General features: G+C 73.1%; 59 protein-coding genes and 1 pseudogene (2 of these 60 only partly in view). 17 read left to right on the top strand and 43 right to left on the bottom strand.

Going from position 1 to position 54,818, the window contains the following annotated elements:
* The 3 genes from ACYU8I_RS05835 to ACYU8I_RS05825 all read right to left on the bottom strand — a co-directional run.
* Positions 1–239 carry the beginning of a nucleoside deaminase gene (locus ACYU8I_RS05835; RefSeq protein WP_460838437.1) on the bottom strand. The gene continues 241 nt to the left of window position 1, outside the view, so the window shows 239 of its 480 coding nt (coding positions 1–239); the start codon lies at positions 237–239; its stop codon lies beyond the left edge, outside the window.
* A gap of 264 nt (positions 240–503) precedes the next feature.
* The gene (locus tag ACYU8I_RS05830) at positions 504–1,712 is read right to left on the bottom strand and encodes a SpoIID/LytB domain-containing protein (RefSeq protein ID WP_460838435.1); all 1,209 of its coding nucleotides are present in this window, start codon (positions 1,710–1,712) and stop codon (positions 504–506) included.
* Between the two features lie 122 nt (positions 1,713–1,834).
* Entirely contained in the window at positions 1,835–3,256 is a 1,422-nt protein-coding gene (locus tag ACYU8I_RS05825) for an NAD(P)H-quinone dehydrogenase (protein ID WP_460838433.1), read from the bottom strand.
* A gap of 67 nt (positions 3,257–3,323) precedes the next feature.
* Here ACYU8I_RS05825 and ACYU8I_RS05820 point away from each other — a divergent pair, with 67 nt between their 5' ends.
* Positions 3,324–3,779: a gamma-glutamylcyclotransferase family protein gene (locus ACYU8I_RS05820; protein ID WP_460838432.1), complete on the top strand. Its 456-nt coding sequence runs from the start codon at positions 3,324–3,326 to the stop codon at positions 3,777–3,779.
* A 34-nt stretch (positions 3,780–3,813) separates the two neighbouring features.
* Positions 3,814–4,629, top strand: coding sequence for a purine-nucleoside phosphorylase (locus ACYU8I_RS05815; RefSeq protein WP_460838430.1), 816 nt, complete (start codon positions 3,814–3,816; stop codon positions 4,627–4,629).
* Here the strand turns inward: ACYU8I_RS05815 and ACYU8I_RS05810 are convergent.
* Entirely contained in the window at positions 4,626–4,925 is a 300-nt protein-coding gene (locus tag ACYU8I_RS05810) for a hypothetical protein (RefSeq protein WP_460838428.1), read from the bottom strand. The two genes, ACYU8I_RS05815 and ACYU8I_RS05810, sit on opposite strands and share 4 nt — an antisense overlap.
* Positions 4,926–4,997: 72 nt before the next feature.
* Between ACYU8I_RS05810 and ACYU8I_RS05805 the strand changes: the two genes are divergently transcribed.
* The 5 genes from ACYU8I_RS05805 to ACYU8I_RS05785 are packed head-to-tail and all read left to right on the top strand — an operon-like array spanning position 4,998 to position 9,862.
* Positions 4,998–5,975 carry an aldo/keto reductase gene (locus ACYU8I_RS05805; RefSeq protein ID WP_460838427.1) on the top strand — a complete coding sequence of 326 codons (978 nt, stop codon included), beginning with the start codon at positions 4,998–5,000 and terminating at the stop codon, positions 5,973–5,975.
* Between the two features lie 15 nt (positions 5,976–5,990).
* Complete coding sequence (locus ACYU8I_RS05800) at positions 5,991–6,821, top strand: crotonase/enoyl-CoA hydratase family protein (protein ID WP_460838426.1); 831 nt, start codon at positions 5,991–5,993, stop codon at positions 6,819–6,821.
* A 24-nt stretch (positions 6,822–6,845) separates the two neighbouring features.
* Positions 6,846–7,340: a thiol peroxidase gene (gene tpx, locus ACYU8I_RS05795; RefSeq protein ID WP_460838424.1), complete on the top strand. Its 495-nt coding sequence runs from the start codon at positions 6,846–6,848 to the stop codon at positions 7,338–7,340.
* Positions 7,341–7,352: 12 nt separating this feature from the next.
* The gene (locus tag ACYU8I_RS05790; protein WP_460838422.1) at positions 7,353–8,222 is read left to right on the top strand and encodes an LLM class F420-dependent oxidoreductase; all 870 of its coding nucleotides are present in this window, start codon (positions 7,353–7,355) and stop codon (positions 8,220–8,222) included.
* On the top strand, positions 8,219–9,862 hold the full coding sequence (locus ACYU8I_RS05785) for a phospho-sugar mutase (protein WP_460838420.1): 1,644 nt from the start codon (positions 8,219–8,221) through the stop codon (positions 9,860–9,862). Before ACYU8I_RS05790 ends, ACYU8I_RS05785 begins: the two co-directional genes overlap by 4 nt.
* 4 nt (positions 9,863–9,866) lie before the next feature.
* On the opposite strand, the gene ACYU8I_RS05780 is transcribed toward ACYU8I_RS05785, so the two are convergent.
* The 4 genes from ACYU8I_RS05780 to ACYU8I_RS05765 form a co-directional block, all read right to left on the bottom strand.
* On the bottom strand, positions 9,867–10,397 hold the full coding sequence (locus ACYU8I_RS05780; protein WP_460838418.1) for a PH domain-containing protein: 531 nt from the start codon (positions 10,395–10,397) through the stop codon (positions 9,867–9,869).
* Positions 10,398–10,401: 4 nt separating this feature from the next.
* Positions 10,402–10,581, bottom strand: a complete 180-nt coding sequence (locus ACYU8I_RS05775) for a hypothetical protein (protein ID WP_460838417.1) — start codon at positions 10,579–10,581, stop codon at positions 10,402–10,404.
* A gap of 63 nt (positions 10,582–10,644) precedes the next feature.
* On the bottom strand, positions 10,645–11,640 hold the full coding sequence (meaB, locus tag ACYU8I_RS05770) for a methylmalonyl Co-A mutase-associated GTPase MeaB (RefSeq protein WP_460838500.1): 996 nt from the start codon (positions 11,638–11,640) through the stop codon (positions 10,645–10,647).
* Positions 11,637–12,827, bottom strand: a complete 1,191-nt coding sequence (locus ACYU8I_RS05765) for an acetyl-CoA C-acetyltransferase (RefSeq protein ID WP_460838415.1) — start codon at positions 12,825–12,827, stop codon at positions 11,637–11,639. The genes meaB and ACYU8I_RS05765 overlap by 4 nt, the downstream gene beginning before the upstream one ends.
* A 130-nt stretch (positions 12,828–12,957) precedes the next feature.
* Here ACYU8I_RS05765 and mce point away from each other — a divergent pair, with 130 nt between their 5' ends.
* The 6 genes from mce to ACYU8I_RS05735 all read left to right on the top strand — a co-directional run bounded on the left by mce (position 12,958) and on the right by ACYU8I_RS05735 (position 19,319).
* Complete coding sequence (gene mce, locus ACYU8I_RS05760) at positions 12,958–13,407, top strand: methylmalonyl-CoA epimerase (RefSeq protein WP_460838413.1); 450 nt, start codon at positions 12,958–12,960, stop codon at positions 13,405–13,407.
* A gap of 53 nt (positions 13,408–13,460) precedes the next feature.
* On the top strand, positions 13,461–14,492 hold the full coding sequence (locus ACYU8I_RS05755) for an AAA family ATPase (RefSeq protein WP_460838412.1): 1,032 nt from the start codon (positions 13,461–13,463) through the stop codon (positions 14,490–14,492).
* Positions 14,489–15,448 (top strand): DUF58 domain-containing protein, encoded by a 960-nt coding sequence (locus tag ACYU8I_RS05750; protein ID WP_460838410.1) that lies wholly within the window; start codon positions 14,489–14,491, stop codon positions 15,446–15,448. The genes ACYU8I_RS05755 and ACYU8I_RS05750 overlap by 4 nt, the downstream gene beginning before the upstream one ends.
* Positions 15,445–16,389: a VWA domain-containing protein gene (locus ACYU8I_RS05745; RefSeq protein WP_460838408.1), complete on the top strand. Its 945-nt coding sequence runs from the start codon at positions 15,445–15,447 to the stop codon at positions 16,387–16,389. Before ACYU8I_RS05750 ends, ACYU8I_RS05745 begins: the two co-directional genes overlap by 4 nt.
* 159 nt (positions 16,390–16,548) lie before the next feature.
* On the top strand, positions 16,549–17,886 hold the full coding sequence (gene ccrA, locus ACYU8I_RS05740) for a crotonyl-CoA carboxylase/reductase (RefSeq protein WP_460838407.1): 1,338 nt from the start codon (positions 16,549–16,551) through the stop codon (positions 17,884–17,886).
* A 131-nt stretch (positions 17,887–18,017) separates the two neighbouring features.
* Complete coding sequence (locus ACYU8I_RS05735; RefSeq protein ID WP_460838405.1) at positions 18,018–19,319, top strand: hypothetical protein; 1,302 nt, start codon at positions 18,018–18,020, stop codon at positions 19,317–19,319.
* A gap of 111 nt (positions 19,320–19,430) precedes the next feature.
* Here ACYU8I_RS05735 and ACYU8I_RS05730 read toward each other — a convergent pair whose 3' ends face one another.
* The 3 genes and pseudogenes from ACYU8I_RS05730 to ACYU8I_RS05720 form a co-directional block, all read right to left on the bottom strand.
* A complete protein-coding gene (locus ACYU8I_RS05730; protein WP_460838404.1) occupies positions 19,431–19,661 on the bottom strand; it encodes a hypothetical protein in 231 nt (76 codons plus the stop codon).
* 117 nt (positions 19,662–19,778) lie between these two features.
* Positions 19,779–20,585, bottom strand: a complete 807-nt coding sequence (locus ACYU8I_RS05725) for a hypothetical protein (RefSeq protein WP_460838402.1) — start codon at positions 20,583–20,585, stop codon at positions 19,779–19,781.
* A 9-nt stretch (positions 20,586–20,594) separates the two neighbouring features.
* Positions 20,595–21,633: pseudogene (locus tag ACYU8I_RS05720) on the bottom strand (helix-turn-helix transcriptional regulator).
* Here ACYU8I_RS05720 and ACYU8I_RS05715 point away from each other — a divergent pair.
* Positions 21,632–22,159 (top strand): DinB family protein, encoded by a 528-nt coding sequence (locus ACYU8I_RS05715; protein WP_460838400.1) that lies wholly within the window; start codon positions 21,632–21,634, stop codon positions 22,157–22,159. The pseudogene ACYU8I_RS05720 and the gene ACYU8I_RS05715 sit on opposite strands and share 2 nt — an antisense overlap.
* Positions 22,160–22,163: 4 nt before the next feature.
* On the opposite strand, the gene ACYU8I_RS05710 is transcribed toward ACYU8I_RS05715, so the two are convergent.
* The 3 genes from ACYU8I_RS05710 to ACYU8I_RS05700 are packed head-to-tail and all read right to left on the bottom strand — an operon-like array spanning position 22,164 to position 25,432.
* Positions 22,164–22,625, bottom strand: coding sequence for a hypothetical protein (locus tag ACYU8I_RS05710; protein WP_460838398.1), 462 nt, complete (start codon positions 22,623–22,625; stop codon positions 22,164–22,166).
* Positions 22,626–22,651: 26 nt separating this feature from the next.
* Positions 22,652–24,460, bottom strand: a complete 1,809-nt coding sequence (locus ACYU8I_RS05705) for a 3-hydroxyacyl-CoA dehydrogenase family protein (protein ID WP_460838396.1) — start codon at positions 24,458–24,460, stop codon at positions 22,652–22,654.
* A 30-nt stretch (positions 24,461–24,490) separates the two neighbouring features.
* Positions 24,491–25,432: an FAD-dependent oxidoreductase gene (locus ACYU8I_RS05700; RefSeq protein ID WP_460838394.1), complete on the bottom strand. Its 942-nt coding sequence runs from the start codon at positions 25,430–25,432 to the stop codon at positions 24,491–24,493.
* 46 nt (positions 25,433–25,478) lie between these two features.
* Here ACYU8I_RS05700 and nucS point away from each other — a divergent pair, with 46 nt between their 5' ends.
* Positions 25,479–26,162, top strand: coding sequence for an endonuclease NucS (gene nucS / locus ACYU8I_RS05695; protein WP_460838392.1), 684 nt, complete (start codon positions 25,479–25,481; stop codon positions 26,160–26,162).
* A 237-nt stretch (positions 26,163–26,399) separates the two neighbouring features.
* Here the strand turns inward: nucS and ACYU8I_RS05690 are convergent, their stop codons facing one another.
* Positions 26,400–26,597, bottom strand: a complete 198-nt coding sequence (locus tag ACYU8I_RS05690; RefSeq protein ID WP_460838390.1) for a hypothetical protein — start codon at positions 26,595–26,597, stop codon at positions 26,400–26,402.
* Between the two features lie 310 nt (positions 26,598–26,907).
* On the opposite strand from ACYU8I_RS05690, the gene ACYU8I_RS05685 reads away from it, so the two are divergent.
* Positions 26,908–27,372: a hypothetical protein gene (locus ACYU8I_RS05685; RefSeq protein ID WP_460838388.1), complete on the top strand. Its 465-nt coding sequence runs from the start codon at positions 26,908–26,910 to the stop codon at positions 27,370–27,372.
* 13 nt (positions 27,373–27,385) lie between these two features.
* On the opposite strand, the gene ACYU8I_RS05680 is transcribed toward ACYU8I_RS05685, so the two are convergent.
* The 5 genes from ACYU8I_RS05680 to ACYU8I_RS05660 form a co-directional block, all read right to left on the bottom strand.
* Positions 27,386–28,846, bottom strand: coding sequence for a PAS domain-containing sensor histidine kinase (locus tag ACYU8I_RS05680; RefSeq protein WP_460838386.1), 1,461 nt, complete (start codon positions 28,844–28,846; stop codon positions 27,386–27,388).
* 130 nt (positions 28,847–28,976) lie between these two features.
* Positions 28,977–30,992 carry a protein meaA gene (locus tag ACYU8I_RS05675; RefSeq protein WP_460838384.1) on the bottom strand — a complete coding sequence of 672 codons (2,016 nt, stop codon included), beginning with the start codon at positions 30,990–30,992 and terminating at the stop codon, positions 28,977–28,979.
* 67 nt (positions 30,993–31,059) lie between these two features.
* Positions 31,060–31,377, bottom strand: a complete 318-nt coding sequence (locus ACYU8I_RS05670; RefSeq protein WP_460838381.1) for an STAS domain-containing protein — start codon at positions 31,375–31,377, stop codon at positions 31,060–31,062.
* Between the two features lie 104 nt (positions 31,378–31,481).
* Positions 31,482–32,792, bottom strand: a complete 1,311-nt coding sequence (murA, locus tag ACYU8I_RS05665; RefSeq protein ID WP_460838380.1) for a UDP-N-acetylglucosamine 1-carboxyvinyltransferase — start codon at positions 32,790–32,792, stop codon at positions 31,482–31,484.
* On the bottom strand, positions 32,789–33,334 hold the full coding sequence (locus ACYU8I_RS05660) for a P-loop NTPase family protein (RefSeq protein WP_460838378.1): 546 nt from the start codon (positions 33,332–33,334) through the stop codon (positions 32,789–32,791). Before ACYU8I_RS05660 ends, murA begins: the two co-directional genes overlap by 4 nt.
* Positions 33,335–33,372: 38 nt before the next feature.
* On the opposite strand from ACYU8I_RS05660, the gene ACYU8I_RS05655 reads away from it, so the two are divergent.
* Positions 33,373–33,960 carry a cob(I)yrinic acid a,c-diamide adenosyltransferase gene (locus ACYU8I_RS05655; RefSeq protein WP_460838377.1) on the top strand — a complete coding sequence of 196 codons (588 nt, stop codon included), beginning with the start codon at positions 33,373–33,375 and terminating at the stop codon, positions 33,958–33,960.
* 120 nt (positions 33,961–34,080) lie between these two features.
* Here ACYU8I_RS05655 and ACYU8I_RS05650 read toward each other — a convergent pair whose 3' ends face one another.
* From ACYU8I_RS05650 to lysA, 23 genes are all read right to left on the bottom strand, one after another.
* Positions 34,081–35,106, bottom strand: coding sequence for a hypothetical protein (locus ACYU8I_RS05650; protein ID WP_460838375.1), 1,026 nt, complete (start codon positions 35,104–35,106; stop codon positions 34,081–34,083).
* 172 nt (positions 35,107–35,278) lie between these two features.
* Positions 35,279–35,728: a DUF2550 domain-containing protein gene (locus ACYU8I_RS05645; protein ID WP_460838374.1), complete on the bottom strand. Its 450-nt coding sequence runs from the start codon at positions 35,726–35,728 to the stop codon at positions 35,279–35,281.
* A gap of 127 nt (positions 35,729–35,855) precedes the next feature.
* A complete protein-coding gene (locus ACYU8I_RS05640; RefSeq protein WP_460838371.1) occupies positions 35,856–36,242 on the bottom strand; it encodes a F0F1 ATP synthase subunit epsilon in 387 nt (128 codons plus the stop codon).
* On the bottom strand, positions 36,239–37,708 hold the full coding sequence (atpD, locus tag ACYU8I_RS05635; protein WP_460838368.1) for a F0F1 ATP synthase subunit beta: 1,470 nt from the start codon (positions 37,706–37,708) through the stop codon (positions 36,239–36,241). The genes ACYU8I_RS05640 and atpD overlap by 4 nt, the downstream gene beginning before the upstream one ends.
* Before the next feature lie 7 nt (positions 37,709–37,715).
* Positions 37,716–38,666, bottom strand: a complete 951-nt coding sequence (locus ACYU8I_RS05630; RefSeq protein ID WP_460838366.1) for a F0F1 ATP synthase subunit gamma — start codon at positions 38,664–38,666, stop codon at positions 37,716–37,718.
* A gap of 52 nt (positions 38,667–38,718) precedes the next feature.
* Positions 38,719–40,356 (bottom strand): F0F1 ATP synthase subunit alpha, encoded by a 1,638-nt coding sequence (gene atpA, locus ACYU8I_RS05625; RefSeq protein ID WP_460838364.1) that lies wholly within the window; start codon positions 40,354–40,356, stop codon positions 38,719–38,721.
* Between the two features lie 73 nt (positions 40,357–40,429).
* Positions 40,430–41,242, bottom strand: a complete 813-nt coding sequence (locus tag ACYU8I_RS05620; RefSeq protein WP_460838362.1) for a F0F1 ATP synthase subunit delta — start codon at positions 41,240–41,242, stop codon at positions 40,430–40,432.
* A complete protein-coding gene (locus ACYU8I_RS05615; protein ID WP_460838359.1) occupies positions 41,242–41,817 on the bottom strand; it encodes a F0F1 ATP synthase subunit B in 576 nt (191 codons plus the stop codon). The genes ACYU8I_RS05620 and ACYU8I_RS05615 overlap by 1 nt, the downstream gene beginning before the upstream one ends.
* 13 nt (positions 41,818–41,830) lie before the next feature.
* Positions 41,831–42,037 carry an ATP synthase F0 subunit C gene (gene atpE, locus ACYU8I_RS05610; RefSeq protein ID WP_460838357.1) on the bottom strand — a complete coding sequence of 69 codons (207 nt, stop codon included), beginning with the start codon at positions 42,035–42,037 and terminating at the stop codon, positions 41,831–41,833.
* Positions 42,038–42,105: 68 nt separating this feature from the next.
* The gene (gene atpB, locus ACYU8I_RS05605; RefSeq protein WP_460838355.1) at positions 42,106–42,930 is read right to left on the bottom strand and encodes a F0F1 ATP synthase subunit A; all 825 of its coding nucleotides are present in this window, start codon (positions 42,928–42,930) and stop codon (positions 42,106–42,108) included.
* 10 nt (positions 42,931–42,940) lie between these two features.
* Positions 42,941–43,237 (bottom strand): hypothetical protein, encoded by a 297-nt coding sequence (locus ACYU8I_RS05600; RefSeq protein ID WP_460838352.1) that lies wholly within the window; start codon positions 43,235–43,237, stop codon positions 42,941–42,943.
* A 30-nt stretch (positions 43,238–43,267) separates the two neighbouring features.
* Positions 43,268–43,783 carry a hypothetical protein gene (locus tag ACYU8I_RS05595; RefSeq protein WP_460838350.1) on the bottom strand — a complete coding sequence of 172 codons (516 nt, stop codon included), beginning with the start codon at positions 43,781–43,783 and terminating at the stop codon, positions 43,268–43,270.
* Between the two features lie 110 nt (positions 43,784–43,893).
* Positions 43,894–45,021: an MraY family glycosyltransferase gene (locus ACYU8I_RS05590; RefSeq protein ID WP_460838349.1), complete on the bottom strand. Its 1,128-nt coding sequence runs from the start codon at positions 45,019–45,021 to the stop codon at positions 43,894–43,896.
* Entirely contained in the window at positions 45,014–45,742 is a 729-nt protein-coding gene (locus ACYU8I_RS05585) for an L-threonylcarbamoyladenylate synthase (protein WP_460838347.1), read from the bottom strand. Before ACYU8I_RS05585 ends, ACYU8I_RS05590 begins: the two co-directional genes overlap by 8 nt.
* 7 nt (positions 45,743–45,749) lie before the next feature.
* Positions 45,750–46,604 (bottom strand): peptide chain release factor N(5)-glutamine methyltransferase, encoded by an 855-nt coding sequence (prmC, locus tag ACYU8I_RS05580; RefSeq protein ID WP_460838345.1) that lies wholly within the window; start codon positions 46,602–46,604, stop codon positions 45,750–45,752.
* Entirely contained in the window at positions 46,601–47,674 is a 1,074-nt protein-coding gene (gene prfA / locus ACYU8I_RS05575) for a peptide chain release factor 1 (protein ID WP_460838342.1), read from the bottom strand. Before prfA ends, prmC begins: the two co-directional genes overlap by 4 nt.
* 99 nt (positions 47,675–47,773) lie before the next feature.
* Positions 47,774–47,992, bottom strand: a complete 219-nt coding sequence (rpmE, locus tag ACYU8I_RS05570; protein ID WP_460838341.1) for a 50S ribosomal protein L31 — start codon at positions 47,990–47,992, stop codon at positions 47,774–47,776.
* A 182-nt stretch (positions 47,993–48,174) separates the two neighbouring features.
* Complete coding sequence (locus ACYU8I_RS05565) at positions 48,175–48,543, bottom strand: response regulator transcription factor (protein WP_460838339.1); 369 nt, start codon at positions 48,541–48,543, stop codon at positions 48,175–48,177.
* 119 nt (positions 48,544–48,662) lie between these two features.
* The gene (gene rho / locus ACYU8I_RS05560; protein ID WP_460838337.1) at positions 48,663–50,552 is read right to left on the bottom strand and encodes a transcription termination factor Rho; all 1,890 of its coding nucleotides are present in this window, start codon (positions 50,550–50,552) and stop codon (positions 48,663–48,665) included.
* 169 nt (positions 50,553–50,721) lie between these two features.
* Positions 50,722–51,636, bottom strand: coding sequence for a homoserine kinase (gene thrB / locus ACYU8I_RS05555; RefSeq protein WP_460838335.1), 915 nt, complete (start codon positions 51,634–51,636; stop codon positions 50,722–50,724).
* Positions 51,633–52,736: a threonine synthase gene (gene thrC / locus ACYU8I_RS05550; RefSeq protein ID WP_460838333.1), complete on the bottom strand. Its 1,104-nt coding sequence runs from the start codon at positions 52,734–52,736 to the stop codon at positions 51,633–51,635. The genes thrB and thrC overlap by 4 nt, the downstream gene beginning before the upstream one ends.
* Positions 52,733–54,052 (bottom strand): homoserine dehydrogenase, encoded by a 1,320-nt coding sequence (locus ACYU8I_RS05545; protein ID WP_460838331.1) that lies wholly within the window; start codon positions 54,050–54,052, stop codon positions 52,733–52,735. Before ACYU8I_RS05545 ends, thrC begins: the two co-directional genes overlap by 4 nt.
* Positions 54,053–54,058: 6 nt before the next feature.
* On the bottom strand, positions 54,059–54,818 hold the 3' portion of the coding sequence (gene lysA, locus ACYU8I_RS05540; RefSeq protein WP_460838329.1) for a diaminopimelate decarboxylase. Its footprint extends 671 nt past the window's final position; only the last 760 of its 1,431 coding nucleotides appear in the window; the start codon falls outside the window, past its right edge; the stop codon is at positions 54,059–54,061.

Raw genomic sequence — 54,818 nt, 5'->3', positions numbered from 1 at the left:
TAGACGGTGGCGGCAGCCCGCTCCTCCGGCGCCAGGTGGGCGGGCGCCCACCGCGCGATCGCCAGCTCGGGGTGCCGGGTGTGGTCGCCGTCCTTGACCCGGTTGCGGTCCTCGAGCAGCACCTCCCCCGCCGCGCTGACGAGCAGCGACCCGAACGGCTCGTCGCCGTCGTCGAGCGCCTCCCGCGCCAGCTCGACGCAGCGCCGCAGGTGCCTCAGGTCGGTCTCGTCGATGGCCACGGGACCAGGGTTCCCATCGTCACCGCCGCCCACCGCTGCGCCCTGCGACGTACCGGCTGGCGGACCTGGGGGCCGTGCTTTTCGAACGAAAAGCACCTCCCGGGCGCACGATCCGACCGATACGCACCGCGACACGCCGGTCCTGAGGTGCCGATCAGTCGAAAACCTCCTGGGCCCGCAACTTTTCGAACGAAAAGCACCTCCCGGCGCACGACCGACATCTCCGTGGGCCGTGTCGCCGCCGACACCGCTCGGCGACGCCGGTCAGCCGAAGCTGAACCAGTCGGACTTCAGGCCGAACGCCGAGCGGAGCTGCGAGCCGGTCAGCGTGACGTCGGCGCGGCTGCCGTCGAGCACCAGCCGCTCGACCCGGCCCTGCCACGTGCCGTGACCGTTGCGCTGGGTGACGACGATGCGCTTGAGCGTGCCGAGCGAGGAGTACCGCGACTGCACCCGTGCGCGGGTCAGGCTGGTCCGCCACTCGTGGTTGGGGTTGCCCGACACCGCGTCGTACGGGTCCTCCTTGTCGACGAGGTAGGGCCGGCTTCCCTTCGAGGTCCAGCCGCCGCTGCTGGAGGAGAACTGCGTGAACGCGGCCTTGCCGTCGTGGCGCAGCACCTGCTTGGCGGTGTCGGTGACCGCCTGGTTGCCGAGGGGGTGCTCCGCGCCGACGCCGCCGTAGACCTGGCACGAGGTGGTGTCGCAGGTGTCGTAGGACCGCGAGCCGTTGGCCTCGCGCTCGAAGAGGGCGTAGGTGCGCGCCGCGACGGCCTGGGAGCGCACGGCAGCCTTCTCCCAGGACGCGGGCATCTCGGCGGAGACGACGCCGCGGACGAGGTTGTCGAGGCTGACCACGTTGACCGTGGCGCCCCCGACGTGGCGGACCGTGCCGCGGTAGGTGCGCTGGCCCGACGGCAGCTGCACCGTGACCGGGCGGCTCTCGCTGCGGTAGAACGCACCGCCCCCCGCGAAGGAGTCGTGGCCGCGCCAGCGACCGCCGGCCAGGCCCTCGACGCGCGTCGTCGACCCCGAGGTGCGCATCCGCCACTGCGTGACCCGCTCGCCGGCGAGGCCGGCGGGCAGCGCGAGGGTCTTGCGCGAGTCGACCTCGCGCACCCGCAGCCCGTCCTGCAGCGGCGCCCGGGTGTCGCCGTCGCTGTCGGTGACGATCCTGACCCGGATGTTGCCTCCGGCCGTCCCGAGCGTGGTGCCCGGGTAGTAGAACGCCAGGATCTTCTCGTGGGACAGGCCCTGGCGGGCCGCACCCCGAGCGCCGTACTGCGACATGCCGTGGCCGTGGCCGTAGCCCTTGCCCGTCACCGGGATGGTGCCGCTGCTCGGGACCGTGAACACCTGCCGCACGGTCTCGCTGCCGGGGTCGGCGAGCGCCGGTGCAGGCCCGGCCACCGCCCCCAGCCCGGCGAGCGCGGCCAGCAGGCCGAGGGCCGGCAGGTGACGACTGGCGAAGGGCATCCGAGACTCCCGTGACTGCTGTGACGAGCGTGACGAGAGTCGAGTATGTCCGGTTCTGAATACCCTGACGAGCAATTCGCGGGATTAGCAGAAATGCATTCTTGAATTACACCAAGGTGATTTCAGGCGGGCCGCACGTGCAGCCGTCGCGCCGCCTCGGCGATGGAGCCGCTCATCGAGGGGTAGACGGTGAAGACGTTGGCGACCTGGTCGACCGTGAGCGACTCGGCGACCGCGATCGCCAGCGGGTGCACCATCTCGCTGGCGCGCGGACCCACCACGACGCCGCCGACGACGATGCCGGTGCCGGGACGGGCGAAGAGCTTGACGAAGCCGTCCTTCACGCTCTGCATCTTGGCGCGCGGGTTGCCGGCGAGGTCGAGCCGGATCGCCTCGGCGGCGACCTCTCCTGCGTCGACGGCCCGCTGCGAGGCACCGACGGTGGCGATCTCGGGGGCGGTGAAGACGTTGCTCGCGACCTGGCCCAGGTCGAGCGGCTGCACCGCGTCGCCGAGGGCGTGCCACATCGCGATGCGGCCCTGCATCGCCGCGACGCTGGCGAGCATGAGCACCCCGGTGCAGTCGCCCGCGGCGTACACCCCTCGCGCGCTGGTGCGCGAGACGCGGTCGACCCGCACGAAGCCGCCGTCGTCGAGCACCACGCCTGCCTCCTCGAGGCCGAGGTCGGCGGTGTTGGGGACCGACCCCAGGGCGAGCAGGCAGTGCGAGCCCAGGACCTCGCGGCCGTCGGTCAGCGTCACCCGCACCTGGTCGCCCTCGCGCTCGACCGACTGCATGCGCGAGCGACCGAGCACGTGCATCCCGCGTCGGGTCAGCACGGCCTCGAGCAGGTCGGCGGCGTCGGCGTCCTCGCCCGGCAGCACCCGGTCGCGCGAGGAGACCAGGGTGACCTCCGCGCCGAGCGAGGTGTACGCCGAGGCGAACTCGGCGCCGGTGACGCCGGAGCCGACCACGATCAGGTGCTCGGGCAGCTCCTCGAGGTCGTAGACCTGCTCCCAGGTGAGGATCCGCTCGCCGTCGGGCTCGGCCGTCGGCAGCGTGCGCGGGGCGGCGCCCGTCGCGACCAGCACGGCGTCGGCCTCGACCCGCTCGGTGCCGCCGTCGGCGAGCTCGACCGCCACCGACTGCGGCCCGTCGAGACGACCCCGGCCCCGGACCACCCGCACGCCGGCCTTGTCGAGGCCGGCTCCGATGTCGGAGGACTGGTCGGACGCGAGCCGCTTGACCCGGGCGTTGACGCGTCCGAGGTCGACGGTGAGCTGGTGGGCCGGGTCGCCCTCGTGGTCCTTGAACTCCACCCCCAGCTCGGGGGCGTCGCGGAACTCCGTCATCAGCTCGGCGGTGGCGATCAGCGTCTTGCTCGGCACGCAGTCGGTGACGACGGCCGAGCCGCCGAGACCGTCGCTGTCGACGACAGTGACGTCGGCGCCGAGCTGGGCGGCGACGAGCGCCGCCTCGTAGCCGCCGGGCCCACCGCCCATGATCGCCACGCGCTGGCCTGGGGAGAAGTCCGGTGCACTCATCCGCCCATTGTGTCCGATGGCCCGGCTGCGTCGCCCTCCCGGGGCGACGGGTCTTACCCTGCTCCGCGTGACGCTGTACGCCGCCTACGGCAGCAACCTCGACCCCGCCCGCATGGGCGAGCGCTGCCCGCACTCGCCGCTGCGCGGCACCGGGTGGCTGACGGGATGGCGGCTGACCTTCGGCGGCGAGGACCACGGCTGGGACGGCGCCCTCGCCACGATCGTGCAGGACCCCTTCGAGCAGGTCTTCGTCGGCGTCTACGACGTGACGCCCGACGACGCCGCGGCCCTCGACGCCTACGAGTCGGCCGACACCGGGCTGTTCCGCCGGGTCAAGGTGCGGGTGTCGCTGATGGACTCCGAGGTCGTGGCGTGGGCCTACGTCCTCGACGCCTTCGAGGGCGGGCTGCCGTCGGCCTCGTCGCTCGGGGTGCTGGCCGACGCCGCCGAGGCGGCCGACGCGCCCGCCGACTACGTCACCGCGCTGCGCAGCCGGCCCTGCCGGTCCAACTTCGGCGGCTGACCCCTCCCCCGACGACTCCGTCTAGGGTGCTGCGGTGACCGCGCCCGACGCCGACCAGCCCAGCCCGACCGCATCCGCCCGCGAGGCCGCTGCCGCGCTGGCCGAGAAGACCGGCGTGGAGCGCCACGACGTGGCCCTCGTGCTGGGCTCCGGGTGGCTCCCGGCGGTCGACGCCCTCGGCGAGACCGTCGCCGAGCTCGAGACCACCGAGCTGCCCGGCTTCTCCCCCGCGGCCGTCGCCGGGCACAGCGGCAAGGTCCGCTCGGTGCGCGCCGGCGACCGTCGCCTGCTGGTCTTCCTCTCGCGCACCCACCTCTACGAGGGCAGGGGCGTGCGTGCAGTGGTCCACGGCGTGCGCACCGCCGCCGCCGCGGGCTGCTCGACCGTCGTGCTGACCAACGGCTGCGGTGGTCTCGACGAGCGCTGGTCGCCCGGCACCCCCGTGCTGATCAGCGACCACGTCAACCTGACCGCGACCTCGCCGATCGAGGGCGCCCACTTCGTCGACCTCACCGACCTCTACAGCCCCCGGTTGCGGCAGCTGTGCCGCGAGGTCGAGCCGTCGCTCGACGAGGGCGTCTACGTGCAGTTCCGCGGTCCCCACTACGAGACCCCCGCCGAGATCGCGATGGTGCGCTCCTTCGGCGGCAGCCTGGTCGGCATGAGCACCACGCTCGAGGCGATCGCCGCCCGCGAGGCCGGCATGGAGGTGCTCGGCATCTCGCTCGTCACCAACCTGGCTGCCGGCATCTCCGGCGAGCCGCTCGACCACGAGGAGGTGCTGGAGGCCGGTCGCGCCGCCGCCACCCGGATGGGTGGGCTGCTCGGCGCGGTGGTGCCCCGGCTCTAGGAGTCCTCGCCCTCGTCCTCGGCGTACGGCGTGTGGTCGGGGTCGTAGTCGTCGCTGTCGGTGAACATGCCGGCGTCGACGTCGAAGTCCTTCTGCGTGTTGTCGACCTCGGCCCCGTCCGGGCGGTTGTCGGGATCCAGACGGCGCGCGCGCTCCTCCTCCATCTCCTGCTTGGTGTCCTCGTCGGGCTCGCTCTCGGTGTCGATGCCCTGGCTGCGCCCCGCTCGCTCGTCGGTGTCGATGCCGCCGTCGTCGAGGATGCTGCCCTCGCGCTCGCCCTGCTCGTCGTCGCCCATGGAGCCTGTCTACCGTCTGCCGCGCTCCCGCGTCGACGGTTCCGCCCACCACGTGAGGGGCACGCTGGTGCCATGGACACCCGCACCCTCGGACAGGACCTCGTCGTCTCCGCGCTCGGCCTCGGCTGCATGGGGATGAGCGAGTTCTACGGCACCCCCGACGAGCAGGGCGGCATCGAGACGATCCACCGCGCGCTCGACCTCGGCGTGACCTTCCTCGACACCGCCGACATGTACGACCCGTTCACCAACGAGCGCCTGGTCGGAAAGGCGCTCCAGGGCCGCCGCGACGGCGTCGTGCTCGCCACCAAGTTCGGCAACAAGCGTGGCGAGGACGGCGCCCGGCTCGGCATCGACGGCTCGCCGGAGTACGTCCGCCACGCCTGCGACGCCTCGCTGCAGCGCCTCGGCGTCGACCACATCGACCTCTACTACCAGCACCGCGTCGACCAGCAGGTGCCGATCGAGGAGACCGTCGGGGCGATGAAGGAGCTGGTCGAGGCCGGCAAGGTGACCCACCTCGGGCTCTCCGAGGCCAGCGCGGCGACCATCCGCCGCGCCCACGCCGTGCACCCGATCACCGCGCTGCAGACCGAGTGGTCGCTGTTCAGCCGCGACCTCGAGGACGAGATCCTCCCCACCGTCCGCGAGCTCGGCATCGGACTGGTGCCCTACTCGCCGCTGGGCCGTGGCCTGCTGACCGGCACCATCACCTCCGAGCTCGGCGAGGGCGACAGCCGGGCGACGGCGTACTTCCCCCGCTTCCAGGGCGAGGCGCTGCAGAGCAACCTCGACCTCGTCCGCGAGGTGCAGTCGCTCGCGGCGCAGAAGGGCTGCACCGCCGGCCAGCTGGCGCTGGCGTGGGTGCTGGCGCAGGGCGACGACGTCGCACCGATCCCCGGCACCAAGCGCGTGCGCTACCTCGAGGAGAACGTCGCCGCGCTCGACGTGCGTCTCGCCGCCGACGACGTGGCTGCGCTTGAGCGCGCCGTCCCCCGCGACGCGGTCGCGGGCGAGCGCTACGGCGACATGAGCAGCATCGACGCCTGAGCGTACGGTGACGGGGTGACCAGCGAGCCGATCACCAGCCCCAGCACCGACCGACTCGTGGCGGTCGACGTCACCGACGGGATCGCCCACGTGCGGCTGACGCGACCCGAGAAGCTCAACGCGCTGACGCTGCAGACGCTGCGCGAGCTCGTCGCGGTCGCGCGCGACCTGCGCACCGACCGCCGCCTGCGCGCCGTCGTCATCAGCGGCGAGGGCAGCTCGTTCTGCGCCGGTCTCGACTTCGCGACCGTGATGCGTGACCCGGGCGGCGTCGCGCGGGCCTTCGTGCCGCTGCCCTGGCGGGGCACCAACCTGTTCCAGGAGGCCTGCTGGGCCTGGCGCCGGCTGCCGGTGCCCGTCATCGCCGCGGTCGAGGGCCACTGCCTCGGCGGCGGGGTGCAGATCGCGCTCGCAGCCGACTTCCGCGTCGCGGCGCCCGACTCCGAGTGGTCGGTGCTCGAGGGCCGCTGGGGGCTGATCCCCGACATGACCGGGATCGCCTCGCTCAAGGAGCTGGTCGGCATCGACACCGCCAAGCTGCTGACGATGACCGCGCGGCGCTTCTCCGGCGTCGAGGCCCAGCGCATGGGCCTGGTCACCGAGGTCGCCGACGACCCGCGCGAGGCCGCCGAGCTGCTGGCGCGCGAGCTCGCGACCCGCTCCCCCGACGCGCTCGCCGCGACCAAGCGGCTCTTCGACCACACCTGGACCGCCTCGCTGCGCCGCACCTTCGCAGCCGAGCGCCTCGAGCAGCTGTTCCTGCTGGCGACCGGGAACACCAAGCGGGCGCGCACCGCGGCGTACGCCCGCACCCGGCCCGAGTACGGTCCCCGCGCCCGCCGCTGAGTGCCGCTCGCTAGATTGCCGGGCATGGCTTCCACCGCGCTCGGACCCGACACCGCCCAGACCTCCGGCGACCTGCCCGCCGTCGGCTCGCAGGCCCCCGACTTCACGCTCGTCGACGCCGACCTGAAGGAGTTCGGCCTCGCCGACGTTCCCGGCCGCCGGGTGATCTCGATCTTCCCCAGCATCGGCACCGGCGTCTGCCAGGAGTCGGTACGCCGCTTCAACGAGCTCGCCGCGGGCCTCGACGACACCACCGTCCTCAACGTGTCGGTCGACCTGCCGTTCGCCCAGAAGAGCTTCTGCGCCGCCGAGGGCCTCGACCGCGTCAGCGTCGGCTCGGCCTTCCGCTCCAGCTTCGGCGACGACTACGGCGTGCGGCTGACCGACACCAAGTTCGAGGGCCTGCTGGCCCGTGCGGTGGTGGTCGTCGACCGCGACGGCACCGTGCTGCACACCGAGCTGGTGCCGCAGATCGGCCAGGAGCCCGACTACGACGCCGCGCTCGCCGCGCTGGGCTGAGGCAGGCCGCCCGTGGAGCTCGCCCTGCACGTGTCCCAGCTGGGGTTCCCCGGAGCCCCGGCCTCGACGGCGAGCACGCTCGCCGAGGTCGCCCGCACCGCCGACCGGGGCGGCATCGAGACGCTGACCCTGATGGACCACTACTTCCAGATGGAGCAGCTGGGCGGCCCGGCCGAGCCCATGCTCGAGGGCTACACCGCCCTCGGCTTCCTGGCCGGGCAGACCGAGCGCATCGAGCTCGGTCTGCTCGTCACGGGCGTCACCTACCGCCACCCCGGGCTGCTCGCCAAGGTCGTCGCGACGCTCGACGTGCTCAGCGGGGGTCGGGCGATGCTCGGGCTCGGCGCCGCCTGGTACGACCGCGAGCACGCCGGCCTCGGCGTGCCGTACCCGCCGACGGCCGAGCGCTTCGAGCGACTCGAGGAGGCGCTCGAGGTGTGCGCCCAGATGTTCGGCCCCGACGAGGGGCCCTACGAGGGTCGCCACTACCAGCTCGCCGAGACCGTCTGCCGCCCCGCGCCGCTGCGCGAGGGCGGCCCGCGCGTCGTCATCGGCGGTCAGGGCGAGCGCAAGACGCTGCGCCTGGTCGCGCAGCACGCCGACTCCTGCAACCTGTTCGCCCTGCCCGACGACCAGCTGCGCCACAAGCTCGAGGTGATCGACCGGCACTGCGCCGACGTCGGTCGCGACCCCGCCACCGTGCGGCGCACGCTGATCGCCGGTGACCCCCTCGACGACGTCGACGACTTCCTGCGTCGTGCCGAGGGCTGGGTGTCGCTCGGCTTCACGCAGGTGTGGGTGGGCCCCCGCCAGGACGACCCGGTGGGCTCGACCGAGCGGATCGTGACCGAGGTGCTCCCCCGGCTGCGGGGGCTGCGGTGAGCGACCTGCTCGAGCGCGCCCGCGCCTGGGTCGCCGACGACCCCGACCCGGTGACCCGCGCCGAGCTCGAGGCGCTCCTCGAGGCGGGTGACACCGAGGCCCTCGCCGAGCGCTTCGCCGGCACGCTGGAGTTCGGCACCGCCGGCCTCCGCGGCCCGCTCGGGGCGGGTCCCACCCGGATGAACCGGGTCGTGGTCACGCGCGCCGCCGCCGGCCTGGCGGCGTACCTCGACGACTCGGCTACCGACGGCCCCGTCGTCATCGGCTACGACGCCCGCCACAACTCCGAGGTCTTCGCCCGCGACACCGCCGAGGTCGTCGCCGGCACCGGTCGCCAGGCGTTGCTGCTGCCCCGTCCGCTGCCCACCCCGGTGCTGGCCTTCGCGATCAAGGACCTCGGAGCCGCCGCCGGCGTCATGGTCACCGCGAGCCACAACCCGCCGCAGGACAACGGCTACAAGGTCTACCTCGGTGACGGCAGCCAGATCGTGCCGCCCGCCGACGCCGAGATCGCGGCGCGCATCGACGCGGTCGGCGCCGTGGCCGACGTCCCCCGCGGCACGGGCGTCGAGGTGCTCGACGACGCCGTCGTCGACCGCTACCGCCGTACGGCGACCCGGCTGCTCGGCGGCGGGGCGCGCGACCTCTCCGTCGTCTACACCCCGCTGCACGGCGTCGGTCGCGACCTCGTCGTCTCGGCGATGCAGGACGCCGGGTTCGCGGCCCCCCACGTCGTCGCCGAGCAGGCCGAGCCCGACCCCGACTTCCCGACCGTCGCCTTCCCCAACCCCGAGGAGCCGGGCGCGATGGACCTCGCGCTGGCGCTGGCCGCCGAGGTCGACGCCGACGTCGTGGTCGCCAACGACCCCGACGCCGACCGCTGCGCCGTGGCCGTGCCCGGCCCGCAGGGGTGGACGATGCTCTCGGGCGACGAGGTGGGCGCCCTGCTGGCCGACCACTTCCTGCGGCTGCGGCGCGAGGGCACCTACGCGACGACCATCGTGTCGTCGACGCTGGTGGGCAAGCTCGCCCGGGCCCACAAGCAGCTCTACGCCGAGACGCTCACCGGCTTCAAGTGGATCGGCCGGGTGCCCCAGCTGGCCTTCGGCTACGAGGAGGCGCTCGGTTACTGCTGCGACCCGCGCCACGTCGCCGACAAGGACGGCGTCACCGCGCTCCTCGTGGTGCTCGACGTCGCCGCGCGCGCCAAGCGGGCGGGCAAGACCCTGCGAGACCTGCTCGACGAGCTGGCCGTGGCCCACGGGCTGCACGCGACCGACCAGGTGTCGGTGCGCATGGACGACCTCGCAGCTATCCCGGCCGTGGTCGACCGGCTGCGCGACCACCCGCCCGCGAGCCTCGGCGGTCTCGAGGTGGTGCGCGTCGACGACCTCAACCAGGGCGCCGGTGGTCCTGCCGGCGACCTGCCGCCGACCAACGGGCTGCGGCTGGTGCTCGCCGGGCTCGAGGGCGGCGACGCCCGCGTCGTGGTGCGCCCGTCCGGCACCGAGCCCAAGGTCAAGTGCTACCTCGAGGTGGTGGTCCCGGTCGGCGAGGGCGGCGTCGACGCCGCCCGCATCGTCGCGACGGGCCGGCTCGACGCCATCGGCTCCGAGCTCCGGCTGGCCGCCGGGCTGTGACCCGCTAGCGCTGGACCTTCTTGCTGCGCAGGCCGGCGTCGCGCTGCACCCGCTGGATGGTGAGGTTGCGCTCGTCGATGCGCGGCACGTAGCGGATGTCGCGCAGCCCCTGCTCCTGCGCGGCCGACTCGAAGGTGAAGTGCCCGAAGCCGAGGATCCGGCCCCAGATCGGCTTGTCCACGCTGATGTCCAGGATGCGCCCGAGCGGCATGGAGGCCTCGTGGCGGTTGACGAGGCCGTGCACCCGGAAGACCTTGTCGCTGGTGACCACGAAGCGGTCGATGTTGCGCGAGAGCGCGAGGAAGACCGCCCAGCCGACCAGGCCGAGGCCCGCGAGGAAGGGGAACCACGCGGCGTCGAGCGGCACCACCAGGAACGTCACCCACACCACGACGCCGACCACCCCGAGCAGCGTGGGCACGACGTAGACCACCCAGTGCTTGGTCACCTCGTCGGCGATGACCTCGTCGTCGACGCCGTCGGTGAGCAGCCGACCCGAGATGTCGGGGTCGGTGAGCCAGTGGCGCAGGCCCACGGGCCTAGCTCGTGACCGTGGACAGGAACCGGCTCAGCGCGTTGAACAGCTGGACGAGCAGGTCCCAGATCGAGGTGCCCAGGTCACGCACCAGGGCGCCGAACTGGCCGGGACTGGTGACGAGGAACCACAGCAGGAACAGCACGATGACAAGGCCGACGCCCTTCTTCACCACGGCGGTCATGACGGCTCCTCTGCTGTGCGCACGGGACAGTCCTGTTCTACCAAGCGCGTGCGCCGCCGCGCCCTAGGCGCGCGGTGCCGTGTCGACCCCGTCGATGCCGTCGATCGACTCCAGCAGCGCGTCGGCCGCGGCGTACGGGTCGAGCCGGCCGCCGACGACGTCGGCAGCCAGGCCGTCGAGGGCGTCGTGCTCGTGCACGCCCCGCCAGCGCGAGCGCAGGGCCGTGACCGCGATCGCCTCGATCTCGTCGCGGGCCCGTCGCTCGCGGCGCCGGGTCAGCTCGCCGCCGGCCTCGAGGTGCTCGCGGTGCTGCTCGAGGGCGTCGACGAGCTCGTCGAGCCCTTCGCCCTTGCTGGCCACGGTCTTGACGATGGGCGGTCGCCAGGCGCCCTCGGGTCGCTCGGCGAGGGCGAGCATGCCGCGGAGCTCGCGGCGCACCTGGTCGGCGCCGTCGCGGTCGGCCTTGTTGACGACGTAGAGGTCGCCGACCTCGAGGATGCCGGCCTTGGCCGCCTGCACGCCGTCGCCCATGCCGGGGGCGAGCAGCACCATCGTGGTGTCGGCCAGGCCGGCGATCTCGACCTCGCTCTGGCCCACGCCGACGGTCTCGACGAGCACGACGTCGCAGCCTGCGGCGTCGAGCACCCGCAGCGCCTGCGGGGTCGCCCAGGAGAGCCCCCCGAGGTGGCCGCGGGAGGCCATCGAGCGGATGTAGACGCCCCCGTCGAGGGCGTGGTCCTGCATCCGGACCCGGTCGCCGAGCAGGGCGCCGCCGCTGAAGGGCGACGACGGGTCGACCGCCAGCACCCCGACCCGCTTGCCGCGAGCCCGCAGGGCACCCACGACCGCAGCCGTCGTCGTCGACTTGCCGACACCGGGCGAGCCGGTGACGCCGACGACCTGGGCGTGGCCCGCGTGCGGCACCAGCGCCGCCATCACCTCGCGCAGCGCGGGCGAGGCGTCCTCGACGAGCGAGATCAGCCGCGCGACCGCGCGGGCGTCGCCCTCCCGCGCCCGGGAGACGAGGGAGGGGACGTCACCGCGCGAGCGCCTGCTCAGGAGGCGGGCACCTTCACGACGAGGGCGTCGCCCTGGCCGCCGCCACCGCACAGCGCGGCGACACCGGTGCCGCCGCCGCGGCGCTTGAGCTCGAGGGCGAGCGTCAGCACCACGCGGGCGCCGGACATGCCGACGGGGTGGCCCAGCGCGATGGCGCCGCCGTTGACGTTGACCTTGTCCTCGGGCAGCCCGAGCGCACGGGCCGACTCGATGCCGACGGCGGCGAAGGCCTCGTTGAACTCCACCAGGTCGACGTCGTCGACGGTGATGCCCTCCTTGTCGAGGGCCTTCTGCGTGGCGTTGGCGGGCTGCAGCTGCAGCGTGGAGTCGGGGCCGGCCACCTGGCCGTGGGCCCCGATCTCGGCGAGCCAGGTCAGGCCCAGCTCCTCCGCCTTGGCCTTGCTCATCACCACGACGGCGCAGGCGCCGTCGGAGATCTGCGAGGCGGAGCCGGCGGTGATGGTGCCCTCCTTGTCGAAGGCCGGGCGCAGCTTGCCGAGCGACTCCGCCGTCGTGTCGCCGCGGACGCCCTCGTCGGCGTCGACCACGAGCGCGTCGCCGCGGCGCTGCGGGATCTCGACCTTGACGACCTCGTCGTCGAACAGGCCGTTCTTCCACGCCGCGGCAGCCTTCTGGTGCGACTGCGCCGAGAACTCGTCCTGCTCCTCGCGCGTGAGGTCGGTGCCCGAGGCGTTGCACTGCTCGGTCAGGCCGCCCATCGCCTGCTGGGTGGCCTGGTCGAAGAGCGCGTCGTAGGCCATCGAGTCGACGAGCGAGGTGTCGCCGTACTTGAAGCCCTCGCGCGACTTCGGCAGCAGGTGCGGGGCGTTGGTCATCGACTCCATGCCGCCGGCGACGACGACGTCGAACTCGCCGGCGCGGATCAGCTGGTCGGCGGTGGCGATGGCGTTGAGGCCGGAGAGGCAGACCTTGTTGATGGTGGTCGAGGGCACCGAGGTGGGCAGCCCGCCGAGCAGGCCCGCGGTGCGGGCGGGGTTCTGGCCGGCACCGGCCTGGATCACCTGGCCCATGATCAGGTAGTCGACCTGCTCGGGCGAGACGCCCGCCTTCTCGAGCGCGCCCTTGATGGCGACGCCGCCGAGGTCGGCCGCGGACAGCGTCTTCAGGCCCCCCAGCAGCCGACCGATCGGGGTGCGGGCGCCGGCGACGATGACGGATCCGGACATGGGGCGGGCCTCCTGTTACCTGGGGGTAGGGCTGCGCCGCACAGTAGTCCGCGCAGGGCGCTCGTGGTCAGGGTGTCACGGACGTCACAGGGGGTCGACGCAGGTACGCCGGCCCACGACACTGACCGGCATGAGCGAGCAGACCGGCACCCTCCCCACGCACCTGTTCACCGCGATCGACCACGTCGGTGTGGCCGTGCCCGACCTCGACGAGGCCATCGCGATGTACACCGAGAAGCTCGGCATGCGGGTGCTCCACGAGGAGACCAACGCGGAGCAGGGCGTGCGCGAGGCCATGGTCGGGGTCGGCGACTCCGGCTCCTGCATCCAGCTGCTGGCGCCGCTCGACGAGACCTCGACCATCGCGAAGTTCCTCGACCGCAGCGGGCCGGGCCTGCAGCAGCTCGCCTACCGCGTCGACGACGTCGAGGAGGTCTCGGCCGTGCTGCGCGAGCGCGGCCTGCGGCTGCTGTACGACGCCCCCCGTCGCGGCACCGCGGGGTCGCGCATCAACTTCGTGCACCCCAAGGACGCCGGCGGCGTGCTCGTCGAGCTGGTGGAGCCGGCCGCCGACCACTGACCCCCGGGTCGTCGACCGGGCCGGGGGTTGCCCCGGGTTGGTCCAATGGGGTGGTGAGCGACCCCACCGAGACCCCGTCCGGCAGCAGCGTCGACGTGACCGGCGCGGCCGCGCGCCTCGAGCGCGCCCTGGTCGAGGTCACGAAGGTCGTCGTCGGCCAGGAGCACATGGTCGAGCGCATGCTCGTCGGGCTCCTCGCGCGCGGACACCTGCTGCTCGAGGGCGTGCCCGGGGTCGCCAAGACCCTCGCCGTGCGCACCCTCGCCGAGACGGTGGGCGGCACCTTCCACCGGCTGCAGTTCACCCCCGACCTGATGCCCGGCGACATCGTCGGCACCCGGGTCTGGCGGCCCTCGACCGAGACCTTCGACGTCGAGCTCGGCCCGGTCTTCGCCCACCTCGTGCTCGCCGACGAGGTCAACCGGGCCCCGGCGAAGGTGCAGTCGGCGCTGCTGGAGGCGATGGCCGAGCGCCAGGTGAGCATCGGCGCCACCACCTACCCGCTGCCCGAGCCCTTCCTCGTGCTCGCCACGCAGAACCCCATCGAGTCCGAGGGCGTCTACCAGCTGCCCGAGGCACAGCGCGACCGCTTCCTGATGCGCATCGTCGTCGACTACCCGACCGAGGCCGAGGAGCTCGCGATCCTGCACCGGATGAGCGTCGACCCGCCCCGCCCCCACGCGGTGCTCGGCCCTGACGACGTGGTCGCGCTGCAGCGGGCCGCCGACGGCGTCTTCGTGCACCACGCGGTCGCGCAGTACGCCGTGCGGCTGGTGGTCTCGACCCGCGAGCCAGAGCGCTACGGGCTCGCCGCGATCGCCCCGCACGTCGAGTTCGGCGCCAGCCCGCGCGCCACCCTCGGCCTGGTGGCCGCGGCCCGGGCCCTGGCGCTGCTGCGCTCCCGCGACTACGTGCTGCCGCAGGACGTCGCCGACGTGGCCCGTGACGTGCTCGCCCACCGGCTGGTGCTCACCTTCGACGCCGTCGCCGAGGGCATCGACGCCCGACAGGTCGTCGACCACGTGCTGGCGCTGGTGCCGCGGCCCCAGGTCTCGGCCCAGCAGACCAGCGGCGGGGCGGCGTGAGCGCCGTCCCCTCCACGCGCTCCGAGGCCGCGCGCGCGTTCGCCTCGCTCGAGCTGCTGGTCGGCCGTCACCTCGACGGACGTCTGCACGGGCGCGACACCGGGCTGCGGCTCGGCACGGGCAGCGAGACCGAGGAGGTCGCGCGCTACGCCCCGGGCTCCGACGACGTGCGCCGCATCGACTGGAACGTCACCGCGCGCACCACCGAGCCGCACGTCTGGCGCACCCGCGCCGAGCACGAGCGCGAGACCTGGCTGCTGGTCGACGACACCGCCAGCATGCACTTCGGCACCGTCGAGACCGAGAAGCGCGACCTCGCCGCGCAGGTCGCCGGCGCCGTCGGGCTGCTCTCCGACGGGCCCGGCAACCGCGTGGGCAGCGTCCGGCTCGACTCCCGGGGCCTGCACTGGTCGGCACCGCTGCCGCCCCGCCTCGCCGCCGTGCGCTCGCTGTCGACCGACCGCCTCGGGTCCCGGCCGGGCACCCGGGCCGAGCCCGCGAGCGGGTCGGCACCGACCGACCTGGCGGGCGCGATCGACGCGCTCGAGCGACGCCACCGCCGCGCAGGGGTCCGGGTGGTGGTCAGCGACCTCGTCGAGCCCGACGGCCGCACCGAGCGCCCGTTCGCCTGGGAGCGACCGCTGCGTCGGCTCGCGCACCGGCACGGCGTGCTCGTCGTGGAGGTCGTCGACCCGCGCGACCTCGCGCTGCCCGACGTCGGGGCCGTGGTGCTGGTCGACCCCGAGTCCGGGCACACCCAGGAGGTGTGGACCTCCAGCCGCCGCGTGCGCGACGAGTACGCCGCCCTGGCCGCGGCGCATCGCGCGGCCGTCGCCGACGCCGTGCGCGCGGCCGGAGCCGGCCACGTGGTGGTGCGCACCGACCGCGACTGGGTGCGCGACCTCGCCCGCTTCGTGCGCCAGCAGCGCCTGCCGCGCCGAGGGGGCGTGCGATGAGGTTCGCCAGCCCCTGGCTGCTCCTGCTGCTGCTCCCCGTGGTGGCGCTGGTCGTCGCCTACGTCCTGGCCCAGCGCCGACGACAGCGCCACGCGCTGCGCTTCGCCGCCATGCCGATGCTCTCGCGCGTCGCCTCCCGCGGGCCGGGGTGGCGCCGCCACGTCCCCGCCGCCCTGCTCCTGGTCGCGCTCGCCCTGCTCACGCTGGCCGTGGCCCGGCCCGAGGCCGACGTGCGGGTCCCCCGCGAGCGGGCGACCGTGGTGGTGGCCGTCGACGTCTCCCTGTCGATGCAGGCCACCGACGTCGACCCGAGCCGGCTCGAGGCGGCCCAGCGGGCGGCCGTCGACTTCGTCGAGGGCCTGCCGGACGGCTTCGGTGTCTCCGTGGTGAGCTTCTCCGGCCAGGTCACCGTGCTCGCGCCGGCCGACGCGGAGCGGCAGCAGGCGGTGGACGCGCTCGAGGACCTCCGCCTGGCCGAGGCCACGGCGATCGGCGAGGGCGTCTTCACCTCCCTGCAGCAGGTGGAGGACGCCGCCGCCGAGGGCGGGGGCGACGTGCCGGGCCAGGTCGTGCTGCTCTCCGACGGCACCAACACCGTCGGACGCTCGCCCTCCGAGGCGGCGCGGGCCGCGGTCGAGGCGGGCGTGCCCGTCTCGACGATCGCCTACGGCACCCCGCTGGGCACCGTCGAGGTCGAGGGGCAGCTCGTGCCGGTGCCGGTCGACGAGGAGTCGCTGGCGCGGCTCGCCCAGGAGGCGCGCGGAGCGGCGTACACCGCGCAGACCGGCGACGAGCTCGAGCAGGTCTACGACGACATCAGCTCCTCGATCGGGTGGACCACCGAGCGTCGCGAGATCACGCAGTGGGTCGCCACCGCCGCGCTGCTGCTGGGTCTGCTGGCCGCTGGGCTGTCGCTGCGCTGGGGCACCCGGCTCCCCTGACGGCGGTCTCCGCTCGGGCCGCGACCGGCTGGTCCAGTGTGGGTGAGACGTCCTTCACAATGCCGGGTGGGTCGAGGTTACCGTCCGGTACGGTCCTGGCACCCCTGACCGGCAGCGCCGGCCAGGGGCCACCAGACCACCGGCCCCGGAGGACCACCCGTGCAGCAGATCCTTGACGCCATCCTCGCCGGCGACACCGCCTCGGAGGACTTCGCCGCCCTGCCGCTCCCCGAGAGCTACCGCGCCGCCACGGTGCACAAGGCCGACGTCGACATGTTCGAGGGCATCCCGAGCAAGGACAAGGACCCCCGCAAGTCGATCCACGTCGAGGACGTCGCCCTGCCCGAGCTGGGCCCGGGCGAGGCGCTGGTGGCGGTGATGGCCTCGGCCATCAACTACAACACCGTCTGGACCTCGATCTTCGAGCCGGTCTCCACCTTCGGCTTCCTCGAGCGCTACGGCCGGCTCTCCGAGCTCACCAAGCGCCACGACCTGCCCTACCACGTGGTCGGCTCCGACCTGGCCGGCGTCGTGCTGCGCACCGGCCCGGGCGTCACCAAGTGGAAGGCCGGCCAGGAGGTCGTCGCGCACTGCCTCTCGGTCGAGCTCGAGGACCACATGGGCCACGACGACACGATGCTCGACCCGCAGCAGCGGATCTGGGGCTTCGAGACCAACTTCGGCGGCCTCGCCCACGTCGCCCTGGTCAAGGCCAACCAGCTGATGCCCAAGCCCGACCACCTGACCTGGGAGGAGGCCGCGTCCCCCGGCCTGGTCAACTGCACCGCCTACCGCCAGCTGGTGAGCCACCACGGCGGCCAGATGAAGCAGGGCGACAACGTCCTCATCTGGGGCGCCTCCGGCGGGCTCGGCGGCTTCGCGACGCAGTACGCCCTCAACGGCGGCGCCACCCCGGTGTGCGTGGTCTCCAACGAGGAGAAGGCCGCCATCGCGCGCAGGCTGGGCGCCGAGCTGATCATCAACCGCTCCGAGGAGGGCTACCGCTTCTGGAAGGACGAGCGGACCCAGGACCCGAAGGAGTGGAAGCGCTTCGGCGCCAAGATCCGCGAGCTCACCGGAGGCGAGGACATCGACATCGTCTTCGAGCACCCCGGTCGCGAGACCTTCGGCGCGAGCGTCTACGTCACCCGCAAGGGCGGCACCATCACGACCTGCGCCTCCACCAGCGGCTACATGCACGAGTACGACAACCGCTACCTGTGGATGAACCTCAAGCGCATCGTCTCCAGCCACTTCGCCAACTACCGCGAGTCGTGGGAGGCCAACCGCCTGGTGGCCAAGGGCAAGATCCACCCCACCGTCTCGCGGGTCTACGGCCTCGACGAGGTCGGCCAGGCCGCGCTCGACGTGCACCACAACAGCCACCAGGGCAAGGTCGGCGTGCTCTGCCTGGCTCCCGAGGAGGGCCTCGGCGTCCGCGACGAGGAGATGCGGGCCGGCCTGCTGCCCAAGATCAACGCGTTCCGGGGCGTCTGAGACCTCTCGCGTCCCATCCGTCCCACCACCCGAACCGGCCCCGGCGCGTCGCAGCGCCGGGGCCGGTTTCGGCATCACCCGTGAGCGACACTGTGCCGGTAGTCGTCACCGCACGGGGAGTTGAGCACCGCATGACCAACGAGGGCCTGTCCATCTTCGACCGCGAGCCCGAGCCCGAGGACGAACCCCAGCCGGAGTCGCGTCCCGAGCCCGCGGGCGACGACCGGTCCGCCGACGCCACCCAGGTCATCCCGGTGGTCGACGACCGCACCACGCAGACCAGGACGCGCCCGGCGGCCCCCGCCCAGCGCACCTCGCAGGACCCCGAGAAGAGCACGCCGCAGACGTCCCCGGAGAAGCCCGTGTCGCAGACCACCGCCCCCCAGCCCACCGCGCAGGAGGCAGCCCCCCAGCAGCCGGCCGCGCCCGCTGCCCGGACGGCGGCGCCGCAGCTGCCGACCGTGCGCCGCGGCGGCTACGACACCGGCGCCGTCGACGCCTTCGTGCGCACCTCGACCGCCGAGAAGGCCGGGCTCACCGCCAGCCTCACCCAGGCCCAGGCCCGGCTGCAGGCCCTCGAGGCCGAGGTCGAGCAGCTGCGCACCCGGGCCGAGGAGAACGACAACCCGACCTACGCCGGCCTCGGGGCGCGGGCCAACGAGATGCTGCGCCTCGCCGAGGAGCAGGCGGCCGACGTGCTCACCGAGGCCAACGCCCAGGCCCAGCAGGTGCGCCACCAGGCCCAGCGCGACGCCGCGGCCACCACCTCGCAGGCCGAGTCCGACGCCGAGGACATGCGGCTGGTGACCCTCCGCGAGCTCGACGAGACCCGCGCCCGCACCGCTGCCGAGATCGAGGGCCACCGCACGCGCTCGCTCGCCGAGGCCGACGACACCCTCGCCTCGGCCCGCCGCCAGGCCGAGCAGATGCGCCTGGCCGCCGAGCAGGAGACCAACGCCGAGCGCACCAGCGCCGCCCGCGAGGCCGAGGCCGCCCGGGCCGCCGCCGAGCGCGAGGTCGCCGAGGCCAAGCGCGAGCTGGCCGTCGAGCAGGAGCGGATGACCCGCGAGGCCGCCGAGAACCACGACGCCGCCCGCGCCGAGACCAAGCGCCTCGTCGAGGAGGCCCAGGACCGGGCCGCGGCCGCCGAGGCCCGCGCCCAGGAGGCCACCGCCGCCGCCCAGGCCGCCCGCGAGAGCGCCGAGCTCGAGGCCGAGCAGGTGCTGACGCGGTCGCGTCGCGAGGCCGAGCAGGTCGTCAGCGCCGCGAAGAAGCAGGCCGAGCAGCTGCGCAACACCGCTCACGTCGAGAAGGAGCAGGAGCTCGCGGCGCTCGAGGCCGACGTCGCGCGGCTGAGCAAGCGGCGCGACTCGATCACCGCGCAGCTCTCCGCGCTGCACGACGTGGTCGCCGGCTTCGGCAAGGACGACTGAGCACCGAGGTCATCTCGCTGGTCGAGCCTGTCGAGACCACGCCGACGACGACGGCCGCGTCCCCCTCGGGGGACGCGGCCGTCGTCGTTCCTGCGGGCAGTCAGGTCCCGGTCAGGCCGACCAGCGCACGGACTCCTCCACGACGTCGGCGAAGGCGTGGACGCCGCGCAGGTCCTCGCGCGCGGCCAGCAGGCTGCTGACCCCCTGGAGGTGGCGCGTGGCCAGGTCGCAGACCGCGCCCTCGCGCGAGCGGCGTACCGGACGAGCCGGACGGACGGTGGCGAGGGACGGGTCGGTCAGGGCCGGCGAGGTCGTCGCGGGGCCGCTGTGGGGCGGGGTCATGGCTCCAGGGTGCCCAGCCAGGGTCACTGCTGGGTTGAGTCCGGGTTACGACCAGGTCAACTCTTTGATCGATCAAACCCACACGACCGCAGACAGCCGGGCCGATCGCGACCGGGCTCAGAAGCCGAAGTCGCCGCCGAAGTCGAAGCCGCCGCCGACGTCGCCGCCGCCCGACCAGCCCCCGAAGTCGGACGCGCCGCCCATGTCGCCGCCCATGTCACCGCCCGTGTCGCCGGAGCCGTCCCAGCCGCCCCCGAAACCGCCGAAGGCACCGCTGAACATCATGCCGACGAACATCCACTGCATCGGGGCGAAGGCGGCGAAGTAGCCGGCGGCGTACGGCTCGTAGGCCCGACCGCCCTGCCAGTACGGCACCCGCTGGGCGCCGACCATGACCTTGCGGGTGTCGGGCTCGGCGCCGGCCTTGACGCGCTCGGCGTCGAGGGCGCACGCCGGGACGTCGCGCTCGGCCCCGCCGGGCGGCGCCCACAGCACGTCCTCGACGGAGAGCCCGTGACGCGGGTCGAAGAAGCACGGCGGGCGTCGCGTGGGCAGCGGCTCGCCGGCCACGCGGGCCCGCACGCAGGCCATGGCGTAGCGGCCGTCGTCGAGGATCTCCGTGACGTGCTTGACGTCGTCCTTGGCCGAGAGCCGGTCGGCGGCCCGCTTGGCCGACTCGTAGCTGTCGAGCGCGCGCTGGTAGTCGGCGCGCTGGCCGTCGTCGAGCTGGCGGCCCGCGAGGTCGGTGTCGAGCTGCTGCAGCTCCTCGCCGAGGACCGTGACGTCCTCGAAGACGAGCGTGCGCACCGGCGCCAGCTCGCTCTCGGCCAGCTCGGCCTGGCGCCGCTTGGAGCGCTGCACGGCGGCGTACGCCGCACCGCCGAGCACCAGCAGCGCGATGACCCAGAAGACCAGCTCCACCATGACCCAACCCTACGCGGGCGCCGAGGGAGACCCCGGGCCTCGAGAGGCTGCCCGTCCGAGACGGCCGGCCGCACGTGCCATGGCGTCGCGGAGCTCAGGCGGGTCGAGGACCTCGAGCTCGAGGTCGAGGAGCAGCAGGTGGGCCACCAGGTGCTCCAGCGCCTCGGCGCCGGTCGTGAGCACGCAGGCACGCTCCCCCTCCGCCTCGACCCTGCCCGCGAGCGGGCCCACCCGGTCGGCGACGGTGGCGGCGGGGGCGTCGATCCGTACGCGGGCGACGTGGCGGTACTGAGCGGCGCTCACCCCCTCCTGGACGAGGGCGACCGGGTCGGGGTGCTCCCGCGGGGCGAAGCGCCAGGTCGTGGCGCTGGCCGCGCCGATGCGGTCGAGCCGGAAGCTGCGCCAGTCGTCGCGGTCGACGTCGTGCGCGACGAGGTACCACCGCCGGCTCGTGGCGACCAGTCGCACCGGCTCGACGAGGCGTCGCGACGCGACGTCGCGGGCGCTGGTGTAGTCGAGGCGGACCCGCACCCGGTCGCGACAGGCCCGCGCCAGCAGGAGCAGCACGTCGCCGTCGACCGGGGCGGCCCCGCCCAGCAGGGTGTCGGTCGCGTCCTGGATGGCGCGCACCTCGGCACGCAGCCGTGGGGGCATCACCTGGTCGAGCTTGGCGAGCGTGCGCACCGCGGCCTCGCTGGCGCCGGCCACGGTGCCGCCCGCCGCCAGGCGCAGCGAGACCGCGACGGCGACCGCCTCCTCGTCAGCCAGGAGCAGCGGCGGCAGCGCCGTCCCCGCCCCGAGGCGGTAGCCACCGGCCGAGCCCTGGGCGGCCTCGACCGGGTAGCCGAGGGTGCTGCAGCCGGTCGACGTCGCGGCGGACGCTGCGGGTGGTGACGCCGAGGCGCTCGGCCAGCTCGGGCCCCGTCCAGGTCGGGCGGGACTGCAGCAGGTCGAGCAGCTGCAGCACCCGCTCCGTCGTCCCCACGCGCCCATCGTGCCAGGCACAGCGGACAGGACCTGTCCTGTTGGAGGCGCACGGTGTGCCCATGAGCGAACTCGACTGGACCGACCTCCTCCTCGACCAGCTGGTGTGGCACTGGGAGCAGCAGCTGCGCCCGCGCCTCGACGGCCTCACCGACGACGAGTACCTGTGGGAGCCGGCGCCCGGCAGCTGGAACCTGCACCCGAGTCCCGACGGCTCCGTGAGCGTGGACTTCGCCTTCCCCGAGCCCACGCCCGTCCCCGTGACCACCATCGCGTGGCGGCTCGCCCACGTGGTCGTCGGCATCTTCGGCGACCGCAACGCCCGTCACTTCGGCGGCCCGGCGGCGTCGTACGACTCCTGGGCGTACGCCGCCACGGCTGACGAGGCGCTGCGGCAGCTCGACGACGGCTACGACCGCTGGGTCGCAGGCGTCCGCTCGCTCGACGACGCCGCGCTCGCCCGCCCGTGCGGCGAGGACGGGTTCGAGACCCTCCCGATGGCGGCGCTGGTGCTGCACGTGCACCGCGAGGTGCTCCACCACGGCGCCGAGCTGGCCCTGCTGCGCGACCTCTGGCCGCACCGGGGCTGAGGCGTCAGGCCGGCACGACGTCGTCGGACTCGTCGGGAGCCGGGCTCGAGCCCTCCTCGCCGTAGCGGCAGACCGCCAGGGTGACGACCTGGTGCCGCTTGAACTCGGACGAGCCGGTGATCGCGCCGGCGTAGTCGTCGGCGGGCAGCTCGGCGTAGTAGCGCACGGCCTCGAGCAGCAGGTCGGCCGTGCGCGACGGCTCGTCGGCGGCGTACCGCTCGGCCTCCGGCACGGCCTGACGGAAGAACCGCACCGTGAGCTCCGGGGCACCCTCGTTGAAGGCGTCGATGCCGGCGCGCACCTTCGCGCACGGCAACGGGTCCTCGTCGGGGATCGCCGGGGGCGAGGGGGCCGCCTCGGCCGTGGGGCTGCTGGTCGGGCTGCGGTCCTCGGCCGCGGGCGGCGTCGTGCCGCCGCACCCGGCCAGGGCCAGCAGCAACGACACGACGAGCAGGACGGGCCTCACGTCGGTCGAGTCTGCCAGCCCGGACCTCAGCGGGAGCTGTAGTCGCGGAAGCCGCGACCGGTCTTGCGGCCGAGGTAGCCCGCGGTCACCAGGTGCTCCAGCAGCGGGGCGGGGGCGAAGCCGGGCTCGCGGAACTCCAGGTAGAGCTCGCGCTGGATCGCCAGCGAGACGTCGTTGCCGACCACGTCGAGCAGCGCGAACGGCCCCATGGGGAGCGCGCAGCCCTGCTTCATCGCGGCGTCGATGTCGTCGGCGGTCGCGTAGTGCGCCTCGAGCATCTTGATGGCGTCGTTGAGGTAGGGGAAGAGCAGCGCGTTGACGATGAAGCCCGCCCGGTCGCCGCACGAGACGGCGACCTTGCCCACCTTCGCGCACAGCGCGGTGACGGTCTCGGCGACCTCGCTGCTGGTGGAGACGGTCGAGACCACCTCGACCAGCTTCATGATCGTGGCGGGATTGAAGAAGTGCATGCCGATGACGTCCTGGGGCCGCTTGGTCGCCGAGGCGCACGAGATGATCGGCAGCGACGAGGTCGTGGTGGCCAGGATCGCGCCGGGCTTGCAGATCTCGTCGAGGTTCTCGAAGAGCGTGGTCTTGACCTTGAGGTCCTCGGCGATCGCCTCCACCACGATGTCGGCCTGGGCGAGGTCGTCGAGCGCGGTGGTGCCGGTGAGCCGCCCGAGCACCTCGGCCCTCGCCGACTCCTCCAGCTTGCCCCGCTGGATCGCCTTGTCGAGCGAGCGCTCGATGGTGCCGCGGACCCCGTCGACCTTGGCGTCGCTGCGGCCGACGTAGACGACGTCGTACCCGGCCTTGGCGAAGACCTCGACGATGCCGGTGGCCATGGTGCCGGTGCCGACGACGCCGACCGTGGCGATGTCGTGGCGCAGCTGCGGGGCATCGGCCGCCGACGGCGTGCGCTCGTCGGCGACGACGACCGGCGAGTCGGGACCCTCGTAGGTGTAGAAGCCGCGACCCGACTTGCGACCCAGCAGACCCGCGGTGACCATCTGCTTGAGGATCGGCGCCGGGGCGTGCAGCCGGTCGCGGCCCTGGCGGTACATCGTCTCGAGGATCTCGTAGGCGGTGTCGAGGCCGATCAGGTCGAGCAGCGCCAGCGGGCCCATCGGGTAGCCGCAGCCGAAGCGCATGGCGGCGTCGATGTCCTCGCGCGTCGCGTAGCGGGCCTCGAACATCGAGACCGCGTGGTTGAGGTAGCCGAAGAGCAGCGTGTTGGCGATGAAGCCGGCCTTGTCGCCGCAGACGACGGGGTTCTTGCCGAGCGTGCGCACGAGGTCGCAGACGTCGTCGAGGACCGAGGGGTCGGTCACGACCGTGCGCACGACCTCGACGAGTCCCTGCACCGGCGCCGGGTTGAAGAAGTGGATCCCGACGACCCGGCCGGGGCGCTTGTTGGCCGTCGAGATCTCGGTGACCGAGAGCGACGAGGTGTTGGTCGCGAGCACGGTGTCGGGCGAGACGATGTCGTCGAGGTCGGCGAAGATGCGCTTCTTGATGGCCGCGGACTCCACGACGGCCTCGACCACGAGGTCGGCGTCGCGCAGGTCGGCGAGCTCCGCCGTCAGCGTGACCCGGCCCAGCAGCTCCTCGCGCTCGGACTCGCTCAGCTTCTCGCGGCGCACGGCGCGGGCGGTCGAGCCCTCGAGGTGCTGACGGCCCCGGGCGACGGCCTCGTCGTCGATCTCGACGCCGACCACGGCGTAGCCGTGACGGGCGAAGACCTCGACGATGCCGGCCCCCATGGTGCCGAGCCCGACGACGCCGACGGTGCGGAACTGGCGGGACTCGCGGGCTGCTTCAGGGGCCTCGGTCATGGCCACATGGTGCCAGAGGTTACCGACGGGTCACCCTGTGGCACCGGTCACGTCGAGCAGCCGCACGACCTCCTCGGCGGTGCCCCAGGACAGGGTGACGCCGGCGCCCCCATGGCCGTAGCAGTGCACGACCCCGTCGACCTCGGCGTCGGCCTCGACGCGCACCGACGGGCGCACCGGTCGCAGCCCGACCTTCTGCCGCACGACCTCCCCGCGGGCGAGCCCGGGCACGAGCGCGGTCGCGCGCTCCCAGATCGCCGTCGTCGTCGCGGGGTCGACGGAGCGGCTCCACTCCCCCTCCAGCGCCGTGCCGCCGACCACGACGACGTCGGTGCGCGGGACGACGTACGTCGGAGCATCGGGCACGGAGCCGTCGAGCCACCACCGGTCGAGGGCGACGCCGGCGACGTGCAGCACCTGCCCCCGCACGGGGACGACAGCGTGGTCGCCCGCGAGCAGCCGGGCGCCCATGCCGGCGCAGTCGACCACGACCTCGCCCTTCCGCGGTCGGGGCAGGCCGCCCAGGCTCATCCGGGTCAGGGTGCCGCCGAGCGCCTCCAGCCGCTCGACCAGCCAGTCGAGGTAGAGCGGCATGTCGACCACGGGGGCGTCCAGCTCCCACGCGTCGGCGTACGTCGCCGGGGCCGGCGTACGACGCAGCGCGGGCACCGCGTCGACCCACCAGGGGTCAGGAGCGGGAGCCCGGTGCACCTCGGTGCCGGGGAGCACCCGCACCCCGGGCACGCCGGTGTCGGCCTGCTCGGCCAGGACCGCGTAGGTGCGGGCGGACCAGGCTGTGACCCGGTCCTGCGGGAGCGCGCGGTAGGGGTACCAGAGCGCGGCTGCCACGACCGACGTCGTCTCCCGCGGCAGGTCGCGCGCCAGGACGTCGACGCGGTGGCCGGCCTCGGCGAGCCGCACGGCGCAGGTCAGCCCCACCACCCCGGCTCCGACCACGACCGCACGCGTCACCGCCCCAGGATGTCAGGCCCCGGGAGGTCGGGTAGGTTCCCCGCTCGTGAGACTCGTCGTCGCCCGCTGCCAGGTCGACTACGCGGGGCGGCTGACGGCGCACCTGCCGATGGCCACCCGGGTGCTCATGCTCAAGGCCGACGGCTCGGTCCTGGTGCACTCCGACGGTGGCTCCTACAAGCCGCTGAACTGGATGAGCCCGCCGTGCACGCTGCGCGAGAGCCACGCCGAGGACGGGCGCGCCGAGTGGCTGGTCGAGGCCAAGACCGGTGACTCGCTGCGCATCCTCATCGACGAGGTCCTCTCCGACTCCAGCCACGACCTCGGCGTCGATCCCGGCCTGGTCAAGGACGGCGTCGAGAAGCACCTGCAGGAGCTGCTCGCCGAGCACCCCGCCACGCTGGCCGACGGCCTGACGCTGGTGCGACGCGAGTTCCCCACCGCGATCGGGCCGGTCGACCTGATGTGCCGCGACGCCGCCGGGATGTCGGTGGCCGTCGAGATCAAGCGCCGCGGCGAGATCGACGGCGTCGAGCAGCTGACCCGCTACCTCGACCTGCTCAACCGCGACCCCGCCCTGACCCGCAAGGGCCCCGTGCGCGGGGTCTTCGCCGCCCAGGAGATCAAGCCGCAGGCCCGGGTGCTGGCCACCGACCGCGGCATCGCCTGCGCCGTCGTCGACTACGACGCCCTGCGCGGCATGGACGACCCCAGCGAGCGACTCTTCTAGGCTTTCCCCGACGTGCGCCCCACTGCTCCTGGCGACGGGGACGCCAACGGGCTGATGATCCAGGGCACCGTCGCTGACGGTGGCCTCACCTGGTCGTCGTCGATCCGTGCATCCTTCGCCCCACTTCCGGTGCGATGACGCAGCCGCACGCCCGGAGCCGGCAACCCGTCATCGTGTGGGATCACTGCGGCATGGCGACAGTGATCCCACACGATCCGTCACGCGCGGACATGTGGTTCACCCAGGTGACCCCCCCGACTGGGCGGCCGGGCCGCGATCAGCATTGCCCACAACGTCAAGGGCGATCTCTACGTAGCGATCGGTCGAGCCCATCTCGAGCTCCTCGACGTCACGGACGATGGCGCGCTCGCCCACGTCCGGGATGTCGTGGCGTCCGTCGCCGAGGGTCGCGTCCAGGAGTCCGGCAGCGAGCACGATGCGTCCATCCGGATCCGGCTGGGCTCCGGTGAGGTCCTCCGTGCGGGGCCGGTCCGCCTCCCGTGGCCGTGGCGCTGGCGGCGCGCCCGCACCTACCCGCCGTACGGCTGACGCGAACGACACGGCATCGCCGACGCACTCGCTGTCAGGATCCGGTCCCCCGAGAACGCTGTCCGCGACCCGATCCTGACACCGAGCCGCGTGCGGAGCCGGCGCGGATACCGAGGCCGGGCGATCCGGGCCTTCCGACCTCCCTGCGGACGGCGCACACTGGACCGGGAGACCGCGTCGGGAGGAGGCGCAGGCGATGTCGTCGTTGCCGGAGCACGACTCGACCCTCGTGCCGAGCCTGCTGCCGCTCGAGCCGCTCATCGGGCGGTGGCGCACCACGGGCGCGGTGCTCGACCGCACCGGCAGGGTCGCCGCCGAGATCGTCGGCCACGACAGCTGGACGGTGCTGCCGGGTGGGCGGTGGATCGCCCACCAGAGCGCGACCCGCGTCGGCGACCAGATCTCCTACCTGCACCAGGTCATCGGGGGCGAGCACCCGGAGGGCGGCTGGCGGATGCTGGCCTTCGAGGAGGGACCGATGCCGGAGATGAACCGGCTGCGCCGCACCGGCGCCGACACCTGGGAGATCCTCGGCGAGTCGGTGCGGGCGGGCTTCCTGGTGGACCCGCCGACGGGCCGGTCGATGCACGCGCGGTGGGAGCGGCGTACGACGGCCGGGTGGTCGCCGTGGCTCGAGATCGACTACGTCGCCGAGCGCTGAGGCCGGCCAGCGGTCAGTCGACCGCCGCGGGTCGTCGCAGCGGGAAGGTCATCCGGAAGGTGCTGCCCGCCGTCCCGCTCTCGACGACCTCGATGGTGCCGGCGTGCGCCTCGACGATCGCCAGCGCGATGGTGAGCCCGAGGCCCGCCCCCGGGGTCTGCTGCGCGACCGCGGTCGGCGCGCGGAACAGCCGCTCGAACAGCTGGTCGGGGTCCTCCTCGCCGATGCCCACGCCGGTGTCCACGACGTCGATCTCGGCCGAGCCGTCACGCTGCCGCAGCGCCACGCGCACCGCGCCGCCGGCGGGGGTGAACTTGATGGCGTTGGAGAGCAGGTTGTCGAGGGCCTGCCCGAGCCGGTCGCGGTCGCCCCACATCGCCACGGCCGCGCCCGGCGTCTCGAGGGAGAGCGACAGTCGCGCCTCCTCCGCGCGTGGCCGCCCGGCCTCGACGGCGTCGCGCACGACCAGCTCGAGATCGATCTCGGCGGTACGGATGGCCAGTCCCGACTCCTCGATGGCCACGAGGGTCAGCAGGTCGTCGACCAGGCGCAGCTCGCGCTCGGCGCTGCGCATGATGACCGAGAGGAAGCGCTGGCCCTGCGGGCTCAGCTCCTCGAGGTCGGTCATCAGCTCGCCGTAGCCGATCATCGAGGTCAGCGGCGTGCGGAGCTCGTGCGAGACGGTGGCGAAGAACTCGTCCTTGACGCGGTCGTTCTCCTCCTGCATCCGCTTGCGCTCGCTGATGTCGCGCACGGCGGCCAGCACGAGCAGGCCCTCTTCGGTCTCCAGCGGCGACAGCGTCACCTCGACCGGGATCTCGCTGCCGTCCTTGCGGCGCGCCCTCAGGTCGCCGGCGAGGCCCATCGGCCGGGTGCGCGGCTCGGTGACGTAACCCTGGCGGAAGGCCATGTGCATGCCGGAGTACCGGTCGGGGACCAGGATCTCGACGGTCTGCCCGACCAGCTCGGCGCGCTCGTAGCCGAACATCTGCTCCGCCTGGACGTTGACGATGGTGATCCGCCCGTCGCGGTCGACGATGACCATGGCGTCGGGCGCCGCCTCGAGCAGGCCACGGAAGAGCTTGGTCTGCTGCTGCTTGCCGGAGGCGTCGCGCATCGCGACCGTCACGAGGTCGCCGTCGTCGGTCTGCACGGGCGACAGCGTGAGGTCGAGCTGGCGGCGCGAGCCGTCGGCGCGGAGCACCCGCGCGTCGCGCACGGTGACCTCGATGCCGTTGGCGACGACGGCCGTCATCGCCTCGCGCTGGAAGGCGTGCATGGGCTCGCGGCCGAAGTGCGACACGTCGAGCCCGACGATGCCGGGGACCGGGATGCCGAGCAGCTCCGACGCGGCCTCGTTGGCGACGAGCACCGTGCCGGCGGGCTCGCAGAGGACGAGCGCCTCCTCCGAGGCGCGCACGGAGTCCGTGAGTGCCCCGAGCTCCCACGGCCCGTCGTCGTGCACCTGCAGCATCGCGGTCGCCCGCTCCTGTTCGCCCGAAAACAGCCGCCGGCCCTCACCGGCGACGAGTGGCACAGTACGACGGATCGCGCCGGGCGTCCGCCGACACGGGGTCGGCGCGTCCGGTTTGCCCGGCGTGAGGCTAGACCAGTTGGTTCGCCTCGCGGATGGCCCGCACGATGCCGCCCATCGCCTGGGTCAGGCTGAAGTCCTTCGGCGTGAAGACCGCGGCGACGCCGAGCTCCGTGAGGGCGCGGGCGTCGCGGTCGGGGATGATCCCGCCCACGATGACGGGCACGTCCTCGAGGCCGGAGGCACGCATCGCGTCGAGCACGTCCGGCACCAGCTCCATGTGGGAGCCGGAGAGGATCGAGAGCCCGACGCAGTGCACGTCCTCGGCGACGGCCGCGGCGACGATCTGGTCGGGGGTGAGCCGAATGCCCTGGTAGACCACCTCGAAGCCCGCGTCGCGCGCCCGCACCGCCACCTGCTCGGCGCCGTTGGAGTGGCCGTCGAGGCCGGGCTTGCCGACCAGCAGCCGGAGCCGTCCGCCGAGCTGCTCGCCCGTACGGCGCACCGCCTCGCGCACCTCGGTGAGCTCGGCGCCCGCCTCGGCCACGCCGACCGCGCCCGCGACGCCCGTGGGCGCACGGAACTCACCGAAGACCTCGCGCAGCGTGCCGGCCCACTCCCCCGTCGTGGCGCCCGCCCGGGCGGCGGCGAGCGTCGCGGTCATCAGGTTGGCCTCGGACTTGGCGGCGGCGGCGAGGTCGCGCAGCGCCTGCTCGACGCCCGCCTCGTCACGCTGCGCGCGCCACTGCTCGAGGCCGGCCAGCGCCGAGCGCTCCGCCTCGGGGTCGGCGACCTGGATCGCGCTGTCGAGGTCGGAGGTCAGCGGCGACGGCTCGGTGGTCTCGAACTTGTTCACCCCGACGACCACCTCCTCGCCGTTCTCGATGCGGGCACGCCGGGCGGCGTGGCTGCTGACGAGCTCCTGCTTCATGTAGCCCGACTCGACCGCCGCGATGGCGCCGCCCATCGCCTGGACGCGGTCCATCTCGGCGCGGGCGTCCTCGACGAGCTGGGCGACCTTGGTCTCGACCACGTGGGAGCCGGCGAAGAGGTCGTCGTACTCCAGCAGGTCGGACTCGAAGGCGAGCACCTGCTGCAGCCGCAGCGACCACTGCTGGTCCCACGGCCGCGGCAGGCCGAGGGCCTCGTTCCACGCGGGGAGCTGCACGGCGCGGGCGCGCGCGTCCTTGCTCAGTGTCACGCCCAGCATCTCCAGCACGATGCGCTGCACGTTGTTCTCGGGCTGCGCCTCGGTCAGGCCGAGCGAGTTGACCTGCACGCCGTAGCGGAATCGGCGCATCTTGTCGTCGGTGACGCCGTAGCGCTCGCGGGTGATCTCCTCCCACAGCTGCACGAAGGCGCGCATCTTGCACATCTCCTCGACGAAGCGCACGCCGGCGTTGACGAAGAACGAGATGCGACCGACGACCTTGGCGAAGTCGTCCTCGCTGACCTGGCCCGCGTCCTTGACCTGGTCGAGCACGGCGATCGCGGTGCACAGCGCGTAGGCGAGCTCCTGCGTCGGCGTCGCCCCCGCCTCCTGCAGGTGGTAGCTGCAGATGTTGATGGGGTTCCACTTGGGGATCTCGTTGACCGTGTAGGCGATCACGTCGGCGATCAGCCGCAGCGAGTGCTCCGGCGGGAAGACGTAGGTGCCGCGGGAGAGGTACTCCTTGATGATGTCGTTCTGGGTCGTGCCGGCCAGCTGTCCGGCGACCTCCGAGGGCTCCAGGCCGGGGTTCTGCTCCTCGGCGACGACCTGGTAGAGCGCCAGCATCCACATGGCCGGGGCGTTGATGGTCATCGAGGTGTTCATCTCCGTCAGCGGGATGTCCTCGAAGAGCCGGCGCATCTCGCCCAGGTGCGGGATCGGCACGCCGACCTTGCCGACCTCGCCGCGCGCCAGCGGGCTGTCGGGGTCGTAGCCCGTCTGGGTCGGCAGGTCGAAGGCGACCGAGAGCCCGGTCTGCCCCTTGGCGAGGTTGGTGCGGTAGAGCTTGTTGGACTCGGCGGCCGAGCTGTGCCCGGCATACGTCCGCATCACCCAGGGACGGTCCTTGGCGGGTCGGGCGCTCGCGTCACTCATGGCCCGAGGGTAGGCCCGTCGGCTACTCGCGGGTAAGGGCTGTTGCCTGCGTCACACGGGCGGAATCTCACACGGGGGCGGTCGGCTCCAGGGTCAGCACCGAGCGGAGGTGGGTCAGGTGCAGCAGCCGGCGCACGCCCGTGCTCGCCCCGCGCAGGAGCACGCGTACGCCGCGCCGCCGCGCGACGCGGTTGGCCACCGCCAGCAGCTTCAGGGCGGTCATGTCGATCGAATCGACGTCGGTCAGGTCGACCACGGCGTCGGCACCGCCGGACGCCTCGACCCGGTCGACGAGCGCGTAGAGCAGCTCGCGCAGCTCGGCCGTGCAACGCACGTCGACCGACCCGTGCAGCACGAGGACGTCCTCGCCCACCGAGTAGTCCATGGTTCCCACCCCCTGTGCCGCTCACGACATGGTGTCACTATGCCCGCGCGCGGGCACCTGACATTTCCGACGCGCCAGGTGGGCACCTGGTTCCGCAGCAGCGCTCAGGCCTCGACCTCGACGCGGCGTACCCGGGCCCCGACCGCCGCCAGCGCCTCGGCGAAGCGGGGGTAGCCCCGGTCGACGTGGTGGCCCTCGGCGACCACGGTGCGCCCCTGGGCCGCGAGGCCGGCGAGCACGAGGGCGGCCCCGGCACGGATGTCGTGGGCGACCACAGGGGCGCCGGAGAGCAGCGGCACCCCGCGCACGACGGCGTGGTGGCCGTCGGTGCGCAGGTCGGCTCCGAGCCGGGCCAGCTCCTGGGCGAACATGAAGCGCGCCTCGAAGACGTTCTCGGTGATCATGGCGGTGCCGTCGGAGACCGCTGCGAGCGCCATCGCGAACGGCTGCAGGTCGGTCGGGAAGCCGGGGTACGGCAGCGTCGCGACGTCGAAGGAGCGCAGCCGGCGCTCGCACCGCACCCGCAGTCCGGCGTCGTCGCTGTCGACCTCGAGCCCGGCGCCCACCAGCTTGTCGACCACGATGCCCAGGTGCTCGGCGCGACCCCCCTCGAGCCGCAGCTCCCCCCCGGCCGTGGCCGCGGCGAAGACCCAGGTGCCGGTGACGATGCGGTCGGTGACCGTGCGGTGCTCGACGGGGTGCAGCCGGTCGACGCCCTCGACCTCGAGCGTCGGGCCCCCGACGCCCTCGATGTGGGCGCCCATCGCCTGCAGCATCCGGCACAGGTCGACGATCTCGGGCTCGCGCGCCACGTTGTCGACCACGGTGCGCCCGTGCGCCAGCACCGCGGCCATGAGGAGGTTCTCGGTCGCGCCGACCGAGGGGAACTCCAGGTGGAGGTCGGCACCGACCAGCCGGCCACCCGGTGCCGCGACCTCGGTGACGACCTGGCCGTGCTCGATGCGGGTGCTCGCGCCGAGCTCCTCCAGGCCGCGGATGTGCATGTCCAGGCCGCGCGAGCCGATCGCGTCGCCCCCCGGCAGCGCGACGCTGGCCCGGCCGCAGCGGGCGGTCAGCGGACCCAGCACCGCGATGGAGGCCCGCAGCCGGCGCACCAGGTGGTACGGCGCCTCGTGGCCGAGGTCCTCGGGCACGTCGATGACCGCGCGTCCCGACACCTCGTCGTCGGGGAAGTCGAGCTGCACCGTGCACCCGAGCTGCACCAGCAGGTCGCCCATCACGGCGACGTCGAGGATCTGCGGCACGTTGGTGACGGTGCTGCGGCCCGGAGCGAGCAGGGCCGCGGCCATCAGCTTCAGCGCGGAGTTCTTGGCACCGCCGAGCTGCACCGTGCCTGACAACGGGCTGGTCAGGGGACCCTCGGAGACGACCTCGAACCCCAGGGCGCCGCTCATGGCGCGAGACTAGCGAGCAGCCGCTCCGCCTCGCGCGGGTGGCGCAGCACGAGCACCGGGGGGCCGTCGGCGGCGGCCACCATCCGTCGCAGCGCCTCGCGCTTGCGTGGGTAGGCCTGCTGCTGCCACCGCAGGATCGAGTCGCGCCCGAGGGCCCGCCGGAGGGTCTCGACGTTGCTGTGGCAGACCCGCTCGCGCAGCAGCACCCGGCGCGCCGTACGACGCAGCAGCCGCAGGCGCACCACGTGGCGGGGGTAGTCGAGGGCGACGACGACCTGCGCCCGGTCGAGCACCATCGGACGCACGCGGCTGTAGGCGGTGTCGAGGATCCACTCGTCGGTCGTGACCACCGTGGCGACGTCGGCGGCGAACCGCTCGGGATCGACCTCGGTCCAGCCGGGTCGCCAGTTGAGGTGGTCGACGTCGGTCCACGCGATCCCGAGCGTGTCACCCAGGCGGGCGGCCAGGGTCGACTTGCCCGCACCCGTCACCCCGTGCAGCAGGATGCGGCGGGCACCGTCGAGCGAGGTGGTCTCGGGCACCCCGGGAGGGTAGTCGTGGTCCCCCTAGGCTGGCAGCCATGGTGAACCTGACGCGGATCTACACCCGCACCGGCGACGACGGTCAGACCCGCCTCGGCGACATGAGCGAGACCTCCAAGACCGACCCTCGGCTGTGCGCGTACGCCGACGTCGACGAGACCAACGCCCACCTCGGTGTCGCCCTGGCAGCGGGCGACCTCGACGACGACGTCGTCGACCTCCTCACCCACGTGCAGAACGACCTCTTCGACGTCGGCGCCGACCTCTGCACCCCGGTCGTGCCCGACCCGGAGTACCCCCCGCTGCGCATCGAGCAGGACTACGTCGACCGGCTCGAGGCGTGGTGCGACACCTACAACGAGGACCTGCCCAAGCTGCGCTCGTTCATCCTCAACGGCGGCACCCCCGGCGCCGCCCACCTGCACGTCGCCCGCACCGTCTGCCGCCGCGCGGAGCGCTCGGCCTGGGCCGCCTGGGAGGTGCACGGCGAGTCGATGAACAAGCTGTCGATCACCTACCTCAACCGCCTCTCCGACCTGCTCTTCATCCTCGCCCGCCACGCCAACCGCTCCCGCGGCGACGTGCTGTGGGTCCCCGGCGGCGAGCGCGGCCCGGCGGCCGAGTAGGGCCGGTCCCGGGGGCGGGGTGCTTTTCGAACGAAAAGCCCCTCCGTGCTGCACGTTCCGACCGAACCGCTCCTCGACACGCCGGCAGGAGGGTGCGGATCAGTCGAAAACACGCGCCCGTCACGCCCCGGGGGCGAGACCGAGGCGCCGCTGCATGACCAGGTCGTGCAGGTCGTCATCGCGAGGTACGGCCACCCACCGCCGCTCGCTCGCCGGGATGGCGGCAGCACGGGCCTGCGTCTGGCGGATCCGAGCCCCGACCATCCTCGGGTGTGACGTCTCGTGGCCGACCACCCGGCACACCTCGAGACCCACCTCGTGGAACCGGCCGGCCCGTCGGTGGTCGGCCGCGCGTTGGACACCTCCGTCGTGATCGGCGCCCTCGAGCTCAAGAGCCACCCCCGCGGCCACGTCGAGGAGGTCGGGGATGCCGAGCAAGGTCCCGTGCAGGTCGTACAACCACGGATTGACCAGCAGACCCGACATCCCAGCCTCCGTCTCCGCGACCACGCGGAGCTCGGTCTCACGCGGCGACCGGGAATGCTCGGACGCGGCCGCCAGCACTGCCAGCACCAGCCGCCGGTGCTGCGGCTGCCGCTCGGCGTACTCCGTGAGGAGCGGGATCGACGTGATCTGCCCGGCGAGTGCCATGTCGGCTGCCACGATCCGGGCCGTGCAATCGGGCGCGAGCCGGATGGCGTCGTACGCCGCTCGCTCGGGCACGACGGTCGGGATGCCGAAGCGGGTCGTCCGGTCACCTGGCAGCAGCACGTGGTGCAGCGGGAAGGAGTGCCGGCTCGACGCGAGGTGACCCTGGGGGCCGACGTTGAGCGGCACCCGGAGCCAGGTGGCGCCGTCGCGGGCCAGCCCGTCGAAGAAGCTCGCTCCCCACAGCCGGCAGGCGGCCCACGCCGTGACACCGCCGTGGCTGCCGAGCCGGACCGACTGCTCCAGGATCCGCTGCTCGGGCAGGTGTCGCGGCGCGGTGACCGGCACGTGCCAGCCGTGGCTCGTGCGCACCCAGAAGCGACCCTCGCTCTGCTTCTTGGTCGGACCGTCGAGGCCCTGCGGGTCGACGCGTGACGGCCTGACGAGCCCCTGCGGAGGCAGGGCGACGGGATGCCATCGGTGACGTGGTCGTGCCATCCCGTGAGGGTGCCGCCTGATCACCCCTGCGCCCGAGTTCTCCACAGACGAGAAGGGCCGGGCCACTTCTCTACCGATACGCTCCCGGCCGCCGGCGTGTCACGGGGCTTTTCGAACGAAAAGCCCGCCCCGCGGTCGGGCGAGCCGCACGCCGCCACGGTCAGGGCAACGGTCAGCCGCCCGCGCCGGCGCCGCGGGCGCCGGGGGGGCCGGCCTCGAGCCAGGAGGAGAGGCCGGTCAGGGAGCTGGGGTCGAGGGCCATCTCGACCACGCCCTCGGCGGTGCGACACGTGACCACCACGTGGTCGGCGTAGAGGGCGTGGCGCTCGAGACCCTGCGGCTCGCGCTGGCCGACGAGGTCGAGGTCGTCGCGACGCCAGACCTGCCGCGGGCGCGGCAGGGGCGAGAAGATCCGGAACCACTCCAGCGAGTCGTCGCGGTAGCGCCCGACACCGAGCGCCCAGCCGCGCCCCTCGGGCTGGCGGCCGTCACGGACGCTGAGCTCGAAGGTGCCGCCGCGCCGCTCCAGCAGCCGACGGCGCAGCACCAGCCCCAGGCCGGCGAGCACGACCAGCAGCAGGACAGCACCGACCCCGTCGAGCAGCCACAGCCACCAGGCCATCCATGTCGTCCGTCCGCCGTCGGTCCCCCCGGTTGTGCGCGACCAGACTAGGAGATGCGCGTACGACGACGAGGGCCGCCCCGGTCAGCACCGGGACGGCCCTCGTCGATCAGTCGTGCGCGGGGGGTCAGCCCGCCCGCTCGGCGGCGCGCACGCGCGCCTCGAGGCGGCGTACCTCGGCCTGGGCGCCGTCCTCGTCCTCGCCGGCCTCGTGGGCCCGCTCGAGGTCCTGGCGGGCCTTCGACAGGTCGATGTCGTGGGCCATCTCGGCGCGCTCGGACAGGATCGAGACCCGGTCGTTGGCCACCGAGAGGAAGCCCGCGTCGACCGCCGCGATCCACGTCTCGCCGTCGGTGGTGTGCACGTCGACGACGCCCTCGACCAGCAGGCCGAGCAGCGGGGCGTGCCCGCTCAGCACACCGATGTCACCCTCCGCGGTGCGGGCGATGACCCGGTCCGCCTCCCCCGACCACACCAGGCGGTCGGCGGCGACGAGCTCGACGTGCAGGCTCACGAGGACTCACCCGTGGACTTCTGGATCTCGGCCCACTTCTTCTCGACGTCGTCGAGGCCACCGCACATGAAGAAGGCCTGCTCGGCCACGTGGTCGTACTCGCCGTCGGCGATCTTGTTGAAGGCCTCGATCGTGTCGGCGATCGGCACGGTCGAGCCCTCGATGCCGGTGAACTGCTTGGCGACGTAGGTGTTCTGCGACAGGAACCGCTGGATGCGACGGGCCCGGCTGACGATGATCTTGTCCTCCTCGGACAGCTCGTCGACGCCGAGGATCGCGATGATGTCCTGCAGCTCCTTGTTGCGCTGCAGGATCTGCTTGATGCGGATCGCGCAGTCGTAGTGGTCCTTGCCGATGTACTGCGGGTCGAGGATCCGCGAGGTCGACGTCAGCGGGTCCACCGCGGGGTAGATGCCGAGCGAGGCGATCTCGCGCGACAGCTCGGTGGTCGCGTCGAGGTGCGCGAAGGTCGTGGCGGGCGCCGGGTCGGTGTAGTCGTCGGCCGGCACGTAGATCGCCTGCATCGAGGTGATCGAGTGACCGCGCGTCGAGGTGATCCGCTCCTGGAGCACGCCCATCTCGTCGGCGAGGTTGGGCTGGTAGCCCACCGCGGAGGGCATCCGGCCCAGCAGGGTCGACACCTCCGAGCCCGCCTGGGTGAACCGGAAGATGTTGTCGATGAAGAGCAGCACGTCCTGGTTCTGGACGTCGCGGAAGTACTCCGCCATCGTCAGCGCGGACAGCGCGACCCGCAGCCGGGTGCCCGGCGGCTCGTCCATCTGGCCGAAGACGAGGGCGGTCTGGCCGATGACGCCGGCCTCCTCCATCTCGGCGATGAGGTCGTTGCCCTCACGGGTGCGCTCGCCGACCCCGGCGAACACCGACACACCGCCGTGGTTCTTGGCGACGCGGGCGATCATCTCCTGGATCAGCACGGTCTTGCCGACGCCGGCGCCACCGAACAGACCGATCTTGCCGCCGGTCACGTAGGGGGTCAGCAGGTCGATGACCTTGATGCCGGTCTCGAACATCTCGGTCTTGGCCTCGAGCTGGTCGAAGGCCGGCGCCTTGCGGTGGATGCCCCAGCGCTCGTTGACCTCGTACTGCTCGCCCTCCTCGAGGTTCAGCACCTCGCCGAGGGCGTCGAAGACGTGGCCCTTGGTGACGTCGCCGACGGGCACGGTGATCGGGCTGCCGGTGTCCTGCACGGTGGCACCGCGCACCAGGCCGTCGGTGGGCTTCAGCGAGATGGCGCGGACCATGCCGTCGCCGATGTGCTGGGCCACCTCGAGCGGCAGGCTGGTCTCTTCGCCGCCGAGGGTCACCGTGACGGTGAGCTTGTTGTAGATGTCGGGCATCTCGTCGCTGGCGAACTCGACGTCGACGACGGGCCCGATGACGCGGGCGATGCGGCCGGTGCCGCCCTGGCCCTCGGTGGTCTGGGTCTCTTCTGCGGTGGCAGTCACGTGTCTCTCACTCACTTCCGGCCGTGGCGTCGGCCAGCGCGTTGACGCCACCGACGATCTCGCTGATTTCCTGGGTGATGCCGGCCTGGCGGGCCTGGTTGGCGATGCGGGTGTACTTCTTGATCAGCTCGTCGGCGTTGTCCGTCGCGGACTTCATCGCCTTCTGACGAGCGGCCAGCTCGGAGGCGGCCGCCTGCAGCAGGGCGAAGAAGATCCGGCTCTGGACGTAGCGCGGGAGCAGCCCGTCGAGCACCTCCGAGGGGGACGGCTCGAACTCGTAGAGCGGCAGCAGCTCCTCCTTCGAGGGCTTCTCCTCGCCCTCGACGACCTCGAGCGGCAGCAGCCGGACCGTGGTCGGCTCCTGGGTCAGCATCGAGCGGAACCGCGTGTAGACCACGTGGACCTCGTCGACGCCGGAGAACGCGAAGCCCTCCTCGCCCTCGGGCTCGGCCGGACCCTCGTCGCTGTCGCGCAGGAACGCCTCGATGAGCGCCCCGCCGATCTCGCGGGCCACCTCGTAGTGCGGCTGGTCGGAGTGGCCGGTCCAGCTCTTGACCACCGAGCGGTTGCGGAACCGGAGGTAGGCCTCGGCCTTGCGACCGGAGACGTAGGTCTCGATCTCCTTGCCGTCCTCGCGCAGCTTGCTGGCGAGGCGCTCGTACTCCTTGAGCACGCTGGAGGAGTAGGCCCCCGCGAGACCGCGGTCGCTGGTCACGACCAGCACCGCGGCGCGCTTGGGGTCCTCGCTCTCGGTGGTCAGCGGGTGGTCGACGTTGGAGAACGTCGCCACCGCGGAGACCGCCCGCGTCAGCTCACGGGCGTACGGCGCTGCCGCCTGCGCCCGCTGCTGCGCCTTGATGATCCGGGACGCGGCGATGAGCTCCATGGCGCGCGTGATCTTCTTCATCGACTCGGTCGACCTGATCCGCGCGCGGTACTCGCGCAACGACACGGCCATCAGCACTCACCTCCCGGGTGACGCATCGACTGGGACTTCGACATCGGTGGGGTCAGCCCCGCTTCTGCTTGACGATCTGCTCCTGCTCGACGTCTTCGTCGTCCAGCGCCTCGGCGTCGGCCTCGTGGCCGGGCTTGATCGAGCCGCCGTCGGAGGTCTCGAACTGGTCGAGGAACGAGTCGTAGGCGCTGGCGAACGAGTCCTCGTCCTCCCACTTCAGCGACTCGCGGATGCCGGACATCAGGCCGTCGTGCGAGCGGTGGAGGTACTCGAGGAACTCCTGCTCGAAGCGCAGCACGTCGTCGGTCGGCACGTCGTCGAGCCGGCCGGAGGTGCCCAGCCACAGCGAGACGGTCATGTCGTCGATCGAGTACGGCGAGTACTGCGGCTGGCGCAGCAGCGCCATCAGGCGCTGACCACGGGCCAGCTGCTGGCGCGACGCCGCGTCGAGGTCGGAGGCGAACATCGCGAACGCCTCCATCGCGCGGAACTGCGCGAGGTCGACCTTGAGCGAGCCGGTGACGCCCTTGAGCGCCTTGGTCATCGCCGCACCACCCACGCGCGACACCGAGACGCCGACGTCGATGGCCGGACGCTGGTTGGACGCGAACAGGTCGGACTGCAGGAAGATCTGGCCGTCGGTGATCGAGATGACGTTGGTCGGGATGTAGGCCGACACGTCGTTGGCCTTGGTCTCGATGATCGGCAGGCCGGTCATGGAGCCCGCGCCCAGGTCGTCGGACAGCTTCGCGCAGCGCTCGAGCAGGCGGGAGTGCAGGTAGAAGACGTCACCCGGGTAGGCCTCGCGACCCGGCGGGCGGCGCAGCAGCAGCGACACCGCGCGGTAGGCCTCGGCCTGCTTGGTGAGGTCGTCGAAGATGATCAGGACGTGCTTGCCGTCGTACATCCACTGCTGGCCGATGGCCGAGCCGGTGTAGGGCGCGAGGTACTTGAAGCCCGCGCTGTCGGAGGCCGGAGCCGCGACGATGGTGGTGTACTCGAGCGCACCGGCCTCCTCGAGGGCGCCGCGCACCGAGGCGATGGTCGAGCCCTTCTGGCCGATCGCGACGTAGATGCAGCGGACCTGCTTGCTCGGGTCGCCCGAGGCCCAGTTGTCCTTCTGGTTGATGATCGTGTCGATCGCGATCGTGGTCTTGCCGGTCGCCCGGTCACCGATGATCAGCTGGCGCTGGCCGCGGCCGATCGGGGTCATCGCGTCGATGGCCTTGATGCCGGTGGCCAGCGGCTCGTGCACCGACTTGCGCTGCACCACCGTGGGCGCCTGCAGCTCGAGGGCACGACGCGTGTCGCTCTCGATCTCGCCCAGGCCGTCGATCGGGCTGCCGAGCGGGTCGACGACGCGGCCGAGGAACTTGTCGCCCACGGGGACCGAGAGGATCTCGCCGGTGCGGCGGACCTTCTGGCCCTCCTCGATGCCCTCGAAGTCACCGAGGATGACGACGCCGATCTCGCGGGTGTCGAGGTTCAGCGCGAGGCCGAGCGTGCCGTCCTCGAACTCGAGGAGCTCGTTGGCCATCGCCGAGGGCAGGCCGGAGACACGCGCGATGCCGTCGCCGGCCTCGGCGACGGTGCCGACCTCTTCCTTGCTGGCGGCGTCGGGGGTGTAGTCCGACACGAAACGCTGCAGCGCGTCGCGGATCTCCTCCGGACGGATGGAAAGCTCCGTCATGTCTTCATCCCTACTCTCTGGTGCGAAATGTCAAGCGAAGTGGTGGGGGCCGGCGGGGTGCGCCGGGTGGTGCTCAGCCGGCGAGCTTGCGGCGCGCCTCGTCGAGGCGGCTGGAGACGGTGCCGTCGATGACGTCGTCGCCGATCTCGACACGGACGCCTCCGAGCACCGACGGGTCGACGACCACGTCGAGGTGGACCTCGCGTCCGTAGCTGCGCGAGAGTGCGGCGCGGAGCCGCTCGCGCTCCTCGTCGCCCAGGGACTGGGCGACGCGGACGGTGGCCACCCGCTGGCCGTGCACCTCGGCGGCGACGTCCTCGAACGCCTCCAGCGCGAGCGACACGGTGCGGTAGCTCCCGGAGAGCGCCTGGCGGGCCAGGAGCCGGGTCGCGTCGAGGGTCTTGCCCGAGAGCAGCTGCTCGAGCAGCCCGGCGCGGTCGGAGGCCGAGCGGGCCGGGTCGCCGAGCGCCGTGCGAAGCTCGGGAGCCCCGTCGACGAGACGACGCACCGCGAAGAGCTCGTCGGCGAGGCGACCGGCCTGGTCACCCGCCGACCGGACCACGGCGACGACCCCGAGCTGCTCGAGAGCGTCGGCGAGGTCGCGCGAGCGGGTCCAGCGCTTCTCGGCGGCGTCGGCCACCACGTCGAGCGCGGGACCCGAGACCTTGCCGTCGAGCACCGAGCGCAGCAGGCCGGACTTGGCCGAGGCGTCGGTCGAGACGTCGGTGGCCACCCGGCGCAGCGCCGGCTCCGTGCGAAGCAGCGAGGCCACCGCGAAGAGGTCCTCACCGACGCGCGCGGACTCCTCGGCCGGCAGGTCGGTGACCCGGCCGGAGAGGGAGTCGAGCGCGTCGAGGGAGGCGCCTCGCAGGTCGGCGGAGGGCATCAGACGGCGCTCCCGCCGGTCTGGTCGGCCGGGCGCGACTGCTCGACGAGCTCGAGGTCGGCGAGGAAGCGGTCGACCACGCGGGTCGAGCGCTCGTCGTCGTCAAGCGCCTCGCCGACGATGCGGCCGGCGAGGGACGTGGCGAGCGTGCCGACCTCGGCCCGCAGCGAGGTGAGCGCCTGCTGGCGCTCGGCCTCGATCTGGGCCTTGCCGTGCTCGACGATGCGGGTCGACTCCGACTGCGCCTGCGAGCGCATCTCGGAGACGATCTGCGCCCCCTGCTCACGCGCCTCCTCGCGGATGCGCGCGGCCTCCTGCCGCGCCTCGGCGAGGCGTTGCTCGAGCTCGGCGAGCTTGGCGTCGGCCTCGGCCTGCTTGGTCTCGGCCGCCGACAGGCCGCCCTCGATGGCGGCAGTGCGCTCGGCGTAGGCCTTCTCGAAGGCCGGCACGACGAACTTGCGAATGCCGACGAAGATCAGCGCGAACACGATCAGGCCGAGGATGATCTCGGGCAGGATCGGGACGAGCGGGTTCTCGATCTCCGCCGCGAGTACGACGGGTCCAGTGACGGTCATGTCGGTCGCCTGATCAGGTGATGACGAACGCGAGCGCCACGGTGATGATGAACAGCGCCTCGGCGAGGACGAAGCCCAGGATGGCGATCGACTGCAGGCGGCTCTGCGCCTCGGGCTGGCGCGCGACGCCGGAGATGAACGCGGCGAAGATCAGGCCGATGCCCACGCCGGGGCCGATGGCCGAGAGGCCGAGACCGATCAGGTTGAGAGAGCCATTCACGGCTTTTCCTTTCGTCTGCGACGCCGTCGGTGGCGCCGGCTTGCTGGCGAAACTTGGGGTGGTGGGGCTCAGTGCTCGTCGGCGAGGGCTTCGCCGACGTACATCGCGCTGAGCAGGGTGAAGACGTAGGCCTGCAGGAACAGCACCAGCAGCTCGAGGAAGCTGACGGCGATGCCCATGCCGAACGACAGCACACCGACCACGCCGTAGAGGACGTTGCCGCTGGTGAGGAGGTAGGCACCACCGGTGGCGAACAGCACGAGGAGCAGGTGGCCGGCAAACATGTTGCCGAACAGTCGCAGCGTCAGCGTGAACGGACGCACGACGAGGTTGGAGATGAACTCCAGCGGGATCAGCAGCGCCAGGATCGGGCCCTTGACGCCGCCGGGCACCGTGGCGTGCTTGAGGTAGCCGAACGGGCCGTGCTTCCAGATGCCGACGCCGATGTAGAGCAGCCAGGACATCAGGGCGAGCGGCACGATGAAGCCGATGCGCGAGAAGCTGGGGAACTGCAGGAACGGGATCAGCGCGTAGTAGTTGTTGACCACGATGAAGAGGAACAGCGAGAACAGGTAGGGCACGAACTTCATGAAGTGCTCGGTGCCGATGTTGTCGCGCGCGATGGAGTTGCGGACGAAGTTGTAGACCGTCTCGCCGGCGAACTGCAGCCGGCCGGGCACGACCGCGGCCTTGCGCGAGGCCAGGATCGTGAAGCCCAGGACGATGACGGCCGAGAGCACGATCAGGCCCATCGCCTTGGTGAAGCCGAGGCCGCCCGCCTCGAAGATGGGCGGGAAGAGGAAGCTGCCGGGGCCGGGGGGCGTGTAGCCCTCGCCCTCCGCCGACGAGGCAGGGACGAGGACGGCCGCCTCGAAGATGCCGGTCAAGCTCACGTGTGACTCCTCAGTCCTGCTCGCGTGGTGCTGTCTCGTCGTGCTGCGTCGGGGTGTGTCGGTCCGGGGTCTGCCGCGCCCCCGTGTGGGCGAGGTACGTCACCGTCAGGTAGGTGCCGAGCACCGCGCCGACGAGGATCCCGACGACCACCATGAAGGAGGTCCCCCACCAGTGGTCGAGCCCGTACCCGACGACGCCGTAGAAACCCACCCCGCCGACGATGTAGCCGAACGCCTGCCAGGGGTCCCCCTGGGCTCGCAGCGTGGTCGGCGTCTCGCGCGCAGCATGAGGCTTCTGCTGTGACATCGCGCTCCGGACTGTAGCAGCGGGCAGGGCTCACGTCGTCCCCGCCTCCGGGTCACCGGGACGGCTCGTGCCGACCCGGTCGTGACCCTCCTGGGGGGCGTCGTCGGACGGCAGGTCGAAGTAGGGCTGGCGCGCGGTGAACAGGCCCCTGACCTGCAGCGCCAGCCAGACGACGGTGCTCGCGATGACCGTTGCGCCGAGCCACGGGCCGGACACCGCCGCGCGGGCGGACGCGTCGCCCTGGAGCACGACGTAGGCCGCCAGCAGCAGCACCACCTGCAGCGTGTAGGTCATCAGCGCGACCACCAGCGACATCGCCGGGGTGATGTCGGCGACCCATGCGAGCACCAGGCTGCCGAGCCCCAGCGAGGCGAAGGTGAGCACCACGCCCACGACCACGCCCCACACGCCGGCCGAGCCGGTCGTCAGCGCGGCGCACGTGCCGAGCGCAGCACCGACGACGACCGTGGCCACCAGCGGCCGGACGGCACCCTGCGGCCGGCCCTGGGGGGCGGGTCCGCTGCGGGGGCGGTCGGTCGTCGTCATCGGCGGCCTCGAAGGTCGTCGACGGGGTCCGGTGGAGCACCCCGCCAGGCGGTCTGTCGTGCTTGTGAAAAGTAGCACAAGCGCTCGGGCAGCACCCAATCGGGCGGGGCTCAGCCCGGCAGCACGTGGTGCCGCTGGATGCGCGGCAGCAGGAAGGTCAGCACCACCGTCACGACCGCGACGACCACGAGGGCGGCGTACGTCAGCGGGCCGCGGTAGAGCCCGAGGCTCACGCCGCCGAAGGCCACCAGGCCCGCCCAGAGCCACATCAGGAGCACGGCGCGCCGCTGGGTGTGGCCGATCTCGAGCAGCCGGTGGTGCAGGTGCTCCTTGTCGGGCTGGTAGAACGCCTGCCCGCGCCGGGTGCGGCGGACCACGGCCAGCACGAGGTCGGCCAGCGGCACGAGCAGGATCGTGACCGGCAGCAGGATCGGCAGCAGCAGCACGATGGTCGAGTCGCCGGTGCCGCCGTCGCGCTCGACGGTCACGGTCGCGAACTGGCCGGTCAGGCTCAGCACGGAGCCGGCCATGACCAGCCCCAGCAGCATCGACCCGGAGTCGCCCATGAAGATGCGCGCGGGGAAGAAGTTGTGCGGCAGGAACCCCGCGCAGGCCCCGCCCATGGCGGCGCACAGCGCTGCCGCGGTGATGGCCAGGGTCTCGCCGTTGACCGCAGCCAGCGAGTAGGAGAAGACGAAGAACGCACCGGCGCCGATGAGGACGACGCCCCCCGCCAGGCCGTCGAGGCCGTCGACGAAGTTGACCGCGTTCATGGTGCCGACGACGAGCAGGATCGACAGCAGGCTCGCCTGGGTCGGCTCCAGCCCGAGCTGGCCCAGCGAGGGCAGGTTGATGCTGAACAGCCGCACGTCGTTGAGCACCAGGACACCGGCCGCCAGCACCTGCCCGCCCAGCTTCGTCAGCGCGTCGAGCTCGATGAGGTCGTCGACGACGCCGATCGCGCAGATCAGCGCGCCGGAGACGAGCACCCAGACGGCGTCGTGCACCACCAGCGGCGGGGCGGTGGACAGGAACGGCAGCCGGAAGGCGAGCAGCAGGCCCGCGGCCAGGCCGAGCAGCATCGCGACGCCGCCGAAGTACGGGATCGGGGTGGCGTGGACGTCGCGGTCGCGCACGCGCGCGACCGCTCCTGCACGGATCGCCGCCTCCCGGGCGAACACGCACGTCAGGTAGCTGACCGTGCCCGCGACCAGGAAGACGACGAGGTACTCACGCACCCGGCGGGTCCTCCCCCGGCTCGGGCTCGGGCGCGGCGCCCGTCTCGGGGGCCGGGCCCAGCTCGTCGGTCGAGGCGCCCAGCTCCTCGAGCACCGCGCGCAGCTCGTCGAGCGCCAGCCCGCCCTCGCGCAGCACCTTCGGCACCTCGGTGGTCGCGTCGACGATGGTGGAGGCGACCTGGCCGCGGCTCGGGCCACCGTCGAGCACGACGGCGACCGACTCCCCCAGCATGTCGAGCGCCTGCTGCGCGGTCTGGGCGGCGGGGCTCCCGGTCAGGTTGGCCGAGGAGACCGCGAGCGGCCCGGTGCGGCCCAGCAGGTCGAGCGCGCCGTCGTCGTCGGGCATGCGCACGGCGACCGTGCCGCGGGTCTCGCCGAGGTCCCAGCGCAGCGACGGCTGCTGGCGGCACACGACGGTCAGCGGGCCGGGCCACGCGCGGGCCACCAGCCCCGAGACCCACGACGGCACGTCGGTGGTGAGGGCGTCGAGCGTGGTCGGCGTCGAGACCAGCACCGGCGGCGGCATCTCCCGGCCGCGACCCTTGGCGTCGAGCAGTCGCTGCACGGCCTCGGGGTCGAAGGCGTCGGCACCGAGGCCGTAGACGGTGTCGGTCGGGAGCACGACCAGCCGCCCGCGTCGGCAGGCGTTGACCGCGGCGGACAGGCCCGCCTCGCGGGACTCGGGGTCGGAGAGGTCGAAGAGCTCGGGCGCGCCACTCATGATGCGGTCATGGTGCCAGCCGCGCCGTCACGAAGCGCGGACGACCTGCCAGGTCGCGGTGGTCGCGGACCTCGCGCCAGCGCCCGGTGCGGCCGAACACCTCCACCGCGCTCGCCCCCTGCACGTCGGCGTGCTCGGCCCCGACCACGCCGCCGGGCCGCAGCAGCCGCGCCGCGACGCCCTCGAGCACCCGCATCGCGTCGAGACCGTCCTGACCGGACCACAGCGCCAGCGCGGGGTCGTGGTCGCGGGCCTCGGGGGCGACGCCGTCCCAGGCCTCGAGCGGCACGTACGGCGGGTTGGCGACGACGACGTCGACGGTGCCGTCGAGGTCGCCGAAGGCGTCGGCCATGTCGCCGAGCCGCAGGTCGACACGGGTGCCGGCGAGGTTGCGCGCCGCCCAGGCATGGGCGTCGGGGTCGAGCTCGACGGCGTGCACGGCGGCACCGGGGGCCTCGTCGGCGAGGGCCGCGGCGACGGCGCCCGAGCCGGTGCACAGGTCGACGACCGTGCGGCCCGTCCCGTCGCCGGGCAGCTGCTCCAGCGCCCATCCGGCGAGCAGCTCGGTCTCGGGGCGCGGGCAGAAGACCCCGGGGCCCACCGCGAGCTCGACGTGACGGAAGGCCGCGGTGCCGGTGAGGTGCTGCAGCGGCTCGCGGCTCGCGCGACGCGCGACCAGGGCGTCGTACGTCGCCTCGGCCGCCGGGTCGACGGAGTCGAGGAGCAGCAGCCGACCGCGCGTCGTGCCGAGCACGTGGGCCAGCAGCTCGGCGGCGTCGTGCTCGGGGCTCGCCACACCTGCCTCGGCCAGCCGCGCCGAGGCGGCGCGCAGCAGCCCGCGCGGCGCCGCTCCGGGTCTCACTCCCCCAGCGCCTCGAGCCGGGCGGCGGTGTCGGCCTCGACCGACGAGGCGACGACGGCGTCGAGGTCGCCGTCGAGCACCCGGTCGAGGTCGTAGGACTTGTAGCCGGTGCGGTGGTCGGAGATGCGGTTCTCGGGGTAGTTGTAGGTGCGGATGCGCTCCGAGCGGTCGACGCTGCGCACCTGCGAGCGGCGCGCGTCGCTGGCCTCCGCGTCGGCCGCCTCCTGGGCCGCCGTCAGCAGCCGGGCGCGCAGGATGCGCATCGCCTGCTCCTTGTTCTGCAGCTGCGACTTCTCGTTCTGGCAGCTGGCGACCACGCCGGTGGGCAGGTGGGTGATCCGCACCGCCGAGTCGGTGGTGTTGACGCTCTGCCCGCCCGGCCCGCTGGAGCGGTAGACGTCGATGCGCAGGTCGGAGTCGTGGACCTCGACGTCGACCTGCTCGGCCTCGGGCATCACCAGGACGCCGGCCGCGCTGGTGTGGACGCGGCCCTGGCTCTCGGTGACCGGCACCCGCTGCACGCGGTGCACGCCGCCCTCGAACTTCAGCAGCGCGAACGGCGCTCGGCCCGGTTCGGGCGTGCCCTTGGCCTTGACCGCGACGGTGACCGACTTGAAGCCACCGAGGTCGGACTCGGTGGCGTCGAGCACCTCGGTCGACCAGCCCCGGCGCTCGGCGAAGCGGGTGTACATGCGCAGGAGGTCGCCGGCGAACAGCGCCGACTCCTCACCGCCCTCCCCCGACTTCACCTCGAGCAGGACGTCCTTGCCGTCGGAGGGGTCACGCGGCACGAGGAGCTGGCGCAGCCGCTCCTCGGCCTCTGCGAGGCGCCGGGTGAGCACCACGGTCTCGTCGGCGAAGGCGTCGTCCTCGGCCGCGAGCTCGCGGGCCGCCTCGAGGTCGTCACCCAGGCGCACCCACTCGTCGTGGGCGCGGACGACGGCGCCGAGCTCGGCGTATCGCTGGCCCAGGCGGCGGGCCTGGACCGGGTCGCTGTGCACGGCCGGGTCGGCGAGCCGCTGCTCGACCTCGGCGTGCTCCTGCGCGCGCTGCTCGACGGCCTCGAACACCTGCCTGCCTCCTCCTGTGTCGTGCTGGCGGAACGGGGAGACCCCGCCGTCCGACCGGCCCGCGAGGGCCGGGGACGGCGGGGTCCCGGGGGCAGAGGGCTACTTGGCCTTCGTGCGGTTGGCGTAGCGCGCCTCGAACCGGGCGACGCGACCGCCGGTGTCGAGGATCTTCTGCTTGCCCGTGTAGAACGGGTGGCAGCTGGAGCAGACCTCGGCGCGGATCTCGCCGGACGCCTTGGTGCTGCGGGTGGTGAACGTGTTGCCACAGGTGCACCGGACGGACGTCTCGGTGTACTGCGGGTGGATGTCCTTCTGCATGGGTGTCCTCTCCAGGAGTTCAGGGCCGCCGGGTCGTGCCCCCGCCAGGACGGGCGAGGACGACGTGAACCGGAGCCAGCCGAGGATTCTGCCACCGGTCGCACCGGCGGCGCCAATCGTCGTACGGCGTCACAACGCCGCGCACCGCCGGGGTGTTCCCGGCGTGCGTGGGTCGGGTCGGGTCAGCGGCGCGCGAGGACGGCCGAGACGCGCGAGGCCAGCTCGCGGGGGCTGAACGGCTTGACGATGTAGTCGTCGGCGCCGGCCTCGAAGCCCTGCTCGATGTCGGACTCCTGGGCCCGGGCGGTCAGCATGATGATCGGCAGGCCGTCCATCGAGGAGTCGGCCCGCAGCGCGCGAGCGGCGTCGAGGCCGCTCATGCCCGGCATCATCACGTCGAGGATCACCAGGTCGGGCCGCTCGGAGGTGCAGGCCTCCACGGCGGCCGCGCCGTCGCCCACGGGCACGACGTCGTGCCCGCCGTGCCGCAGCTTGAAGACGACGAGCTCGCGGATGTCCGCGTCGTCGTCGGCGATCACGATGCGCGCCATGAGTCAGTCACCGGTGCTTTCCGTCGAGAAATTCGCGAGACAGCATATCTGTACCAGAGGCAGGGGCGAGGGCGTATCGGAGCGCCGGGGCATCGGTCCGTCGGCCCTGCCGCGACCCGTCACCGGCGCGGGGCGCGGAGCAGCTCGAGGTTGGTGCTCGAGCCCTTGAGCTGCTCGACCAGTCGCTGGGCGGCCGCGTCGCGCTCGAGGGTGTCGAGGGAACGCCGCAGCTGCCGCACCGCGGTGAGCTCGCCCTCCGAGAGCAGCAGCTCCTCGCGCCGGGTGCCCGACGAGAGCACGTCGAAGACCGGGAAGACCTCGGTGCCCGGCGCCGGCCGGCTCAGCCGCAGCTCCATGTTCTCGGTGCCCTCGAGCTCCTCCAGGATCGCGGCGTCGGTCGGCGAGCTGCCACCCACCGAGGCCGTGGCGACGACCGTCAGCGACCCGCCGTTCTCGACGTTGCGGGCCGCGCCGAAGAACTTCTTGGGCTGGTGCACGGCGGCGGCGTCGAGGACGCCCGCGCTCCCCCGACCGCCGGAAGCGGCCGCGAGGTTGTAGGCGCGGGCCAGCCGGGTGAGCCCGTCGAGGAGCAGCACCACGTCGTGGCCGAGCTCGACGAGGCGCTTGGCCCGCTCGAGGGCGAGCTCCGCGACGAGGGTGTGGTCGGACGGCGGCCGGTCGAAGGTCGAGCTGATCACCTCGCCCTTGATCGAGCGGGTGTAGTCGGTGACCTCCTCGGGACGCTCGTCGACCAGCACCACCATGACGTGGCACTCCGGGTTGTTGCTGGTGACGGAGGCCGCCATCGCCTGCAGCACCGTGGTCTTGCCGGCCTTGGCGGGCGAGAGCACGAGACCGCGCTGGCCCTTGCCCACCGGTGTCACCAGGTCGAGCGCGCGGCCGACGAGGTCGCCGGGGCCGGTCTCGAGGCGGAGCCGCTCGGAGGGGTTGACCGGCGTGAGCTTGCCGAAGTCGACCCGGTTCCTCGCCGCCTCCGGGTCGGCCCCGTTGACGCTGTCGATGCGCACGAGCGGGTTGAACTTCTCGCGCCGCTCGCCCTCGCGCGGCTGCCGCACCTGGCCGGCCACCGCGTCCCCGCGGCGCAGCCCGTGCTTGCGGACCATCGACATGGACACGTAGACGTCGTCGGGACCGGGCAGGTAGCCGCTGGTGCGCACGAACGCGTAGTTGTCGAGCAGGTCGAGGATGCCCGCGCACGGCGCGAGCACGTCGTCCTCGAGGATCTGCAGGTCGGGCTCGCCGCGCCGGCCCCGGTCGTGCCGGTCGTTCTGCCGGTCGTTCTGCCGGTCGTTCTGCCGGTCGTTCTGGCGGTCGTTCTGCCGGTTGTCGCCCTGCCGGTTGTCGCCCTGCCGGTTGTCGCCCTGCCGGTTGTCGCCCTGGCGGTTGTCGTTGGCCCGGTCGCGGCCCCGGCGGCGGCGGTTGCGCCGGCTGCCGCCCTGGTCGTCGTCGCCGTCCTGGGCGTCCCTGTCCTGCTGCCTGTCCTGCTGCCGGTCCTGCTGCCTGTCCTGCTGCCGGTCCTGCTGCCTGTCCTGCTGCTGCCGGTCCTGCTTGTCCCGCTGGGGCTGCTTCTCGGCCTGCTGGTCGGCCTGCTGCCGGTCCTGCTGGTCGGCCTGCTGCCGGTCCTGCTGGTCGGCCTGCTGGTCGGCCTGCTCGGGGGACTTCGCGGGGGCCTGGCGCTCGCGTCGCCGGGCCGGCTGCTCGCGGACGGGCTCGGCGGCTGCGGGCTCGGCAGCGGCCTGCTCCGACGCGGCCTGCTCCCGCTCGGCCTGCTGGGGCGCGGCCTTCTGGGGCGCGCCCTGCTCGCGGCGGGCGCCGGACCCCGGGGCGGAGGCGACCTGGGCGCCCCTGATCGCCTCGACGAGCTGGCCCTTGCGCAGGCCGGTGGTCTTGATGCCCAGGCCCATGGCGACCTGCTTGAGCTCGGGCAGCAACATGCCCTCCAGCCCCTCCTTGCGTCGGGGGCTGCGGGCGGCGGGCGTCTCGGTCATGCGGGGTCCTTCCCCGGGACTGGCCGCGCGGGCGGCGCGACGAGCAGGAGCGGTCGGTCGTCGGCCGGAGGATCCTCACCGAGAGCCGGGAGGTGGTCGACGGCGTCGGACGGCATCGGCGTCGACCCCGGCACCAGGGCCGCAGGCGACGTCGGTCGTGACGCGGGCGTCACGCTAGCACGCGCGCGCCGGGCCCCCCGAGGTCCTGCACGGAGGCCTCCCAGCCCTGCGGCGCCGCGTCGAGCACCTGCTGCTCGATGCCGTCGGCGTCGGGTCCGACGACCCAGGCCAGCACGGTGGGGCCGGCACCGGAGACCGTGGCCGGCACCCCGTCGGCGCGCAGCCGCTCGACGAGGTCGAGCGAGTCGGGCATCGCCGGGCGGCGGTACTGCTGGTGCAGGAAGTCCTCGGTGGCCCGCAGCAGCGTCGCGGGCGACGGGTCGTGCGCGAGCGCGGCCACCAGCAGTGCCGCACGACCCGTGTTGGCCGCCGCCTCGGCGTGGGGGACGGTGTCGGGCAGCAGGCCACGCGCCACCTCGGTGGCGACGCCCTGCGGCGGCACCAGCACGACGCCGCGCACCCCGGGGGCGAGCGGCACCCGCTGGGCCCAGACCGCGCCGCCCTGCTGACCGCTGACCACGAGTCCGCCGAGCAGGGCGGGGGCGACGTTGTCGGGGTGGCCCTCCAGGGCGTTGGCGAGCGGCAGCAGGTCGGGCCCCTCCCCCTCGGCCACTCCCGCCAACGACCGCGCCAGGACCAGGCCGCCGACGATCGCGGCCGACGAGCTGCCCATGCCGCGGCTGTGCGGGAGCCGGTTGGTGCAGCGCAGCCGTAGGCCCGGCGGGGTGGCGCCGTACGCCGACCACCAGGCGCGCATCGCGCGGACCACCAGGTGGCCCTCGTCGCGCGCCACGTCGGCGGCGCCCTCGCCCTCGACCTCGACGACCAGTCCCTCGTCGACGACCTCGCCGACGAGGGTGTCGACCCGCTCGAGCGCGAGCCCGAGGCAGTCGTAGCCGGGCCCGAGGTTGGCGCTGGTCGCCGGCACCTCGACGGTGACCGGCCCGCGGGACCAGTCGGTCACCGGAGCCCGGCCGCCTCCGCGGCGGCGTCGACCTCGGCGTCGCAGACGGTGTCGACCAGGTCGGTGAAGGTCGACAGCGCCGTGTCGACGTCCTTGAGGCCGTGGCCGGTGACGGTGACGACGACCCGCTGGCCGTCGAGCCGCTCGCCCTCGCCCGCCTCGAGCAGCAGGCCGGCGACGCCGGCCGCCGACGCGGGCTCGACGAAGACGCCGTCGCGCTGGGCGAGCTCGCGCTGCGCGTGCAGGATCTGGTCGTCGTCGACGGCGCGGAACGCCCCGCCCGACTCGCTCGCCGCGGCGACGGCCAGCGACCAGGAGGCCGGGTTGCCGATGCGGATCGCCGAGGCGACGGTCTCGGGGTCGCTCACCGGCTCGCCGCGCACCAGCGGCGCGGACCCGGCAGCCTGCCAGCCGCGCATGCGGGGACGGCGCGTCGCCTCGCCGGCCTCCTGGGCCTCGCGGTAGCCGAGCCAGTAGGCCGAGATGTTGCCGGCGTTGCCGGTGGGCAGCACGTGCACGTCGGGGGCGTCGCCGAGGGCGTCGACGACCTCGAACGACGCGGTCTTCTGGCCCTGCAGCCGCATCGGGTTCACGGAGTTGACCAGGGCGACCGGGTAGTGGTCGGCCAGTCCGCGCGAGAGCCGCAGGCAGTCGTCGAAGTTGCCGCGCACCATGATCACCTGCGCGCCGTGCACCACGGCCTGGGCCAGCTTGGCCGCGCTGATCTTGCCCTGCGGCACCAGCACGAGCGGCTTCACGCCGGCCCGGGCGGCGTACGCCGCCATCGACGCCGAGGTGTTGCCGGTCGAGGCGCACACCACGGCCTCGGCCCCCTCGCCGACGGCGACCGACAGCGCGACGGTCATGCCGCGGTCCTTGAACGAGCCGGTGGGGTTGTCGCCCTCGACCTTGAGCCAGACCTCGCCCCCGGTGACCTCGGAGAGCCACGGCGAGGCCACCAGCGGCGTGCCGCCCTCGCACAGCGACACGGTCGGGGTGCCGGCCGGGACGTCGAGCCGGTCGCGGTACTCCTCGATCACGCCGCGCCACTGGCGGGTGCGGGTGCCTCCGCTGGTGGGGGTGGGCGTGGTCGTGCTCACTCGGGGTCTCCTTCCACCCGCATCACCGACGACACGTCGCGGACGTGGGGCATGCCGCGCAGCGTCTCCACGGTCGCGGCCAGGTCGGCGTCGCTCGCGCGGTGGCTGACCACGACCAGCTGGGCGTCGTCGCCGCGGCCCTCCTGGCGCACCGTCTGGATCGACACGTCGTGCTCGGCGAAGGCCTGCGCGACGGCCGCCAGCACGCCCGCCTTGTCGTCGACGTCGAGCTGCACGTGGTAGCGCGTCTGGGTCTGGCCCATGCCGAGCACCGGGTGGTCGGCGTACGACGAGTCGCCGGCGCCGCGGACGTCCTCGCGGCGGTTGCGGGCCACCGTCACCAGGTCGCCCATCACGGCGCTCGCGGTCGGGGAGCCACCGGCGCCGGGGCCGTAGAACATCAGCTGGCCCGCCGCCTCGCTCTCGACGAAGACGGCGTTGAAGGCCTCGCGGACACTGGCGAGCGGGTGGCTGCGCGGGATCATCGCGGGGTGCACCCGGGCGGAGACCGCCGGCCCGTCGGGCCGGTCCTCGAGGGCGCAGATCGCCAGCAGCTTGACCACGCAGCCCATCTCGGCGGCCGAGGCGACGTCGCCCGCGCTCACCTCGGCGATGCCCTCGCGGTGCACGTCGGCGGCGGTGACGCGGGTGTGGAAGGCGAGGCTGGCGAGGATGGCGGCCTTGGCCGCGGCGTCGAAGCCCTCGACGTCGGCGGTGGGGTCGGCCTCGGCGTAGCCCAGGGCCTGGGCCTGCTCGAGCGCCTCGTGGAAGCCGGCGCCGGAGCTGTCCATCGCGTCGAGGATGTAGTTGGTGGTGCCGTTGACGATGCCGAGCACCCGCGTCACCCGGTCACCGGCGAGCGACTCGCGCAGCGGGCGCAGGATCGGGATCGCACCCGCCACGGCGGCCTCGTAGTAGAGGTCGCGCCCCGCCTCCTCGGCAGCGGCGAAGAGCGTGCTGCCGTCCTCGGCGAGCAGCGCCTTGTTGGCCGAGACCACGCTGGCGCCGGAGCGCAGCGCCGCCAGCACCAGGCTGCGCGCCGGCTCGATGCCGCCGATCAGCTCGACGACCACGTCGACGTCGGGCCGGGTGACCAGCGCCTCGGCGTCGGTGGTGAAGAGCTCCTCCGGCAGGTCGACGTCGCGGGGCAGGCCGAGCCGCCGCACGGCCACGCCCACCAGCTCGACGGGGGCGCCGACGCGCGCCGCGAGGTCGTCGGCCTGCTCGTGCAGCAGCCGGGCGACCTGGGAGCCGACCACGCCGCAGCCCAGCAGGGCGACCCTCACGGGGGTGTTCTCGTGCTTGTCGTCGTTCATCGCGCGTCAGTCTCCCACCCGCGCGCCCGGGTCGACGTCGAGTGCCAACAGGTCGGACACGCTCTCGCGCCGCACGACCAGACGGGCCGCTCCGTCGCGCACCGCCACGACGGGCGGCCGCGGCACGTGGTTGTAGTTGCTCGCCATCGAGCGGCAGTAGGCGCCGGTGCCGGGCACGGCGACGAGGTCACCGGGCACGAGGTCGCCGGGCAGGAACTCGTCCTTGACCACGATGTCGCCCGCCTCGCAGTGCTTGCCGACCAGGCGCGACAGCAGCGGCGGCGCCTCGGAGGCCCGGTTGGCGAGGGTGCAGGAGTAGTCGGCGTCGTACAGGGCGGTGCGGATGTTGTCGCTCATGCCGCCGTCGACGGAGACGTAGGTGCGCACCGCGCCGGCGTCGAGCTCGACGGCCTTGACGGTGCCGACCTCGTAGACCGTGCAGGTCGAGGGCCCCACGATCGCCCGACCGGGCTCGATCGAGAGCCGGGGCACGGCGAGCCCGCGGGCCGCGCACTCCTGGGCCACGATCGTGCGCATCTCGGTGGCCAGCTGCGCGGGGTCGGACGGGTCGTCCTGGGTGGTGTAGGCGATGCCGAACCCGCCGCCGAGGTCCATCTCGGCGGGCTCCTCGCCGAGCACCTCGGCGACCTGCTGGTGCAGCGCGAGCACCCGTCGTGCGGCGACCTCGAAGCCGGCGGTGTCGAAGATCTGCGAGCCGATGTGGCAGTGCAGGCCCAGCAGCCGGAGCCCCGGGGCCGCGGCCACG

The sequence above is a fragment of the Nocardioides marmoraquaticus genome (genome assembly GCF_054777915.1).
The sequence above is the reverse complement of the archived record's forward strand: the minus strand, read 5'-3'. Positions and strand labels throughout refer to the sequence as shown.

Excerpts from the sequence above, each read along its gene's own strand:
- ACYU8I_RS05830 (WP_460838435.1), bottom strand. The coding sequence starts at position 1,712 with ATGCCCTTCGCCAGTCGTCACCTGCCGGCCCTCGGCCTGCTGGCCGCG.
- ACYU8I_RS05825 (WP_460838433.1), bottom strand. The coding sequence starts at position 3,256 with ATGAGTGCACCGGACTTCTCCCCAGGCCAGCGCGTGGCGATCATGGGC.
- ACYU8I_RS05810 (WP_460838428.1), bottom strand. The coding sequence starts at position 4,925 with ATGGGCGACGACGAGCAGGGCGAGCGCGAGGGCAGCATCCTCGACGAC.
- ACYU8I_RS05805 (WP_460838427.1), top strand. The coding sequence starts at position 4,998 with ATGGACACCCGCACCCTCGGACAGGACCTCGTCGTCTCCGCGCTCGGC.
- tpx (WP_460838424.1), top strand. The coding sequence starts at position 6,846 with ATGGCTTCCACCGCGCTCGGACCCGACACCGCCCAGACCTCCGGCGAC.
- ACYU8I_RS05775 (WP_460838417.1), bottom strand. The coding sequence starts at position 10,581 with ATGACCGCCGTGGTGAAGAAGGGCGTCGGCCTTGTCATCGTGCTGTTC.
- ACYU8I_RS05765 (WP_460838415.1), bottom strand. The coding sequence starts at position 12,827 with ATGTCCGGATCCGTCATCGTCGCCGGCGCCCGCACCCCGATCGGTCGG.
- mce (WP_460838413.1), top strand. The coding sequence starts at position 12,958 with ATGAGCGAGCAGACCGGCACCCTCCCCACGCACCTGTTCACCGCGATC.
- ACYU8I_RS05745 (WP_460838408.1), top strand. The coding sequence starts at position 15,445 with ATGAGGTTCGCCAGCCCCTGGCTGCTCCTGCTGCTGCTCCCCGTGGTG.
- ACYU8I_RS05735 (WP_460838405.1), top strand. The coding sequence starts at position 18,018 with ATGACCAACGAGGGCCTGTCCATCTTCGACCGCGAGCCCGAGCCCGAG.
- ACYU8I_RS05730 (WP_460838404.1), bottom strand. The coding sequence starts at position 19,661 with ATGACCCCGCCCCACAGCGGCCCCGCGACGACCTCGCCGGCCCTGACC.
- ACYU8I_RS05725 (WP_460838402.1), bottom strand. The coding sequence starts at position 20,585 with ATGGTGGAGCTGGTCTTCTGGGTCATCGCGCTGCTGGTGCTCGGCGGT.
- ACYU8I_RS05715 (WP_460838400.1), top strand. The coding sequence starts at position 21,632 with ATGAGCGAACTCGACTGGACCGACCTCCTCCTCGACCAGCTGGTGTGG.
- ACYU8I_RS05705 (WP_460838396.1), bottom strand. The coding sequence starts at position 24,460 with ATGACCGAGGCCCCTGAAGCAGCCCGCGAGTCCCGCCAGTTCCGCACC.
- ACYU8I_RS05685 (WP_460838388.1), top strand. The coding sequence starts at position 26,908 with ATGTCGTCGTTGCCGGAGCACGACTCGACCCTCGTGCCGAGCCTGCTG.
- ACYU8I_RS05680 (WP_460838386.1), bottom strand. The coding sequence starts at position 28,846 with ATGCTGCAGGTGCACGACGACGGGCCGTGGGAGCTCGGGGCACTCACG.
- ACYU8I_RS05675 (WP_460838384.1), bottom strand. The coding sequence starts at position 30,992 with ATGAGTGACGCGAGCGCCCGACCCGCCAAGGACCGTCCCTGGGTGATG.
- ACYU8I_RS05670 (WP_460838381.1), bottom strand. The coding sequence starts at position 31,377 with ATGGACTACTCGGTGGGCGAGGACGTCCTCGTGCTGCACGGGTCGGTC.
- murA (WP_460838380.1), bottom strand. The coding sequence starts at position 32,792 with ATGAGCGGCGCCCTGGGGTTCGAGGTCGTCTCCGAGGGTCCCCTGACC.
- ACYU8I_RS05655 (WP_460838377.1), top strand. The coding sequence starts at position 33,373 with ATGGTGAACCTGACGCGGATCTACACCCGCACCGGCGACGACGGTCAG.
- ACYU8I_RS05650 (WP_460838375.1), bottom strand. The coding sequence starts at position 35,106 with ATGGCACGACCACGTCACCGATGGCATCCCGTCGCCCTGCCTCCGCAG.
- ACYU8I_RS05645 (WP_460838374.1), bottom strand. The coding sequence starts at position 35,728 with ATGGCCTGGTGGCTGTGGCTGCTCGACGGGGTCGGTGCTGTCCTGCTG.
- ACYU8I_RS05630 (WP_460838366.1), bottom strand. The coding sequence starts at position 38,666 with ATGGCCGTGTCGTTGCGCGAGTACCGCGCGCGGATCAGGTCGACCGAG.
- atpA (WP_460838364.1), bottom strand. The coding sequence starts at position 40,356 with ATGACGGAGCTTTCCATCCGTCCGGAGGAGATCCGCGACGCGCTGCAG.
- ACYU8I_RS05620 (WP_460838362.1), bottom strand. The coding sequence starts at position 41,242 with ATGCCCTCCGCCGACCTGCGAGGCGCCTCCCTCGACGCGCTCGACTCC.
- ACYU8I_RS05615 (WP_460838359.1), bottom strand. The coding sequence starts at position 41,817 with ATGACCGTCACTGGACCCGTCGTACTCGCGGCGGAGATCGAGAACCCG.
- ACYU8I_RS05600 (WP_460838352.1), bottom strand. The coding sequence starts at position 43,237 with ATGTCACAGCAGAAGCCTCATGCTGCGCGCGAGACGCCGACCACGCTG.
- ACYU8I_RS05595 (WP_460838350.1), bottom strand. The coding sequence starts at position 43,783 with ATGACGACGACCGACCGCCCCCGCAGCGGACCCGCCCCCCAGGGCCGG.
- ACYU8I_RS05585 (WP_460838347.1), bottom strand. The coding sequence starts at position 45,742 with ATGAGTGGCGCGCCCGAGCTCTTCGACCTCTCCGACCCCGAGTCCCGC.
- rpmE (WP_460838341.1), bottom strand. The coding sequence starts at position 47,992 with ATGCAGAAGGACATCCACCCGCAGTACACCGAGACGTCCGTCCGGTGC.
- ACYU8I_RS05565 (WP_460838339.1), bottom strand. The coding sequence starts at position 48,543 with ATGGCGCGCATCGTGATCGCCGACGACGACGCGGACATCCGCGAGCTC.
- rho (WP_460838337.1), bottom strand. The coding sequence starts at position 50,552 with ATGACCGAGACGCCCGCCGCCCGCAGCCCCCGACGCAAGGAGGGGCTG.
- ACYU8I_RS05545 (WP_460838331.1), bottom strand. The coding sequence starts at position 54,052 with ATGAACGACGACAAGCACGAGAACACCCCCGTGAGGGTCGCCCTGCTG.